Genomic DNA, 43,849 nt, shown 5'->3' with positions numbered 1-43,849 from the left:
AAAAAAGCTTTTACAGCTACCTCACTAATACCCGCTTCGGTCATAGCCTGTGCTACTAACGTTTGGCTCTCCTTATCCACTAAATTGCTGTAGCTTGGTTGCTGAGTAGAGCAACCTGTAAGTAGTACTACAAGTAGTAATGCCAGTAATTTTTTCATTGTCGTGCGCTCCTTTTTCGTACATATCCTTTAACAGACGGCTCACCGCTTAAAAAAGTTGGCAACAAAAAAACGGCCTGCTTATTTCGCAGCCGCTTCTTTTGATGTTAATCGCTCATCAATCAACATGCCCATATCCTCCACAATTAAATCGATTGGTACACCGTCTGTCTCCTCTGAGTAACCGCTGTAATTCTTCACCATCTTGCCTGTTTCGTCTACAAGAAAGAAAGTAACCGAATGTGTAACTTGGTCAGAGTTTGGGTCGTCACGTACTAATTGTTTAGTTGATTTAAACGCATATTGCTCAATATATTTTTGATCATAGCCCGTTAATAACTGCCACTTGCTGTCATCGGGCATTTCGTAACGGCGTAAATACTCCGTTAACACTTCAGGTGAGTCATTTGCTGGGTCTACTGAAAAGCCCACAATCGCATAATCCTCAATCCCCTTTTGCACAAAACGCTCCTGTACTTCCTTCATGTTTTCCATCATAGGTAAGCACACCGTATTACAGTTAGTAAAAATATACATACCTAACCATGGCTTGCCCTTTAAATCCTCAAGCCCTACTTTTTCACCGCGCTGGCTCGTATGATTAAAATCCGCAAGCTCTACACTCATATCTTCTTTAAATGTATAATTACTGCAAGCGCTCACTAGTAGCGTTAGTAAAAGGACTAGCGCAAGCCCCGCCTTGTTGTTCATCATCTTGCCCCCTACCTCTTTAACTCTCTCCATCTTAGCGAATAATGTAAGCGCAAGCAACCTGCTTTGCGTGACACTTTTCCTACGTTTTTGTGAAGCATAACTTCACACTTTTGGTAAATCCACTAAAGCTTGATGGATTGCCTCAAGTTTAGACTCTACACGATGCAGTAAATAAAATGATACAGCAATCGGAAAGCCAATATCGGACAATACATTTACCCACTCCTCCATAAGCGCACCTCCTCTCTACCCCTTAATACGTTGAGCAACAGGGAAAAGCGACAATACGGTTTCGCGCAGTAAAAACGGCAACTTTGTATACCAACTTTGATAGGCGCTATAAGGTGTGGGCGAGCTATATGCCACAATGCCTTGTTGGGCGGCAAGATGCATTGCCCGCTTCATATGTAAGGGATCGCTCACAATAGTATAGGTCGAAAAATGCGTCAGCTCTTTAGCATAGTGCAAGTTTTCGGCTGTGATTTTTGACGTAGTTTCGTAATAAATAACCTCTCTAGGCACACCTTGTGCGAGCGCATAGCGCATGCCAACCTCTGCCTCAGCTAAACTATCCTCTGTACTGCGACCACCTGTAAAAATTAAAGCACCCACGATACCTTGTTTGTAGAGTGATACGGCATGGCGTAACCGTCCTTCAAAAACTGGTGATGGTTGGTCTTCAAACACGGCAGCGCCTAACACAATAGCAGCGTTCGTTGGCGTATTATCTGTTACCTTGCCAAACTGTACAATACTACTACTAAGTAACAACACATAGCATAGCCCTACTACAACTAGCCATTTACTATAACGCATGGGCGCTCCATCCTCACTACTGTAAGCTCACCTGCGCCGTGATTTACGCTATACTCTGCAGTTATGTTAAAGCCTAGCGCTTGATACAATGCCATATTGCGGGTTTCCTTTTTACGCACCTTACATACTAGTGGTTTGTTATAACGTAACAAAGCTAGCACAAGTGCTTTTGCAATACCTTGTCTACGATAGCGCGGGGGAACAGACAAGCGGTAAAAATCAATGTACTCACCTTCTGTAAAACGTACCATCCCTACAGCACCATCACCTTTGTAAGCAACAAGTGCACGCTCCCCTCTAGCTTGCGCTGCCTCAACTGTTGTAAGTTGCTCCTGCAACGCACTTGAGGGTACAACATCTTTAGCATACTCTTCAAAAGCCTGTTGCATGAGGGTATAAACAAGTGCTGCATCCGTTGTTTCTATAATACGCATAAGTCTACCTCCTTAAAATACAAATGTAATGGCGCCTTCTTGTAACATAAGCACCGCATCAAACTTCTTTTTATTTTTGGATGTAAAGCCTTTGAGTTTTGCGGTCTTTCCTTTTTCACATAGTGCTTTAACCATCGTTTCCGTTAATTTTTTACTAGCAATATACAGCGGGAAAGTTTGGTCACAGCCCTCCTTATAACGCGTACACCCATAAAATTTTTGCTTAAACTGAATTTGCCCCTGCTGACATTTAGGGCAACGCGCAATTGGTTCATAGGCACTTTTCTTTTTAGGAAACTGCGTCGCATCAAACGCAAGCTTTGCCATATGTGGTGGTACATCTACTAACATTTGCTCAATAAATTTGCCAATGGTTTGTAAAAATACTTGTGGTGAACCTTCCCCCTCACCAATTTTGTGCAAATATTTTTCCCATTTAGCAGTCATAGAAGGGCTAGCGAGTAATGTACCTTCAAGTGCTTGACATAATAGCTCGCCTTTTGGCGTCAGTGTTACGATGTTTTTTTGTACGCTAATGTACTCATGACGCTTAATCGTTTCAATAATGCCAGCGCGTGTCGCCTCTGTGCCAATCCCCTCTACCTGTTTAAGTAACTCTGCCTCTTCTTCGTCTTCAATTTGCTTCCCTGCCGTCTTCATCATGGCAATTAAATCGCCTTCCGTATAAGGCTTAGGCGGTGTTGTCTTTCCTTCTGTAATCGCAGGGACAACTGCCACTTGTTCACCTTTAGTTACTGTCGGTAGTAGTACGTCCTTCATCTTACTCGGGTATACTTGATGCCAGCCTAGCACCTTTTCGGTTTTCCCAATAGTAGTAAACGGTAATTGCTTGACCATTGTCCGAATGGTTGTTTCTTCATACTCGTAATAAGGTAATAACATCGCTACTACCGAGCGTACAATCTCCTCATAAATATTGCGCTCATCCTTGTTCATACCCGCAAGTTTAGGAATTTTTTTAGTCGGAATGATAGCATAATGCTCTCCTGCATTTGCTTGCACAAAACGCTTATGACTGCGGCGGTTTTCAGGTGATGCTGTAATACCAAGTACTGCGCTATAATCCGAAAACTGAGCCGCTATATAATCATATTCACTTGGTGTAATAACTTGAGAGTCTGTACGTGGATACGAAATATATTTTTTATCATAAAGGCTCTGTGCTAACTGAAGCGTTTTAGACGGGCTATATTTAAAACGACGGTTAGCTGCTGTTTGCAACGTAGACAAGGCATGTAACTTAGGCGGCGCTACTTTTTTTACGACTTGTGCTACCTCGCTACTCCCCCCTCATCAGGGTTTGTCAAACCGTGCTGCTTAATTAGTGCTAGTACTTCCTCGCGCTTCGTTGTCTTTATTTTTGCTTTCCCTTTATAAATGCCACTATGCGCAGTAAAGGTAGCTTCTAACTCATAAAAGGTTTCAACGACAAAGTTTTTAATCGCTTGCGCTCGCTCATAAATCAAATACACGGTTGGCGACTGCACCCGACCAATCGGTAAATAGCTACCAAAGCCACGCTCCTGTAACAGTAATGTATACAAGCGGCTCCCATTCATCCCTACAAGCCAGTCACTAATTTGGCGCGTCTTAGCCTCGTGGTACATGCGCTTATCACGCGCATCATCTTGCAGGTGATGAAATGCCTTGCGTACCTCATCCACTTCTAATGATGATAGCCATAACCGCTTCATAGGCTTATGCTTTGCCTTAGTGAGCTGAATAATAGAATGAAAGATGTTAGAGCCCTCACGCTCAGCATCACACGCATTAATGAGCACATCTACATCCGCGCGCTCTACCAAACGCTTAATTGTTTGAAACTGCTCACGCGTTTTATAACTCACCTTATGCTCAAAGCGCTCAGGTAAAATGGGTAAATTTTTTAGCGACCAGCGATCCCATTTTTTATCGTAAGCCTTTGGCTCAACAAGTTCTACTAAATGGCCAACTGCCCACGTAATAAATGCGCCTTGCGGAAACATTTTACTCTCCGCTAATTCAATATAGTTTTTTTCCTTTTTCTTGACGGTAAACGCATCTGCATAAGCTCTCGCCTGCGACGGCTTCTCCGCTACAATTACTACATATCCCATTAGGTCAGCCTCCTTTATTATAGACTTTGTATGATACTCACTTAACAAACGAATGAAGTAAGTATCAAATAATATATTTTCTAGGTTGTGTTAATACGCTTCGATTTTGCCAGAGCTAAACAAAAAGAGGTAGCGAAATCGCCATACCTTATCATAGTATATTTACGTATGAGAAATAAGTTTAAGCGGTATTATTTTCACAAAATTTCTCAACAGGAATTGTTAAGGCAATAAAAAATGTTAAAGGTTAAACTCACAACTGCTTATAAGGAACAACTTGATTAGGCATGTTTTTAGAAAGCTTTCTTACTTTGGGTAGTGACATTAAAAACTGTAAAGCGCATGTTGTCACGTATCGTCTGCGCTATTACTAGAAAGTGCTCAACTACTCTACATAGTTACTTTGCTATTTTTTCGTCATGTATAATGAAAAAAAGCGCGCTGACTGGGGTCAGCACGCTATGTTCATTTACTTATAGTGGAATGTTACCATGTTTCTTTTCTGGACGGTCTTCATGTTTATTGCGTAACATTTCTAGTGATTGAATTAATTTAATACGTGTTTCGCGTGGGTCAATAACGTCATCAACCATACCGCGTGAAGCTGCTACATATGGGTTAGCGAACTTCTCTTTATATTCATCAATACGTGCTGCACGTGTTGCCTCTGGGTCGTCAGAGTTAGCAATCTCGCGCGCAAAGATAATGTTAGCTGCACCAGCTGCACCCATTACTGCGATTTCCGCATTTGGCCAAGAGAATACAAGATCAGCGCCAATTGCTTTTGAGTTAAGCGCTACATAAGCACCACCATAAGCCTTACGTAAAATGACTGTAATTTTTGGTACAGTTGCTTCTGAGTAAGCGTAAAGGATTTTAGCACCGTGACGAATAATACCACCATGCTCTTGTTTAACACCTGGGAAGAAGCCTGATACGTCTTCAAATGTGATGATTGGAATATTGTAAGCATCACATGTGCGGATAAAACGTGCTGCCTTGTCAGATGAGTCAATATCAAGACCACCTGCAAGTACTTTTGGTTGGTTACATACTAAACCAACTGACTCACCCGCAATACGTGCGAAACCGACAACAACGTTTTTCGCAAACTCTGCATGTACTTCCATAAATGAATCAGGGTCAACGACATGCGCAAGCACTTTACGTACATCATACGGACGTGTTGGATCAATTGGTAGTGAATCAATGATTTCCGCACGGTAGTTATCGCCCTTAGGCGCTTTTTGCATTGGCGTTTTTTCTTTATTATTTTGTGGTAAGTAACTAAGTAGCTGATGAATTTGTTTAATTGCCTCATGCTCGCTTGGTGCGCGGAAATGAGCGTTACCACTTACCGCGTTATTTACTTTCGAACCACCAAGGTCCTCAGCCGAGATTTTTTCACCTGTTACTGTTTCGATTACTTTTGGTCCTGTAATAAACATTTGTGATGTTTTATCAACCATTAAAATAAAGTCTGTAATCGCTGGCGAGTAAACTGCACCACCCGCACATGGCCCCATAATTACCGATAATTGTGGGATTACGCCCGAGTAAATTGAGTTACGGTAGAAGATGTGACCGTAGCCGTCAAGTGATAATACACCCTCTTGAATACGCGCACCACCTGAGTCATTGATGCCAATGAATGGTGTACCATTTTTTGCAGCTAAATCCATAACTGTTGCGATTTTTTTAGCGTGCATTTCACCTAAAGCGCCTCCAAAAACAGTAAAGTCTTGTGAGAATAAGTAAACAGGGCGTCCGTTAATTTTACCGTAACCTGTTACAACACCATCACCAGGTCCCTCCATTTTTTCCATACCAAAATCGACAGTACGGTGTGTAATGAATGGGTTGATTTCGAAGAATGTACCTTCATCTAAAAGTAAGTTAATACGCTCACGTGCAGTTAATTTACCTTTATCATGTTGGCGTTGAATACGGTCATAGCCGCCTCCAAGCTCGATTTCTGTTTTGCGGTCATACAATTCGTGAATTTTATCAAACATATCCATGATTACTTATCCCCTTTTCCACTTTTATCGCATAATTCGTAAAGCACACCATAAGAGCTCTTAGGGTGTAAGAAAGCTACTTCTGCACCGCCAGCACCTGGTCCTGGCTCTTCTGATAGTAAGCGTACGCCTTTGTCTCGTAGCTCCTGCATGCGTTCACGAATACCTGTAACACCAAATGCGATGTGATGAATCCCCTCACCGCGTTTTTCAATGAAGCCATGAATGGCACTTGTTTCAGCCATTGGCTCAAGCAATTCGATTTTTACATTACCTGCATCAATAAAGGCAACTCGTACCTTTTGTGATTCAACTTCTTCAACTTTTAAAAGTTTAAGTCCTAATGTCTCAGTGTAGTACGAAATACGTTCGTCTAAATTTCGTACTGCAATCCCGATGTGGTCAACCTTCTCCATCCGTCACATCTCCTTCTGTTATGGTACATCTTCTATACTACCTATTTTTGTCCGAAAATTCTACCACTTGAGAAATTTTCATGTTTTGTTTAAACTGTTAATATGAAAAGAAGGAGCGAGCGAGCATGAGTAATAAAAAATTCCAGAAAATCGTTGTGTATTCTATGGTGATTATTATGCTAGTATCAACTATTGGCATGGGTCTAGCAATGATGTTATAAGAAGTGGCGTCTACTGTAGTAGACGCTATTTTTTTATGTCTAAGCCTTTAAACCCCTGCTTAATGACTAAATACTTATCCATTTCTTCAATGAATTGATAGAGCGAAGCCTGCGCTACAAACTGCTCGTGATTTTTTGGCATGGGCATTAGCGCAAAATCCTTACGCACTGCCTCCAAATGCTCCCGAAACAAACTAGCTGTATTGCCTGAATGCACATGTTTGGCTAGCTCATCCAAAAAGTTCGCGACAAGCGTTGCTTCTTGTACTACAACAGGTAATGTTGTCACTTTTGGCAAAATTCTGTCGATGATTTCGAGTTGCTCTTCCCGCATATCAAAATAATGATAATAGCTATTACTATGACGGGTTAAGTGGTTCTCGACGTCCTTAAATGCCAGTGACTTTGCTTCGTTAAGTAGTTGCTCCGCCTCAATTAATTGATGCCCATCCCATAATGAATCACCCGTACGTAAATATACGGCGACTTCTGTGAATATTTCCGTATATAATCGTTCGATTTTAATACGGTATTTTTCGAGCGTGCTCGTAATATCTCCCATATACATATTAACTATAAGCCCTGTGCCATAACCAATTGCCATTAATGACAACTCATTTTGCAAAAGTGCTAGTGTAAAATGTTGCGCATCAAAGAGATGCAATATAATAACGGCACTTGATACAAAGCCTGCCGATACTTTTAACGATACAATGGTTGGAATAAAGACAATAAGCATTAACCCTAAAACTATAGGGTGATAGCCTAGTAGCTCAAAAAATATAAAAGCAAAGAGCATACCCACTAAACTTGCCACCGCGCGCGTATATACCGCATGCAATGATTTTTTTCGTGTTTGCTGAATACATAATATCGTTAAAATACCTGCTGATACATAGTAATCAAGACCAAAATAATTCGCTAATGCTATCGCAATGGTAGTGCCCACTGCTGTTTTCAATGTACGGTACCCGATGGAAAAGCGTTTCAACAATGCGCCTCCTCGAAATAATACAATATGTGAAATATTGCAAAAATTGAATGTAGAGAAAGGGGCGAGATGCCCCTATTCTTTAGATTTCTTCGCAATACTCTTCGAAATTACCTTGTAAGTTAGTAATTACAGACACTACTGCATGACCTTCGATTTCGTAGCGACCAACTTCAGCTACAACTTCACCGTCTTTTAATAAAACAAATGATGGTGATGATGGTAAGTGATCCTCACCAAAGTGGTAGCGTGCTGCTGCTGTTGCTTCTTTATCTTGACCCGCAAATACAGTTACTAAATGGTCAGGGCGTTTGTCATAATGAACAGCTTGAGCTGCTGCTGGACGTGCGATACTGCCCGCACAACCACATACTGAGTTAACCATTACAAGCGTTGTACCTTTGCGAGCGATTGCCGCCTCAACGTCTTCTGGTGTTGTCAGTTGCTCATAGCCCGCTGCTTCCATTTCAGCGCGTGCTGTTTTTGTAATTTCTTGCATAAATAAATCGTAATCCATATTCATGTAGATTAGCTCCTTTCAAGTACCACTTAATCATAGCAGTTACTTGATAATTATGCATTACTGAATGTCCGAGATTTACTCCGATTGTTTAAACAATGTTTCTACGCCTTGTGTAACTGTTAATTTGCCTTGTAAAATTTGCTTTTCCAAACCTTGTACCTGTTGCTTTTTCGTTGCATCCCCGTAAAAGGTATCAATTAAATGATCTGTAATCATCGAGTGGAACCAATCCTTGGTTTGCACTTGACGACGTGTAGACCATACATTGTTAGCCTCCACTGTTGCTTTAAAATCTGTAATCATATCCCAAACGGTATCTAAGCCGCGCCCTTCATAAGAGCTAACAGGAACAGCTGTCGTAATCCAGCCTGGTGTTGATGGCTGTAAGAAGTGCAAAATTTGCTTGTATTCTGCTACTGTGCGTTTTGCTAAGCGAACGTTGTCGCCATCTGCCTTATGCACAATAATACCGTCTGCAAGCTCCATAATACCCTTCTTCATGCCTTGTAGTTCATCCCCTGCACCTGTTAATACAAGTAATAGGAAAAAGTCGACCATACCACGCACATACGTTTCACTTTGCCCTACGCCAACGGTTTCGATTAAAATCACATCATAACCTGCCGCTTCACAAAGTAACATCGTCTCGCGTGTTTTTTTGTGTACACCACCAAGCGTACCTGCTGATGGTGAAGGACGTACAAAGGCGTTAGGTTGCTTAACTAACTCCTCCATACGCGTTTTATCACCTAAAATACTACCTCCTGATAAAGATGAGCTAGGGTCAATGGCTAACACGGCAACGCGCTTGCCTGCCTCCGCCAACATCGTACCAAAGGCCTCAATAAACGAACTTTTACCCGCACCAGGCACGCCTGTAATGCCAATACGAATACTGTTGCCTGTATAGGCTAGCAGTTCTTGTAGCAATGCTTGTGCTTGGATTTTGTGCTGAGGGTTTGAGCTCTCAATAAGTGTAATCGCTTTTGCTAAATCAAGGCGAGAGCCGGCGCGCACACGCTCGGCAATGCCTTTAATATCTAAATCCGCTTGCTTTTTCTTACGAAATTTCTTTGGTGCACTCGCCTGCATACCGTCGTGGTTAGTACCTACTCCGTCCATTACATATAATGCACTTTCTTCTTGCTTCATTACTTCGACACTTCCTCGTAACCTAGGCGACGATACACTTCTTCAAGTGTTTTTTGTGCCGATACAGGGATTACTGTACCAGGGCCAAAAATCGCTGAGGCTCCGTTAGCATATAAGAAATCATAATCTTGCGCAGGAATAACCCCACCACAAACGATAACAATATCACTGCGACCTAGCTTATCTAGTTCGCCGTATAACTCAGGCACGAGTGTTTTATGTCCCGCTGCTAATGAAGATACACCAACAACGTGAACATCATTTTCTACCGCCATTTGTGCTGTTTCGGCTGGCGTCATAAATAATGGTGAAATATCAACGTCAAAGCCCATGTCCGCATAAGCTGTTGAAATTACTTTAGCACCGCGGTCATGACCATCTTGCCCCATTTTTGCTACTAAAATACGTGGGCGACGACCTTCGTTTTCTTCAAACTCTTCTGTCATCTGCTTAATTTCGCGTAACTGCTCCTCATCAGAGAAGTTAGACGAGTAAATACCTGAAATCGAACGAATTACAGCCTTATGGCGTCCTGATACATCTTCCACAGCGTCTGAAATCTCTCCTAACGAAGCACGTGCGCGCGCTGCATCTACAGCTACAGCTAATAAGTTTTCTGCACCTGTTTTTGCTGCTGCCGTTAAGCGTGCTAAATGTTTTTGTACTTCTGCTTCATCACGATTAGCCTTCATCGTGTTAAGGCGCTCGATTTGTTTTTGACGTACAAGTGTATTATCAATATCTAAAATATCAATTGGCTCTTCCACATCTAAGCGGTATTTGTTAACGCCAACGATTGTTTCGGTTTTAGAGTCAATTTTTGCTTGGCGTTTCGCTGCAGCTTCTTCGACCTTCATTTTTGGCAGCCCTGTGTCAATTGCTTTAGCCATACCGCCTAGCTCTTCAATTTCTTCAATTAATGCCCAAGCTGACTTCGTAATCTCATCCGTTAACTTCTCTACATAATACGAGCCGCCCCATGGGTCGATTACTTTTGTCATGCCTGTTTCTTCTTGTAGGAATAACTGCGTATTACGCGCAATACGTGCTGAGAAATCAGTCGGTAAAGCGATTGCCTCATCAAGTGCGTTTGTATGCAATGATTGCGTATGTCCCATTGAAGAAGCATTTGCTTCGAATAATGTACGCGCTACGTTATTGAACGGGTCTTGCTCAGTTAATGACCAACCCGATGTTTGTGAGTGTGTACGTAATGCTAGCGTTTTTGTATTTTTAGGGTTAAATGTTGACATCATTTGTGCCCAAATACGACGTGCCGCACGCATTTTTGCAACTTCCATATAGTAGTTCATACCGATTGCCCAGAAGAAAGATAGACGCGGTGCAAATGAGTCAATATCAATACCGGCTTTTAAACCTGTACGCACGTACTCTAAGCCATCTGCTAACGTGTAAGCTAGCTCAATATCATTAGTAGCGCCCGCTTCTTGGATATGGTAACCCGAAATCGAAATCGAGTTAAATTTCGGCATAAATTTACTTGTATACTCAAAAATATCGGCAATAATTTGCATCGACATTGCTGGTGGGTAAATATACGTGTTACGTACCATGTACTCTTTTAAAATATCATTTTGAATCGTACCCGCAAGTTTTTCTGGCCCTACACCTTGCTCCTCTGCCGCTACAATGTAGAAAGCTAGGATAGGTAGTACAGCACCGTTCATTGTCATAGATACTGACATTTGATCAAGTGGGATAGAGTCAAATAAAATTTTCATATCTTCGATTGAGTCAATAGCAACACCAGCTTTACCTACGTCACCTGTTACACGAGGGTGATCTGAGTCATAGCCACGGTGTGTTGCAAGGTCAAAGGCTACAGATAAACCTTTTTGCCCCATCGCAAGGTTACGCTTATAAAAGGCGTTTGATTCTTCTGCTGTAGAGAAACCTGCGTATTGGCGTACTGTCCAAGGTCGTGCAACATACATCGTAGGGTATGGGCCACGTGTATTAGGCGCAACACCTGATACGTCTTTAAGGTGCTTAACACCTGCTAAGTCCTCCTTCATGTAAACATCTTTAACGTCGATGCCCTCGTTCGTTAAAAAGGTTTCTTCTGAAGCGGCTGGCTGTGTTGTTGTTAAAACTTCTTCAATGTTAACTGCATCAAAATTAGGTTTCATTATTGTTGAACCTCCTTCATGCCTTGTAAAACTGTGTGTAATTTTTCGATAATGTTTTGCCCTGCAAAAACAGCACCATCAAGTCCTGCTTGTTGCCAATCAGCGAGTTGTGCAAATTTACCTGCTACATCCAACTGCATACCCGCTGGTTTCACTTCAACTAGCTGTGGTACAAGCATTTCGGTATTGTCGTTTGTTGCCGCAATTACTACATAGTTTGCGTCCGTTTGCTTTAACCATGCTTGTGCTTCTTCTACAGTTTGTAATGCACCGCTTTGGCTAGCAATAACACCTACTGTATTTACTACACCTGCTACAAAGTCAGCGCGTGGCTTAAAGTCTTTTAACTCACCATAAGTGAGGATAGCTACTTTTGGTTGTGCTGCTACGTATGCTGCACGCAGTGTTTCGAATGGTAATGCTAGACGTAAAACATCTTCAAACACAGGGTTTGTATCTGTTGGTAGCTCATCTGCTGGATTAGCATAAATATTTGTACCAATTAGTGATGTTTTGCGTGTTTCAATTGCCTTAATACGTTGTTGGTAAGTTTCGTCAAGCATCGCTTGTAGTTCACCTGATGCTTTAAATGCGTCAAAACCGCCCTTTGATTGAATCGTTAAGAATAATGCCCACGCTTCTTTTACAAAATCAGCTGTTAATGACTCAATAAAGTAAGAGCCACCTGCTGGATCTGTTACGCGCATTACGTGTGTCTCCTCTTTTAGTACAAGTGACACATTACGTGCAATACGAACGGATTGGCCTGTTGGTTTTGTTAATACATCATGCGGATGTACCGTAAAGTACTCTGCCCCACCAATAGCACCTGATAACGCTTCGTTGCCACCACGTAATAGGTTCACGTATACGTCTAACTTCGAGTAGCTACGCACTGATGTTTCGGCTGCAGTTGGGACAATAAAGTCCTCTGTTACGCCATAAGCTGACATAAACGCCTTCCATAACACCTTAAACGCACGTAACTTTGCGATCTCTGTAAAGAATTGTGTGTCAATACCGAATGTTACGAAAAATTTACTTGCAAATGTTTCAAAGCTTTGTGCTTCGTCTGCATATTTTGCAGCGAGTGCTAATGCCAAAGCAAGCTCTTGTACAGCGTTAGCGCCTTTATTATGGAATGGTAGTGTGTCTGCCGCAATTGTGCGCACATTAGGGAAATCAACCGTAACGGCTACAGGGCTTAACACTAAACCTGTAATTTCTTTATGTTGAACAAAGTCAAAGACACTAAGTAATGCATCATCTGGTCCTTGAACTGTTAGTTTAAATGAATATTCAGTAAAATATTGCGCTAGTTGTTGTAGCGTTTCTTTATCCCAATCAAATACTACGCGACTGTCAACTGTGACAACCTCGTTACCCCTTGCTAAACTTTCTTTTAAATCGTGTAAAAACTCCTCACTACTTGCTGCATACACTTGCTGTGCAACCTTAAACGTCGTGTCTTCACGTAGGGAACGAATCGTAGACACTTGCTTATCTAATTGCTCACCTAACTTTTCAAAAAGCTTTTCTTGCGTATATAGCGGCTCTAATGTTAAACCTTCAATAGTTTTTGTAAATAAACTTTCAAATGGCTTGCCTTTAAGTGCCGTAATCGCATGTTCTTTCCAACTGTCATAAGAGACAGTGTCGAATTGAATTTCTTTCATGTTTTTTGACATGTGGACGCTAAACAGCTTCCCCCCTTAGTAGTTTTCTACAACTATTCTACCGTACAAAGTGAAAAGCGAAAAGGACAAAAAAATAGGAAGCCGTTATATAACAGGCTTCCTCGCAATTCATCAGTAGACTGACATCGTTGACTTATTTGTATTTTCGAGAATTTCCTTTACACGAGCTAAAAATTTGCCGCATACGAGACCATCTAAAATACGGTGGTCTAATGACAAACATAAATTTACGATATCGCGTGCTGCAATCATTCCGCCAGGTAAAATCACAGGTTTTTTAACAATATTTTCAATTTGTAAAATGGCAGCCTGCGGATGATTGATGATCCCCATCGACTGTACCGAACCAAATGAACCTGTATTGTTAACGGTAAACGTACCACCTGACATATCAGCTAGCGTTAATTTACCTTGTTTAGTCTTTTGTGCTAACTCAAAAATATCCTTAGCGATGCCTTTTACCGATTTATCATCCGCATTTTTAATGACAGGAACAAAGAGCGCATCGTCCGTCGCTACTGCGATTGATAGGTTAACGGCTTTCTTTTGGATAATAGTATCGCCTGCCCATGTTGAGTTAAGTGCAGGGAACTCCTTAAGCGCTTGTGCTACAGCTTTTACAAAGAAGGCAAAGTACGTTAGTGAGAAACCTTCACGCGCTTTAAAGTCATCTTTTAAGCTGTCACGATATGCAACTAAATCTGTCACATCAACTTCCATCATCATCCATGCATGTGGAATTTCCGTCACACTGCGTTGCATATTTTTAGCGATAGCTGCGCGCACCTTCGTAACAGGGATAACAATGTCCCCTTCTTCTGCTGTCTGTTGTGCTACAGCTTGAGGTGCTGGCTTTTGCTCTGCTACAGGTGGTGCTAATGTAGGCTCTTCAGCTGGCGCTTGTGTAGCTTGTACAGTTGTGCCACCACCTGCAATAACAGCCTGCACGTCTTTACGTGTAATACGCCCTTGTGCACCGCTGCCTGTAACTTGTGCAAGGTCAATATCATTATCTTGAGCTAAACGAAGCACAGCAGGCGAATAACGCGCCTTCATACCTTCACCTGTAGGTTGTGCGACCTTCATACTTGGTTGCTCAGTTGTAGCCTTTTTCTGTACACCTGCGTTCATAATAGCAGATGAAACACTCGATTCCTTTTTCTTTGGTGCTGGTGGCAACTCACCTTCGACCTCAATCGTACAAACGACTGCGCCTACTGGTACGGTTTCCCCCTCAGCTGTAAGGATTTCACCAATTACACCATCAAATGATGAGGGGACTTCTGCCGTTACTTTATCGGTCGTTACTTCTGCGAGTGAGTCATACTTCTTTACTGTGTCCCCTGGTTTTACTAACCAACGGTCAATCGTACCTTCTGTTACACTTTCGCCAAGTTGTGGCATTACGATATTTTGCGTCATGTCATATCCTCCTTAAAATGCAGCTAGCTCGCGCATCGCACGCTCTACCTTTTCTGGATTAATCATAAACTCTTTTTCCATCGTTGGTGCATACGGCATCGCTGGCACGTCAGGCCCTGCTAAGCGCTTAATTGGTGCATCTAAATCAAATAGGCAATGCTCCGCAATAATTGCCGCCACATCACTAATAATGCTACCCTCTTTATTGTCCTCGGTAATTAATAACACCTTACCTGTCTTGCTTGCCGCTTCGATAATGCCATCCTTATCAAGTGGATAAACTGTACGTAAATCTAGTACATGCACCGAAATACCATCAGCTGCTAGGCGATCTGCTGCTTGTAAAGCAAAGTGAACAGCTAAACCATACGTAATTACCGTAATATCTTCACCTTCACGTTTCACATCAGCCTTGCCTAATGGCAATACATAATCATCCGCAGGAACCTCACCCTTAATTAAACGGTATGCACGCTTATGCTCAAAAAACAGTACAGGGTCTGGGTCACGAATGGCCGCCTTTAATAAACCTTTTGCATCGTATGGCGTTGAAGGTATAACGATTTTAAGCCCAGGTGTGCCCGCAAACAAAGATTCTACCGATTGTGAGTGATATAATGCCCCATGGACACCACCGCCAAATGGCGCACGAATAACCATCGGACATGACCAATCATTATTAGAACGGTAGCGCATCTTTGCCGCTTCCGACACAATTTGGTTTACGGCTGGCATAATAAAGTCCGCAAACTGCATCTCTGCAATAGGACGCATGCCATACATCGCTGCACCAATACCTACGCCTGCAATCGCGCTTTCTGCAAGTGGTGTATCAAGCACACGGTCATGACCAAACTCATCAAATAGCCCCGTTGTCGCTTTAAATACGCCGCCTTTACGTCCAACGTCCTCACCTAAAATAAATACACGCTCATCGCGAAGCATTTCTTCACGCATTGCTAGTGTAATCGCATCAATATAAGACATTACAGCCATTAGACTTCATCCCCCTCTGCATACACATAACGATAAAGGTCCTCTGCTTTAGCATAAGGTGCTGCCTCAGCATAATCTGTTGCATCATTAACCTCTGCCATTACTCGCTCATTAATTTCAGCTAACAAATCATCTGTCGCAATCTCATTTGTTAAAATATAATTTTCAAATAAGTGCACAGGGTCTTTAATAAAGCCCTCTTCAATGTCTTCTGCTGTACGATACTGACGCTGGTCATCATCTGACGAGTGTGCTGTTAAGCGGTAAGTTAGCGTTTCAATCATACTTGGGCCTTCACCGCGTCGCGCACGGTCTGCCGCTTCTTTAACTACTTTATAAACAGCTAACGGGTTTTGCCCATCAACAGTTACGCCTGGCATACCGTAGCCAATCGCACGGTCCGACACTTTTTCACACGCTAGTTGTAACTCTACAGGTACAGAAATGGCATAGTGATTATTTTCGACCATAATAATAACTGGTAATTTATGCACGCCTGCAAAGTTAGCCCCCTCATGGAAGTCACCCTGATTAGACGAACCCTCACCTAATGTGACAAATGATACAAAATTATCACCACTCATACGCCCTGCTAACGCTACACCTACAGCATGTGGTACTTGCGTTGTTACAGGTGAAGAACCTGATAAAATACGGTTTTCTTTTTGGCCAAAGTGCCCTGGCATTTGGCGACCACCCGAGTTAGGGTCCTCCGCCTTAGCAAAAGCTGACAACATTAAATCACGCGCTGTCATACCAAAATGTAAAACTACCCCTAGATCACGGTAATACGGCGCTACATAATCTTTATCCTTATTTAAGGCATAAGCTGCACCTACTTGCGCTGCTTCTTGCCCTTGACAGGAAATAACAAACGGGATTTTACCCGCACGATTTAATAGCCACATACGCTCATCTAAACGACGTGCCATTAACATTGTTTCGTACATCGCAAGTACGTCTTCCTTTGTTAAACCTAAATCCTCATAACGAATTTCTTCCATCCCAACTGCCCCCTTACTTATGAATTGCTAAATTATCGACTGCCATTGATGCCTCCGCAAACACTTCACTCAATGTCGGATGCGGATGAATAGCTAGGCTAATTTCCCATGGTGTCGCATCTAAAACCTTTGCAAGTGATGCCTCCGAAATCATGTCAGTGACATGTGGGCCTACCATATGAACACCTAATAAATCATTCGTTTCTTCGTCTGCAATGACCTTAACAAAACCAACCGTATCGCCATACACTAATGCTTTGCCATTACCTTGGAACGGAAACTTCCCGACTTTAATCGTAAAGCCAGCTTCGCGCGCTTGCTCCTCGCTATAGCCAATACTTGCTGCCTCTGGGTACGAATAAATACAACGCGGAATGTCTAAGCCATCAATATAACGATTTTCGCCCTTAACAATATGCTCAACTGCCGCTACACCTTCATTTGATGCTACATGCGCAAGTTGCACACCACCAATAACATCACCAATTGCATAAATATGTGATTCTTTCGTTTGGTAATGCTTATTTACTTTAATAAAATCATGCTCTGTTTCAATTTCTGTATTTTGCAAACCAATATCTTTAACATTACCTGTGCGGCCAATACTAATAAATAAGCGCTCGCCTGTAAATGACTGCATTTCACCTGCAACGTCCGCCATAATGGCAACACCTTCATCCGTACGTTGGAAACTATCTGGCTTAACTGTTGCACTCGTTACAATTTTAACGCCACGCTCTGTTAATTCTTTAGCCAGTGTTTTAGAGATTTCGCTATCTTCAAGCGGCAATAAGCGATCACCTTGCTCAATGACTGTTACTTCAACCCCAAAATCAATAAACATCGAAGCCCACTCTACACCAATGACACCGCCGCCTACAATAACAATAGACGCTGGTAACTCACGGATATTAAGTGCATGGTCTGAAGTTACAACAACTTCGCCGTCCACAGGAATACCTGCTAGTACACGCGGAGTTGTACCTGTTGCAATAATTACGTTTTTAGGAATTAACATTTGGTTTTCAGTGCCGTCTGCCATCTCTACTGAAACCGTGCCTGGCATTGGTGAAAAGATAGATGGGCCTAAAATACGACCAAAACCTTCATACACATCAATTTTACCTTTTTTCATTAAAGTACGAATGCCATTAAATAATTGCTCAACAATTGCTGCCTTACGCTCTTGTACACGTTCAAAATGTAAAGTAACACCTGTTGTTTGCACGCCAAAATCTGCTGCATCTTCACGCAGTGTACGATAAACCTCTGCACTACGTAGCATTGCCTTACTCGGAATACAGCCACGGTGTAAGCACGTACCTCCCATTGCTACATGCTCTACTATTGCTGTTTTTAAGCCGTACTGTGCTGCGCGAATTGCCGCAACATAGCCACCTGCTCCTCCGCCAATAATGACTAAATCATACTCACTCGCCATAATTCATGCTCCTTCCTTATAAAAAAGCTACCTTAAAACGCAATTATTATTCGTTTTAGGCAGCTTTTTAACTTAACGTTGGTTTAAAATATTTTTTTCGTGCTTTACAAATTGACTGCGTGATTTAGCTACACGTGCAATACGCTCCTCAGCTAAGTGATTGGCTGCAACGTATGACGGGATACCCTTTTCCTTAGAAATCGCAAAGATTTTTTCTAAGCTTGTGTAAATGGTTTCCACACGTTTCATTGCGCGCTCACGGTTATAGCCATATAGTTCATCTGCCACGTTAATCACGCCGCCTGCATTAATCACATAGTCCGGTGCATAAACGATGCCTAATTCGTGTAGTTTGTCGCCATGTGATGATTCTTTTAGCTGATTATTTGATGAGCCGGCTACAACTTTAGCCTTCAACACTTTCAATGTGTCATCATTAATAATACCACCTAATGCGCAAGGTGCAAAAATATCAACGTCTTGCTCATAAATGGCATCGGGTGCAACCGCAATAGCATCGTATTTATCAACAATACGTTTTATTGCCGCTTCATTAATATCTGTAACAATTAATTTTGCGCCCTCTTTTGCTAAATAATCGCATAAATGTGAAGCTACATTGCCTAGCCCCTGTACTGAAACCTTACGTCCTTTTAAATCATCAGAGCCAAATGCTTCCTTTGCCGCAGCCTTAATACCTAAATATACCCCGAATGCTGTAACAGGTGAAGGATTGCCTGATGAGCCAAATGCTGGCGAAATACCTGTAACATAGTTTGTTTCTTCATGGATCATATCCATATCAGCTACGGTTGTCCCCACATCCTCAGCTGTAATATAACGACCGTCGAGGCTTTGAATAAAGCGACCAAGCGCGCGGAACATTTCTTCATTTTTATCTTTAAATGGGTCACCGATAATTACCGTTTTACCCCCGCCCAGATTAAGTCCTGCTGCTGCGTTTTTATACGTCATCCCACGTGCTAAGCGCAGCGCATCCTCAATTGCTTCATCTTCCGTGGCATAAGACCACATACGTGCGCCCCCAAGTGCTGGACCTAGTGTTGTATCATGAATCGCAATAATTGCTTTTAAACCTGATGCCTCATCTTGACAAAAAATTAATTGTTCATAATCGTATGTTTCCATATACTTAAAAATTTTCACAAAAGTCATCCCCTTTAACTTAACCTGACACGTCCGCTTTTAAAGCGCTTTCTTGCTTGCGTGTTAACCTTAGATTACTGATAATCCTGCTTAAACGCAACTATTTTATCTATTTTCAACTAATAAAATTACTTTTCGAAAATGGCGAATTTTCTGTTAATAATACTTTATTCGCTGTTTAGTGTAGCCATTATTGTTTGCTTCATTATTGTAATGTATTATTTCGCATCCTAAATACGCTAATTGAGTTAGTGGTAATGCACCTCTTTGCAAGGTATACTAAGGCAAAGAGTAATTTAAAATAGAGGAGGAGAAGTGATGGCTCGTTTTGCAGCGTTTCTCATCATGCTCATACCTGGACTCATGGCAGCTGGCGGTATTAAATTAATGCGCGATACATTATTCGGTATCTTAATTAGCCCTATTCCGTTTTTATGGCTACAATTTGTGCTTGGTGTTTTAGGCTTTGTATTAGGCTTCGGCTTTTTTGCAGGATTTTTATTACACCGTGACCGCAAAAAAGGTAAGGTAGCACCACGCTTTTCAAAGAAATAAAAAAAGAGTTACCTCCGCAAACTAAGCGGCTTAGGTAACTCTTTTTTATATGTTATTGTGCAATACCGATACGCGTACCAATATAGCTAGCCTGTTGCATTACTTCATACAAACAATGCGCCACTTCACCCGTTGTAATTTGTACCGCATCGTTTGGTAAATATCTACTTCAACACGATAATTAGCTGATACAGGCCCTTCTGGTAAATAGGTTGGACAAACAATTGTCCAGCGCATATTACTATTTTGCAATTGTGTCAACATCTTATGATGATCCTCTGCAGCCGTGGTAGAACGACGCTTCGTATCACCCGCTTCATAGCGTAACTTAGTCGCATCTAAGCGACTTTGTAAAATAGCAGCTGTCCCTACCGTAATAATACGTGCTGTCGGAGCTAGCGCAATTACTACTTTTGTAAAACGCTCTAACACATGTGCATTGTCTGTACCGAGTGCACTTACAATAATATCAGCCCCTTGCACTACCTCAGCTAGTGCTTGTTCGTTTGTAGCATCTCCTACTACCACATTTACACCTTCAACTGTTACGGGCTTACGACTTAACATCGTAATCGTATGACCCTCTGCCTGCGCAAGTTGCAAAAAATGTTGCCCTGTGCGACCAGTACCTCCTAATAATGCAATATTCATCGTTTCACCTTCTTTATCGCTGCTAGTACCTGTTCAGGGTAGTCGGTAATATATCCTGCAATCGCTTCATGTGGCTTAGCTAAAAAATCCTCTGTACCTTCGATGCCGTATAAACGCATCGTTAACCCGGCTTTTTCTACTTGTTGCACTTTTTCTGGTTTATAATAACGCTTATGGGCATGTACAAACTGAATATCTTTATCCTTTAGCGCCTCCCAGTCGGTTGCTTTCGTCGCAAGTAAAGCTACCGCAATATCAGGGCGCTCTTTACGTACCGTTTCAAGCAATACTTCGTCAAATGACGAAATATGGCTACCCTTTGGTAAATCGAGCGTGTGTAAAAAATCTAAAATGGCTTGCTCATTTCCTACCATTGTAGCTTTTAGCTCTACATTTAAAGGAATCGCATACTGCTCCGCCCACTGCGCAACCTCTTTAAACAGCGTAATACGATCACCTAAAATACGACGCGTAAAGCGATTGCCTTGTTTGAGCTTCATTAGCTCCTTAATTGTCACCTCTGTAATGACTTTGCGTACACCTGTCATACGTTGCAATGACTCATCATGAAATACGACTGGCACATTATCACTTGAAAAATGCACATCTAACTCTACACCCGTAGCACCAAGTAAACGCGCCTCCTCAAATGCCGCCATCGTATTTTCTGTCGCGGTTGATGATGCGCCGCGATGCGCATACACATCTAGTTTGTTATACATTTAATTCACCAAATTCCAATTTGAATCGCCCCTTCCGTTCTTTCGTAAAGAGTGATGATTTTTTACCAATTTGAATATATGTGCCAGGGTGAGCCTGTTTGGTGACAAGGATTTCCTCCTTACCACTTTGACGTACCTTCTCCATCATTTCTTTAATTTCGAAGTCCTCTCGCATTAGCGCATCTAGTAATGCTACGTGTTGCTCCTGTAATTGCTGACGCAGTACTTGCTGTTTACTATCTAACTGTGCAACTTGCTCTAGTTTAGCCAACATACGCTCTAGCTCTGTAATGCGTTGCTGGTTATCTTTAAACGCTTGTGCACGCTGTTGAATTTCGCTGTACACTTCCTGCTTATTAACACTATCAATAATTAAGTTGGTACGACGTTCAAGGTGATTGCCTGAAATCGCAGTGGTAATACTACTTTTAGCAATAGCCTCACCACCCATTAACTTTCCTTTACGCTCATCTACCATAATCGTATGCGCACGTAAATTAGAGCCTACCGCATATACCCCAATATTGATTTCTTCGCCTGCTTCAAGATGCGCTTCATTAACATGCTTTACAAAAATACTGCCGCCTGCTTCAATTTTTGTTTTGCCTAGGCCAAAAATGCCCCCACGAATGTAAATATCACCCTCAAGTGATTTAATGAGCTCAGCACCACTTACACCGTTTGCGCCCTCAATCGAAATATCACCCTTGGCAATCACACGAAAGCCAGCAGTCACTGTCCCACGTATCGTAATCGTACCATCAAATTGTAGGTTACCTGTCTCTACACCAACATCGCCTGCGATGGGTAAATGATGGCTAACCTTAATCATCCCTTTATCATCAGTTAAAATACCCGAAATCTTAGAGCGTATAACAATTTTACCTTGTTCTTCTTCCTCGTACGATGATTTTTTATCATAACGAATCGGAAAATCGCGCCCTTTTTTTGCAGGAATCGTTTGCCCTAGCACATTTGTGCCTGCTGTACCATCTGTGGCTAGGATTTTTTCGCCTAGCCATGAACCTTCACGGATTTCCGTTATAAAGTTCATTTCATAGTAATCTGCTTTACCATCTGCCTTAATCACAGGCTTGCGCTCTGGCTTTGGTAAATACGTAATTTTAGCGTCCTCACCATCAATTGGCTCAGCTCCCCGCGCAATTAACACCGCTTTGCCTGGCACAATCATTGCCGCTGGTACAGGCTTAACACCAAACACTACATTACTTTGCTGCAATGCTTGTGTAATTTGTGCCTGTAATGCCTCCTCCTCACGCATAATCACATTTAGCGTTTCGTAAATGGTAACGGTTGCTGACATCTTGTCCTTGGCAATATCAACTTCAATTGTAGGTAGCCATAGCCCTATTTCAATCCATTGCTCATTTGCCTGCTCAAGTGCATTTTTTAATGACGAAAAGTTCGTTAACTTAATACGTGGATGTGAGCGTAAAATCATATCAAATTGTTTTAATGAAAAGCCACTTTGTAAAACTTGAATAAGTACTTTGTCCCCTTTACTTTCTAGGGCAAAATAATCGTTATGTATAATGGTCATTGCTGTCCCTCCTATCTCTCTGTAGTAAGTATAATCAATATTGCGACGTTTGTTTAGCACGACGCTATTTTTAAGGTCCTTACTCCTATTTTTAAATAGTTAACAAGGTTTTTATACCTAAAAAAGAGCCTAAAAATCCTTTTTATCGGATTTTTAAGCTCTTCACTTTACTGCCAAGCATATTTATCAACAATAGTACCAATAAAAGACGAGTTACTCGGCTTCTTACAGGCTACTGAAAACAGCTCACATATATCTGTTGGTAGTGGGTCTTGCTCCCACACTTTTTTAATAACAGAGCGTATCGCACGTTCTACACTCTGTTCAGTTACTTCATAACGCATAGCAATAGGCAAGTATACTTCACCCATGATTGAATTTAACGTATGACGGTCCTGGTACACACATTGAATCGCCTCGTTTAAATAGGTATAGCCCTTCAAATGAGATGGAATCCCTAAACGAATTAATATAGCGGTCACTTGTTGCTCTATGCTCAAATCAGGTCGTTTGCCTTCTTTAACACAGGCTAGTATTTTGCTCTCTACTTGGTCGAAAGCAAAAGGCTTAGAAATAAAATAAGCTGCCCCGTGATGAGCTGCTTGCTGCATAATCTCGTCACGTGCAAATGCTGTGCACATAATAATCTGCAAATTCGTACGTTGCTCTTGTTCATATTTTGATACCTGCTCTAGAACGGCTAGTCCATCTAAGTGTGGCATTACATTGTCAAGCAAAACAATATCTGGCTTATGCTCTTCAATCATTTTAATACACGTATGTCCATTTGAAGCTGTTGCAACAATCTCAATGTGCGGGTGTGATTGAAAATATGCCACCATGCCATCTATGATGTCCTTGTTGTCATCGGCGATTGCCACTCTAACCTTTGTCATGTCACAGCCCCCTCTCTGCCTCTATCTGTCTATTTACAAAAAACTAACGTTTACTTAATGATTCACTTATTTCTATAGCCGTATAGCTATCAGTTTAAACCTTTCTCTATTGTTTATACGTTATTCCATACATTGTAGTAAAAAAACGTATAGCTAACCACAAATACAGCACGAAATAGGGAATTTTATTCAATATAGAAGATGTTTGCGATGTTTAGGGCATAAATAGGTGTTGGAAACTAACAAAAATAAGCCTAAGATGTAGGTCAATCCTAACATCTCAGGCTTATAGCTAGCTTTTTTTATGCTCATTTGCCATTTCACGTAGCTCTGCTGCATGACGTAATGTCGCCTCTGTAATTTCTGCGCCACTCATCATACGTGATAGCTCCTCAATGCGTGCCTGCTCATCAATCTCTGTTAGGGAAGTATGCGTACGATTATCCTCTACTTCTTTTTTAATAAAGTAATGATGATCTGCCATCGCCGCTACTTGTGGTAAGTGCGAAATACACAGCACCTGCGAATTAACCGAAACCTCCGCAATCTTTTCCGCAATAGCTTGTGCCACGCGTCCGCTAACTCCAGTATCTACCTCATCAAAAATAATAGAAGTTACACCATTATTAGAAGAAAAAATAGTTTTTAGTGCTAGCATCATACGTGACAGCTCACCACCTGAAGCAATTTTAGGTAGTGATTTTGGCGGCTCTCCAACGTTAGTTGAAATATAAAATGCAACATCATCCAAGCCATTATCATCAAACTGTACATTTTCTTTAAAATGCACGACAAATTTTGCCTTCTCCATATGCAAACCACGTAACTCATGCATAATAGCCTCACTTAAGCCCTGTGCTGCTTCTTTACGAAGTTCCGTCAGTGCTAGTGCTTGCGTACGTAGCTCTTTTTTAAAGGCTATCACTTGTTGTTCTTTTTTGTGTAAGGTTTCGTCATGATGTAAAAGTTCTTCTAACTCACTAGCAATACGTGTTTCATACGCTAATATATCCTCAATCGTTGCACCGTACTTACGTTTCATCGTTTGGATAACCGTTAGGCGCTCCTCTACCTCGTTTAAACGTTCTGGGTCAAACTCTAAGCCATCTACTGCACTTTGCGTTTGATAGGCGGCGTCTTCTAGCGTATAAAAGGCTGATGCTACTGCTTCTGATGCTTCTTTAAATTGCTCGTCAATTTGCGCTGCTTCTTCTAAAGATTGCATAGCTTGACGAATCCAGTCCAACCCTTTTTGGTCGCCAGAAATAGCCTCATAAGCAATATGCGAGGCCTCATAAATTTTATTAAAGTTCATTAAACGTTTGCGCTCATCTAACAGGCTTTCTTCCTCACCTACTTGAAGGTCTGCCATCTCTAGCTCATTTAACTGAAACTGAAATAAATCAATGCGCTGTGCAATACGTTGTTCATCAATCGACACAGCCTCTAGCTCACGGCGCAACTGCTTAAACTCCGCATAGCGCTCGCGGTACTTAGCCACACTGTCACCTAATGCATCTTGCCCAAATTGGTCAAGTAAATGAATATGACGCTTTTCATCCATAAGCTCTTGGTTTTCGTGCTGACCATGGATATCAATCAAATGCGAGCCAATATCACGCAATACAGAAAGCGGTACTAGCTTACCGTTAACACGGCATACACTTTTACCACTATCATTAAGATCACGACGTAAAACAATCGTTCCTTCCTCGCACTCAATACCAGCTTCTTCTAAACGAGCAAAAACAGGGTGCGTGCTCACATTAATTTGAAATAACCCACCTAGCTCTGCCTTACGCGTGCCATGTCGAATAAATTCCTGTGATCCACGCCCACCTGCTAATAAATGTACAGCATCAATAATAATTGATTTCCCTGCACCTGTTTCACCTGTTAAAACGGTTAATCCATCTGAAAAGCTAACCGTTAAGTCTTCAATAATCGCGAAGTTGCGAATACTTAATTCCCTTAACAACAGCTACCACCTCGATTACAACATTTCTAATAAGCGCTTTTTAATTTCCTCTCGCTCTTCTTCATTGTGACAAATAATTAGAATTGTGTCATCCCCTGAGATTGTTCCCATGATTTCTTCCCAGTCTAAATGATCTAGTAAAGATGCGATAGCATTCGCATTACCTGGTAATGTTTTCATAACTAAAAAATGTGTAGCACCGTCAATACTAACGAAAGCATCCGCTAATGCACGGTGTAGTTTTTGGATAGGATTAAAACGTTGATCTGCTGGTAAGCTATATTTATAGCGACCATCTTGCAATGGCACTTTAACTAAATGAAGCTCCTTAATATCACGTGATACGGTCGCTTGCGTTATGTTATAGCCTGCTGCTTTTAATTGTTCTACTAAGTCATCTTGTGTTTCGATATCGTGATTAGCAATAATATCGCGAATACGAATATGGCGTTGCCCTTTATTCATAACTTTCACCTCTTATAAATAGTTAAATAATTGTATAATTACACTACCATTTTTCTTTATAAAACACAAGAAAAAACGCGCTCACGCTTGTGAGCACGTACTATTTCAATTGATTATGTGCCTCTTGAACCAGTGTATCAAATGCTGTATAAGACACATCAGCTGTGCTTTCAGTAGGATTCACTAAATGGAATAAAAATTCAATATTTCCTTCGCCACCCGTAATTGGTGAGTAGGAAGCATCCTTGACGATAAAGCCCACTTTGGTTGCCATAGCGGCGGTATTCTCAAGTACCATTTGATGCACTTTAGGGTCGCGCACAATACCTTTTTTACCAACAAACTCTTTACCCGCTTCAAACTGCGGCTTAACGAGTGCCATTACGTCGCCACCTGGTAGTAATAGTTGTTTTAATACAGGTAAAATAAGCGATAGTGAAATAAAGGATACATCAATCGTCGCAAACTCTGGTAAACCCTCCGTTAAATCAGCCGCTGTTGTATAACGGAAATTGGTTTTTTCCATTACTGTAACACGCTCATCTGAACGAATTTTCCATGCGAGTTGGTTAGAGCCAACGTCAAGTGCATAGCAATGACGCGCGCCGTTTTGCAGGGCACAATCGGTAAAGCCCCCTGTTGACGAACCAATATCTAGCATTAATTTATTGTCCACTGACATATCAAAAATCTCAAGTGCCTTCTCTAACTTTAATCCACCACGCTCACATATTTTAACGTTGAGCCCTTTACTTGAAGTGGTGCATCTACTGCAATTTTTTCGCCAGCCTTATCAATACGAATCTCGTTAGAAAACACAAGTCCCGCCATAATATTACGCTTGGCTTTTTCTCTTGTCTCACAAAGACCGCGTTCGACGAGTAATACGTCGACGCGTTCTTTAGGTTGTTTTGTAGCCATATCTTTTACCTACTTTTGTTGCACGAGTTGTGTAATACGCGCAATAGTTTCTTCTGTTGTAACGTTAATTTCAGCTAATAACTCATTAACACTACCATGCTCAATAAATTCATCAGGAATCCCGATACGTTCAATAGCTGTTGTATAGTGATTGTCATGTGCAAATTCTAACACACCGCTACCAAAGCCTCCCGCAAGTACGGCTTCCTCTATTGTAAGGACAGGTTTACCACTTTGCATAATGCGATGTAGCATAGCTTCGTCCATCGGTTTAATAAAGCGTGCGTTCACTACTTCTACCTCAATACCTTGGGCAGCTAATGCTTCGGCTGCTTCCATAGCCATTGGAATAGTTGTACCAAATGTTAGAATGCTAGCATCCTTACCTTCACGCAACACTTCCCAACTACCAATAGGTAACGCTTGAAGTGTTTTGTCCATTGGTACGCCTAAACCATTACCACGTGGGTAACGCAAGGCAATTGGACCGTCATTGTAGTCAATCGCTGTTTTTACCATGTGCTGTCCTTCATTTTCGTCCTTAGGCATCATAATGACCATATTTGGTAAATGACGTAAGAAGGCAATATCAAACACACCTTGGTGTGTTTCGCCATCTGCGCCTACTAAACCTGCGCGGTCAATCCCAATAAAGACGTTTAAGTTAGGACGTGCAATATCATGTAATACTTGATCATACGCACGTTGTAAGAAGGTTGAGTAAATTGCTAAAAACGGCTTCATATGTTGCGTTGCCATACCTGCTGCCATTGTTGCGGCATGTTGTTCGGCAATACCAACATCAAAGAAGCGATTTGGATACGCTTTCGCAAAACCTTCTAGCTTAGAGCCAACAGGCATTGCAGGCGTAATTGTCGCAATACGTTTGTCCGTTTCGGCAAGCTTTGTTACAGTATCTGCCACTAGGCTACTCCATGCAGGGCCTTTAACAGCGGATTTAACAAAAGCACCTGTCTCCATTTTATAAGGACCTGTACCATGCCATGTACCGACTGTATCTTCCTCAGCTGGCTTATAGCCTTTACCTTTTTTTGTGATAACGTGTACTAACACAGGGCCTTTTGCTTCTTTTGCATACTTAAGATTTGTTTCAAGCGCCTCAAAATCATGCCCATCAATTGGCCCTAAGTATTTAAAGCCCATTTCTTCAAAAAATACGCCTGACACAACTAAATATTTCAAGCTATCCTTTACACGCTCTGCAGTTGAAGCAAGCTTGCCACCAACTACAGGAATTTTATTAATTAGTGTTTCCATTTCTTCTTTAGCTTTAGAGTATTCCTTCGCTGTGCGTAAACGCCCTAAAATACTATGAAGTGCGCCAACGTTTGGTGCAATGGACATCTCATTGTCATTTAAAATTACTGTCATATTTGTTTTTGCGTGCCCAATATGATTTAATGCCTCAAGCGCCATACCACCCGTTAGTGCGCCATCACCAATAATGGGAACTACATAGTTTGTTTCGTTTTTCATGTCACGTGCGGCTGCCATACCCATAGCAGCAGACAGAGACGTCGAGCTGTGACCTGTTTCCCACTCATCATGTTCACTCTCCACAAGCTTTGGAAAACCACAAAGCCCTTTGAACTGACGAAGTGTATCAAACTGACTCGCACGACCTGTTAAAATTTTATGCACGTAAGCTTGGTGGCCAACATCCCATAAAAATTTATCTTTCGGGCTATCAAACATTTTATGCAACATTAACGTTAGTTCTACTACACCTAAGTTAGGTCCAATATGTCCTCCCGTTTGTGCACATTTCTCAATTAAAAACGTACGAATATCCTGAGCTAATGCTTCTAGTTCCTTATTCGATAAATCTTTCAAAAAGGATGGACTAGTAATCGTAGTTAAATCCACCTTCCTCACACACCTTTTCATAAATGTATTCACCGTTGTTTTCAACATTATAACAGTGTAAGTGTCATGCACAAAACAAAACACATTAGTTTTTTTACGCATTGATATACTCACATATTTTAGCATAGTCTCACACTAAAGCACGTGTTTTATAACAATTATTTATTTCGGTGTACGATATAATGCGCGATTTCTTGTAACAATGTTGCCTCATTGTCAACTTTATTTAATGCCGCAAGCGCTAAGTCATAATGCTCTTGCAGTTTTTTATGCGCGCCCTCTATTGTTAGTAGTGCAGGATAAGTACTCTTTTCGCTTGCTTCATCCTTACCTGCTGTTTTACCTAACTCCTCTGACGTACCTTCAATATCTAAAATATCATCTTTAATTTGGAAAGCTAAACCAATATGATGTGCATATTCGTTTAAATAAGCGCGTTCTTCAGGTGTAGCATCAGCTAGCACTGCACCCGACTCAATACCAAAACGTAATAGCGCACCTGTTTTATTAATATGCACTTGCTCTAGCTCAGTTAATGTTAGTTGCTTTTGCTCGCCTTCAATATCAAGTACTTGGCCACCTACCATGCCCTCTGCACCTGATGCACGGCTAAATAGTTGTACAAGCTCAACCTTCTTCTCTGCTGTAATGCCAGTAACATTTGCTAAAATACCAAGGCTTAATGTATTTAAGGCATCACCTGCTAGTACCGCAATAGCCTCACCAAAGACAATATGGTTTGTTGGCTTACCACGACGTAAATCATCATCATCCATACTTGGTAAATCATCATGGATTAAAGAATACGTATGCGTCATCTCAAGCGCAGCGCCTACCTCATAACCTGCTTGCAATGGCTTATTAAAAAGGTCCAATACAGCTAGGACGAATAGCGGACGAATACGTTTCCCTCCAGCTTTTAATGAGTATAGCATTGACTCTTTTAAGTTCTCTGGCATCGTTAAACGTGTAACTTGGCTGTACATCTCTTGCTCTAATAATGGGATCTGCTCATCCATAAATGCTTTTAATGTCATCGTTGCTCCTCCTCAAATACGGCTACATTACCACTGTCATCAATAATTTTGGCTACCTTATCTTCTGCTACTTGTAGTTTTTCTTGACATACTTGCGCTAACTGCATCCCTTTACTATACAGTTCAACCGCTTCTTCTAGCGATGCCTCACCGCTTTCTAGCTTGCGTACCACTTCTTCAAGTGTAGTTAAAGCACCCGAAAATGTTACCGTCTCGCTCATTTGTCTTCCCCCTCTATTACTTCACTAACAGTCGCTTTAATATGACCATCTTTAAATTGTACACGAATTTCATCCTGCTCGGCTAGTTGAGCTACTGAAGTTATTGGTAATTCGTCTTTATATGTTAATTGAAAGCCCCGTCCTACCGTTTGCAACGGATTGAGCACAGCTAGTGTACGACAAGTATGTGTTAAGCGTTGTTGCTCTGTTAACAATACGCCTTGCATAGCTCGTGTCAAACGCTCTTGCAAACGTGCTGTATAGGCTTTTTCTGCTTGTAACTTTTGCTTAGGCTCATAAGGCTGTAGCCTAAATGTTAATTGTTGCAATGCCTTTTGTTGTTGCATTAGCTGAATTTGCATAGCCGTCGGTAAACGTTGCTCCAAATTACCAAGACGCTCAACAAATGGTCGTAGTGTACGCGTAATGTCTTGTAATACATACGCTTGGCTCAAACGATTAAATTGCTGGCGTTGCTGTTGCATATAACTACGTACAGTTGCCGTCATACGCGATTTTATTGCGAGTAGATTAGCAAGAATCTCCTTATAATCTGGTGTAGCAAGCTCTGCCGCTGCCGTTGGTGTTGGCGCGCGCAAGTCTGCTACAAAGTCAGCTATCGTCGTATCACTCTCATGTCCTACTGCACTAATAATCGGCAAACGACTTTCAAAAATAGCACGCGCTACTATTTCCTCATTAAAAGCCCATAAATCTTCAATTGAGCCGCCACCTCGACCAACAATTAACATATCTACACGCTGTTCTCGATTAGCTTGCTCGATTTTCTCTACAATTTTTGGCGCTGCCTGCTTGCCCTGTACAAGTGTAGGATAAATAAAAACTTGTGCCTGTGGATAGCGTCGCTTTAACGTTGTGCAAATATCATGCACTGCCGCTCCTGTAGGCGCTGTAATCACACCAATCGCTCTTGGGTATTTTGGCAAAGCTTGCTTAAACTCTTGCTTAAACAACCCTTCCTGCGTTAAGCGTTCCTGCAATTGTTGAAAGGCAACAAAGAGTGCACCCGCACCGACTGGCAACATTTCATTGGCATAAAGTTGATAGCTACCATAATTTTCATAAACGGTAACATCGCCACATAAAAAGACCTTCATACCGGATTCTGGGCGAAAAACTAATTGCGATGCTTGTTTTTTAAACATCACTGCCGAAATTTGCGTATGCCCATCCTTTAACACAAAGTAAATATGACCTGATGGGTGATGCTTTACATTAGAAAGCTCACCTTGCACATACACCTTACGTAAATGAGGGTCTGCGTCAAACTTGCGTTTAATATATTGGGTTAATGCATGTACCGTTAAATAAGATGGCATTGTCATCCTCCTCATAAAAAAAGCTGCCTGAAACAAGTTCAGACAGCTTCTTACTTATTACTTTAACGTATTTTCTGCCGATTTTACTGTATTTTCGAGTAGCATTGTAATCGTCATTGGACCTACACCACCTGGTACAGGTGTAATTTTACTTACTACAGGCTCTACGTCTGCAAAATCAACGTCGCCGCATAATTTATTGTTTTCGTCGCGGTTAATCCCTACGTCAATAACAACTGCGCCTTCTTTTACATGCTCTTTTGTAATAAAGTTCGGGCGACCGACAGCTGCGATAATAATATCTCCTTGCTTTGTCATGGCTTTTAAATCAGGTGTCTTAGAGTGTGTATAAGTTACAGTTGCATCTTTTTGCAATAATAATTGCCCCATTGGCTTACCAACAATATGGCTACGTCCAACAACAACTGCATGTTTACCCGCTACTTCTACACCACTATATTCAAGTAGTTTCATTACGCCATAAGGTGTGCATGGTAAGAAGGTATCTTGGCCAAGCATCATTTTACCAACACTAATTGGTGAGAAACCGTCCACATCTTTTGCAGGTGCAATTGCTGCGATAATCGTATCCTCATCAATATGTTTTGGTAATGGTAGCTGCACTAAAATGCCGTGAATATGCGCCGCTTCGTTAAGCTTTGTAATCTCCGCTACTAATGCTTCCTCTGTAGTTTCAGCAGGTAGCTTGATTAGTTCCGAATGTACGCCAATGGCTGCACATGATTTTTGCTTATTCGCGACATATGTTTTAGAAGCAGGGTTATCACCAACTAAAATAACAGCTAGACCTGGTGTTACGCCTTGCTCTTTCACACGCTCTACACGTTTTGCAACGTCCTCACGAATTTTTTGACCAATTTCTTTACCACTAATTATTTTCGACATCTGTACTAAATCCCCTTCCGCAACTTTTACGCTTGAACCATATTTGATAAAACACCATTTACGAACTTTGCTGCTTTCTCGTCCGAAAATGTTTTACATAACTCAATTGCTTCGTTTACGACTACGTTTTTCGGTGTTTCTTCCATATATAGGAGTTCAAACACAGCTAAACGTAGTACGGTCTTTTCTACCTTTGGCAAACGCTCAAAAGACCAGTTCTCTAGACTTGCTGTAATCTTTGCATCAATTTCTTCTTGGTGCTCTGTTGTTTCATATACTAAACGCTCGAAAAATTCGTTGCGTTTATCAGACTCAATAATATGTGTAACAGCTTCATCAACTGTCACTTCGGTATTTTCGAGTTGAAACAGTGCTTGTAGCGCTTTTTCGCGCGCTTCACGTCGTTTCATAATAGGCGTACTCCTTCTACTTATAGCATTAAAATTTATCATAGCATATTTTGACCAAATGCACACCGTAGCTCGCATATTTTCGTTAATTTTCCACGTATTATAGGAAAAAATTTTAGTTATCGCTACTACCGTGCTATAATCAAAAGACGATTTTGCCCTAAACAAATGTTTTGGGTATTTTTTTACGCTAAGGGGCTATGATGTATGTCAAAAAACAAAAAAATTACACTCACCATTCTATTAACCAATCTCTTTATCGCATTTTTAGGTATTGGTCTTGTGATTCCTGTACTACCAACGATTATGAACGAGTTTAACATTAGTGGTAAGGTAGTCGGGTATATGGTTGCGACTTTTGCCATTGTGCAGTTAATTGTTTCACCATTTTCTGGGCGTTGGGTTGATAAAATTGGTCGTAAACCTATGATTGTTACGGGCTTATTTATCTTTGGGGTATCCGAATTTTTATTTGGCCTAGGTAAATCCGTAGAGGTTTTATTTATTTCTCGCGCATTAGGCGGGCTAAGCGCAGCATTTATTATGCCAGCCGTTACCGCATTTATTGCAGATATTACAACAATGGCTACACGCCCAAAAGCACTTGGCTATATGTCAGCTGCCATTAATACAGGCTTTATTATCGGTCCTGGCTTCGGTGGATTTTTAGCTGAAATTGGTACACGCGTACCCTTCTATACTGCTGGTGTGCTTGGTGCAGTTGCAGCTGTGCTTTCGCTATTATTTTTAAAAGAGCCAGAGCGCTCAACTGAAGAAGTCGTTGCACGTAACGGTGATGAGAAGGAACGCAAAGGCTTACAGCGTATCTTCCACCCCTTATACTTTATTGCCTTCGTGGTAATTTTCGTTTCGACCTTTGGCCTATCTACTTTCGAATCTTTATTTAGTTTATTTGTAGACCATAAATTTGGCTTTACGCCAAAAGATATTGCAATCGTTATTACGGGTGGTGCTATTATTGGTGCCATTGCACAAGTTGTTTTACTTGATCCAATCGTCAAAAAGATTGGGGAAATTAACTTAATTCGTATTGCGCTACTCGTTTCTGCATTGCTTGCCTTTGCTATGACGTTAGTATCGTCGTACTTTATGATTTTAGCCGTAACCTTTACAATTTTTATTGGCTTTGATTTAATCCGCCCTGCTGTCACCTCTTATTTATCTAATGTGGCAGGTAATGAGCAAGGTTTTGTAGGCGGCATGAACTCTATGTTTACGAGCCTTGGTAATATTTTTGGGCCTGTACTAGGTGGTTTGCTATTTGATATTAATTTAGATTACCCTTACTACTTTGCAACAATCACCTTATTTATAGGACTTGGCATTGCAATGTTTTGGAAAAAACCACAACTTTAATCGCACAGAGGCTACTGCTATGTAGCCTCTTTTTTATGCGATTCTTTAACGTTTTAACGCGCTACTAGGCTAGCTATTTTACCACTTAAGCCCAATCGAACTAAAATCCTTGCTATACTAAAGCAATTGAAGAGAGAGAAAGGATTTTTACTATGCCACAACTTAAGAAAACCAACACCGCACTCAATTATGTTTTTATTATCGCCGGCGCTATGCTCGTTGGTATCGCCTATAATGTGTTTTTACTTCCTGCACAACTTGCCGCTGGTGGTGTGTCAGGGATTAGTACGATTTTATTTGAGCTATATGGTACAAAGCCTGCGCTCGTACAAGCTATTATTAACCTTCCACTCTTTGTCGTAGGCTTTATTGCACTTGGTAAAGATTTTAGTTATAAAACATTGCTTGGCACAATGATGGTGCCACTAACCATCTACTTAACAGAAGCCTTGGTCGCTAAAGGCTCACATGATCTTTTGTCGTCAATTTACGGGGGGATTGTACTAGGTGTGGGGCTTGGACTTGTTTACCGAGGCGGTGGTTCTACTGGGGGAACTGCAGCACTTGCTCAAATCCTAAAAAAATATGCTTCGATTTCTAGCGGTTTTTCGCAACTTATTGTCGATGGCTTTGTCGTTGTAGCTAGTGCCTTCGTCTTTAGCTTTGAGCTTGCTTTGTATGCACTCATTTCGATTTTTGTCACAAGTAAGGTGATTGACTTTGTCCAATTGCAATCTGGTGACAATAAACTTGTGTTAATTATTACCGACAATGAGGAACGCGTCACTTCATTAATTTATGAGCATGTAGAGCGCGGTGTAACACAGGTGCAATCTTTTGGCGCTTTTTCTAAAAAGGAGCGTGCACTTTTATTATGTGTCATGGAACAAGCCGAGGCGATTTATTTCAAACAAATTATTACTAACGAAGAACCTAACTCCTTTGTTATTTTCCTAAGCGCCTCTGAAATTTTAGGCCGTGGCTTTTCTAAAGCCAAAATATAAAAAAACGCTTCGGAGCTTATCCGAAGCGTTTTTATTAGGATTCAGTTGTTTCAAAGTCAATATCTGTGACATGCACATTAACTTCTGCTGTTTCAATCGCTGCCATATTGTGAATTGCTTGGCGAATTTGTGATTGCATTTCTTTTGCTACTTTAGGAATCGCGTAGCCATATTTTACTGAACAGTATACATCTATAATAATATCACCGTTTTCAGCAACGCCTGATTTAATACCTTTATTGTGCACCTTTTTACCAAAACGCTCAACCACACCTGATGCAAAGTTGCCGCGTGTTGCTGCAATGCCCTCAACTTCTGTCGCTGCAATACCCGCTACAACTTCAAGCACCTCTGCCGCCATTTCAATTTTACCTAATTCTTCTTTGCCCGACGGTGTCGGTTGTACGAAAGATTGCCCCGCTTTTTCAGCCATTACTATCATCCTTTCCTTATAACAAACACGTTACTTCTGTTAATCATTATACTATACTTCCTCATTATAAGACAAAAAAACCTGCCGCAAGCTGCGACAGGTAAATAGCTTATTTTTTAACGTTTAAAATATCGTTTTCTTCAAGGAACTTCGTGTTGAATTTCGCTGATTGGAAAACATCATTATTCATTAACGCTTCGTGGAATGGAATTGTTGTATGAACGCCGTCCACTTGGAATTCACTAAGTGCACGATTCATACGAGCAATTGCCTCATCACGTGTATCAGCATGAACGATTAGTTTCGCTACCATTGAATCATAGTATGGTGGGATTGAGTAACCTGGGTATACTGCAGAGTCTACACGCACACCATAACCACCAGGAGCTAAGTAATCTGTTACTTTACCCGCTGAAGGCATGAAGTTTTTATAAGCATTCTCAGCATTAATACGACACTCGATTGCCCAACCATTAAATTTAATATCTTCTTGCGTATATGGTAATTTCTCACCTGACGCAATTTTTAATTGTTGTTGAACAAGGTCAACACCTGTAATCATTTCTGTTACGGGATGCTCTACTTGGATACGTGTATTCATTTCCATGAAGTAGAATTTATCAGCTTGGTAATCATAAATAAATTCAATCGTACCTGCACCTTCGTAGTTACATGCTTTTGCTGCTGTAACTGCCGCTTCACCCATTTCACGACGACGCTCGTCAGATAATGCTGGTGATGGTGCCTCCTCAACTAATTTTTGCATACGGCGTTGTACCGTACAGTCACGCTCACCTAAGTGAATTGTGTTACCAAAGCTATCAGCTAGCACTTGGATTTCACAGTGACGGAAGTATTCGATAAATTTCTCTAAGTAAACGCCTGGGTTACCAAATGCTGCAGCCGCTTCTTTTTGTGTAATATCGATACCTTTACGTAAATCTTCTTCAGTACGCGCTACGCGGATACCTTTACCGCCACCACCAGCTGTTGCTTTGATGATAACCGGGAAGCCGATTTCATGTGCCCATTTAACGCCTGTTTCGATATCAGGAACAATACCTGTACCTGGCACTAAAGGAACGCCCGCTTCTTCCATTGTGTCACGTGCAACGTCTTTAATACCCATTACTTTAATCGAATCTGATGATGGTCCGATAAATTTAATGTTTGCGTCCTCACATGCTTCAGCGAAATCTGCGTTTTCAGCTACGAAACCGTAACCCGGGTGAATGCCATCAGCGCCTGTTTTTTCAGCAACGCTAAGTAATGCATTCATATTTAAATATGAATCTTTAGATAATTTAGGACCGATGCAGTAGGCTTCGTCCGCTAGGCGAACATGTAATGCTTCTGCGTCTGCTTCTGAGTATACTGCTACTGATTTAATGCCTAGCTCTTTACAAGCACGCACAATACGTACAGCAATCTCACCACGGTTGGCAATTAAAACCTTTTTCATTATATATGCACTCCTTACTCAGCTTTTACAAGGAATAATGGTTGACCGTATTCAACTAAGTCGCCATCTTTAACAAGAATTTCTACGATTTCGCCTTTAACTTCAGCTTCAATTTCATTGAATAGCTTCATTGCTTCAACGATACAAACGATTTTTTCGTCGTCTACTTTATCGCCTACTGCTACGTATGCTTCTGACTCTGGGTTTGGTGCTGCGTAGAATGTACCTACCATTGGCGATGTGATTTTATGTAATGATGGATCATCATTAACTGGCGTCGCCGCTGCTGGTGCTTCCTCTTTTGCTGGTGCTTGAGCTACTGGAGCTGCCGCTGGTGCTTGTTGTACAACAGGAGCTGCTACTTCTTTTTTCGCTGGTGCTACGTCAGTTACCACAACACCCGCTTTTTTCTTTAACTTAACTTTTGCATCCTTAACTTCATAAACGAACTCGTCGATTGAAGATGCGTCAACTAACTTGATAATTTCACGAATTTCTTGGATTTTGAACATTGCTAACTCTCCTTATTGAATAAAATCTACTTCTTACAATGTCTATTCTATAGTTTTTTCATACAATTTGAAATAGTTAAATGAAAAATAAGTATATCTAATCAAAAAAGACCACATCTGCTACGAATAAGTATCACACATTTTATTACTGCTATATAACACAACGATAAATGAGTTAACTACTTTAAATTTAGCATTAACTTAAAAACACCCCAGTGACGTGTCATTACTCACTTTTCCCATTCCCCTGTATCTTTGCTATATGGTTGAGACATTAACAATCATTTTACGCTGTATTAACAATTTTATCAATCTATTCAGACAACTTATTTGTAAAATACTTATTAATCTAGCTAAACTATGCTAACTTAAGGGCAAAAACTGTTATTGTTCAATAATAAAAGCACAAAAGGCTCTGCAAATTTATGCAGAGCCTTTACGTAATTATGCGCGTGAGCTGTATGAACCATCTGTTGTGTTGATGATTAATTTATCGCCCGCGTTTACGAAGAATGGTACTTGAACTGTTAAGCCCGTTTCCATTTTCGCTGGCTTAGAGCCACCTGAAGCTGTATCGCCTTTAATACCTGGTTCTGTTTCAGCTACTTCTAGCTCAACAGTCGTTGGTAATTCCACGCCTAATACTTCAGCTTGGTATGATTGGATATGAACTTCCATGTTTTCTTTTAAGAATTGTAGTTCATATTCGATTTGTTTTTCTGGTAATTCGATTTGCTCATAAGACTCTAAGTCCATAAATACATGGTCTGTGCCTTGTGCATATAGGTATTGCATTTTACGGTTGTCGATTTGTGCTTTCTCTACTTTTTCACCAGCGCGGAAAGTTTTTTCGTTTACTGAACCGTTACGTAGGTTACGTAATTTAGAACGTACGAAAGCAGCACCTTTACCTGGTTTTACGTGTTGGAAGTCCATTACACGGTAAAGTTGTCCATCAATTAGGACAGTTAAGCCTGTACGAAAATCGTTTACTGAAATCATTTGTATTCCTCCAAGTTATAAAATAATAAGTTCTTTCGTTGAGTGCGTAAGCTTTTCATTACCTGTTGCAGTAATTAAAATATCATCCTCAATACGAACGCCGCCAATACCTGGTAAATAAACACCCGGCTCAAGCGTAACTGTCATGTTTGGCTCTAATACGGTTTCGCCGCGCACCGAAAGACTCGGTGCCTCGTGTACTTCTAAACCGATGCCGTGACCTAAAGAGTGCCCAAATGCCTCGCCGTAACCTTTTGAAGCCAAATAGTCACGTGCTACAGCATCAGCCTCTTTACCCGTCATGTTAGGGCCAACCTTTTCAAGCGCTAATAATTGCGATGCTAGCACGGCATTATACATATCCACTAGCTTTTCAGATGGCTCACCTACCGCAATGGTACGTGTCATATCTGAAATATAACCATTATATAATGCTCCGTAGTCTAGTGTAACAAAATCGCCCTTTTCAATCACCTTATTTGTTGCAACACCATGTGGCAGGGCTGAGCGTAAGCCCGAAGCAACAATCGTATCGAAAGAAGAAGACGTAGCACCCTGCTTACGCATGAAAAACTCTAGCTCATTCGCTACTTCAAGCTCTGTTTTACCAGGCTTAATAAAGTCAAGGATATGTGTGAATGCATCATCCGCAATCGCACATGCAACCTTAATAATAGTAATCTCTTGCGGCGTCTTAATCAAGCGAATTTTTTCAATCAGACCCGAAGTTGGCACGAATTGTGACGGTACGATTTCTTTATACTGTTCATACGTCCCAAAGGTCATCGCTTCCTTTTCGAAACCTAATGTTTTAATACCCATTTGCTCAGCTTGCGTAGCGACCTCCTGAATGAGCGAGCCGTTATGCTGTACAATACGGAAACCCTCCACTTGCTCAGTTGCTTGAGACGTGTAGCGGAAGTCCGTAATAAATACTGCATCTTCTTTTGTTACTACTGCAACACCTGCTGTCCCCGTAAAACCTGTCATGTAGCGGCGATTAAACTCATTTGTAATAAGTAAGCCATCTAGTGATTGTTGTTGTAATGCTTGTCGAAGTTTGTCTAGTTTTAACATGATGATTCTCCCTTTTGTAAAAGTGTTTGCAACGCCAACTCATAGCCGTACGTGCCAAGCCCAACGATTTGGCCAAGACATGCAGGCGCAAGATAGGAATGGTGACGAAAAGCCTCGCGCTTATGTACATTAGAAATATGCACCTCAATTACAGGCACATCAATACCTGCAACGGCATCATGTAACGCTACGCTTGTATGCGTATAAGCTGCTGGGTTAATGACCACACCATCATAGCTTTTATCTGCCGCTTCATGTAGCCAGTCCACAAGCTCACCCTCATGGTTAGACTGTCTAAAGTCAAGCTCTGCTAAATAGCGCTCAGCTACACGCAGTAAGTTATTGTGTACATCCTCTAATGTTTCATAGCCATAAATTGCCGGCTCTCGCTTGCCTAAACGGTTTAAGTTTGGCCCATTCAAAATCATAATCTTCACACCGCATTCTCCTTTTCGTTGTACTCCCTCTAGTTTATCACAATTTTTAGACAAGCACTTATTAGTAGTGCTTTAGTCGAAAATTTAGTACACTTACCGTATTGTTTGTAAAATTTATTAAGAGAAGTGTGGTGTTTTTGTTTGAGTAATCAAACACCAGTATATGGTGGTCAAGCTTTGCTAGAAGGTGTGATGTTTGGTGGTAAAAAGCACACTGTCACCGCAATCCGACGCAATGACGACTCCGTAGACTATTATCATTATGAAAAACCAGTACGACCTGCGTTACAAAAGCTTAAAAAAATCCCATTTATTCGCGGCATTGTTGCTATCATCGAATCAACGGGCGTAGGCTCTCGCCATATGCAGTTTTCAGGTGATCGCTATGATGTTACACCAGGTGAGGAAGTTGTAGAGGAGGAGCAGAGCGGCTCTAAGCTCCAAATGATTTTAGGTGTTGCCATTGTTGGTATCCTTTCCTTCTTATTTGGTAAATTTGTCTTTACGCTTGTACCTGTCTTTTTAGCACAAGCTCTTGCTACATGGGTGCCAGGTAAAACGGGGCAAATTTTATTAGAGAGTGGCTTTAAACTCGTGCTGTTACTAAGCTATTTGTATTTTATTTCACTCACCCCGCTTATTAAACGCGTCTTTCAATACCATGGTGCGGAGCATAAGGTCATTAATTGCTACGAAGCTAACCTGCCCCTAACCGTAGAAAACGTGCAGGCACAATCTCGTCTTCACTACCGTTGTGGTAGTAGCTTTATTTTATTTACAGTTATCGTGGGGATGTTTGTGTACTTTTTTGTACCAACTGACCCGTTTTGGTTACGTATTGTCAATCGTATTTTATTAATTCCTGTGGTGCTTGGTATTTCATTTGAGGTACTGCAAGCAACAAACGCCGTGCGCAACATTCCTGTGCTACGTTTTCTTGGCTATCCTGGTTTATGGTTACAATTGCTAACTACTAAAGAGCCACAAGACGACCAAGCCGAAATTGCCATTGCCTCGTTTAATAAATTACTTGAAGTAGAGCAACACCCTGAAGTGATTCCAACACTACATCATGACTAAAAAAAGATGGTGCCGCATATGCGACGCCATCTTTTTTATTCTACTAATTGCTTAACTAACGTCATCTCAGGTGTTAACTTTGCTTGCTCACCTATAGCTACAAGCTCTTGCTTAATTAACCCTTTATCCTTAGCAAAGAAATAGTGATAAATATTTTTAGTATCACGGTCATATTGCTCCACTAATACTAAGTCTTCGTACTTTTTACCATTCACTACCGTTTTAGCCATTGTCGAAATAATCGTTACCGTAGCATTTGGTCCATCCTCAAGTTTAGACTGTGTACCAATGCGGATAGGTTTTTGAATGATAAGTGGTTTTTGATCAGCCGTTGGAGGGCTCATCACATAACGTTCGTCTGTTTCTTCCTCTTTATACGAATTATACATATAACCATCCGTTAAGTTAGATACTGACCAAGTACCCTCACCTGCTGGCTCATATAGTAAATTACGTGTCGTACCTGCTGGGATTAACACATCATAATTATGCTGTGATTTTTGTGCTAACGAAAACGTATACGGCTGTAACGTCATCGCACGCGCTAAAAATGCGGTAAAGTGCATACGCGTTAACTCTTTATTTGGCATAAATGAGCGATAGCCTGGGTTAGCCTTATCAGGCGTACCAATCGTGATACCTGTTGAGGCAATCGCTAAAATTGCGTCGTAGCTCGGTGTATCTGCCGAAATATCCGTAAAGCTATCTTCATAGCCCTCAGGTGCCTGTAGTCTATAAGCACGTGCTAGCACTTCTGCCATATCTGCACGTGTAATTGTTGATTTTGGATTAAATGTTGGTGCTTTATCAAACAACCCTGCATTTTGTGCTGCCGCAATCTCCTTATAATAGAGGAAATCTGTTGGGATGTCCTCGTAATTTGGATTTGTGACATTATCCGTTGGTAAATGTAATGCTTGCACGAGCATTTTCGCAATGTGTTGCTTTTGAATTAGCGCTGTTGGACGGAATGTGCCGTCGCTATAACCACTAATTACTTCTTTATTAATTAAGTAATTCACTTCATAAAATGAATCACTATTGTTCGGGATATCTTTAAACATTTGGGCATGGCCCGTAATTGCGAAAGTACTCATTAAAAATAAAGCAGCAAGAGTAGCTACTATTTTCTTCATGAGTGATTCTCTCCTTTTACTAAAATATTTTCCAACTCACTTAGCGTAACATACAAAATTATGTGCACTAACGCATCTTCCTTACAATTACATTACAATGCCGTAACAAAACATATAATTTATTACGAAAAAAAGAAGTGTCTGAAAAATCCAGACACTTCTTTACTTCTTACTTAGCTAAAGATACTAATTCCATTTTAAATGGATTAACCAAACTTTCGATTTTAACAACGCCAATACCCGACTTGATGTAGTAGCGCTCTTTATAACCACCAAAGTCAAAGCCTTGTACCTCAATTACTACAACATTTTTATACGTAGTGTTATTCACTTGGATCGTAGCATCTGTCGCAATAACAGATGTACGCTCGTTATGAACAGGACCTTCAATTTGATTTACGCCAATCGCCAATGGCAAATGCGCATATAATTCATAATGGGGTTCCTCACTTATTGCTGAGTAGCCTATCTCAGATCCGCCATAATACGTTAAAATATTAGGGAAGTCACCCTCGATATTTTCCCACACCTCATTTTTACCATCATTGCCGAGATAATCGTAGGAGCGCAGATATGTATCACCATCCGCAGTAGTAATATGGTATGTATAAACGGCATCCGTATCCATATCAACATCAGCTATTGTAAGTGTTGAGGCACGCGCTAAAAAAGCGGTAAAATGTGCACGTGAAACTGCTTTATTTGGATCAAAATAGGCATTACCATCACGATACGAACCTTTTGTAATATTTAACGCGCTAAGTGTACTCACATCTTTATAATAGGCATTATTTTTTTGGACATCCACAAAATCAGTAGGTTCAAAACCTGCTAGATTTGGCATATTTAACTCATAGGCACGTACTAGCACACGTGCCATAAAGCCACGTGAAATCGTAGAGTTAGGCTGAAAATACTCAGCCTTACCAAAAATACCTGCATTTTGTGCAGCCGCAATTTCCTTATAATAAATATGCGTCTTTGGGATATCCTTATAACCAGGGTCAGCGACGTTGCTCGTATCTAGCTGTAATGAATTCGCTAAAATTTTGGCGATATGCTGTTTTTGAATCATATCATTAGGGCGGAATGAACCATCTTTATAGCCATTAATTACCCCCTGCTCCACCAAATAATCAATTTCATACTTTAAAGTATTGCTGCTTGGCACATCATTAAAGTTAGCAGCTTGAGCGGTTGGGCCAAGTAAAAGTGCCCCTGCTGTTAAAGCGCTAAATAGTAGTTTCTTCATAATCATCCTCCTTTTTTCATCAGATTTGCGACAATGCCTCCCCGACTTCAACGCAAAGCGTAAGTCGGGGAGGCATTGTCGCCAACC

Annotated in this window: 43 protein-coding genes and 1 pseudogene; 5 read left to right on the top strand and 39 right to left on the bottom strand. The window is 41.1% G+C overall.

Going from position 1 to position 43,849, the window contains the following annotated elements; all coding sequences use genetic code 11:
* Window positions 1–239: 239 nt before the first annotated feature.
* The 8 genes from CH76_RS08075 to mce form a co-directional block, all read right to left on the bottom strand.
* Complete coding sequence (locus tag CH76_RS08075; RefSeq protein ID WP_036144987.1) at window positions 240–872, bottom strand: SCO family protein; 633 nt, start codon at window positions 870–872, stop codon at window positions 240–242.
* A gap of 102 nt (window positions 873–974) precedes the next feature.
* Window positions 975–1,103 (bottom strand): YvrJ family protein, encoded by a 129-nt coding sequence (locus tag CH76_RS13725; RefSeq protein WP_081892666.1) that lies wholly within the window; start codon window positions 1,101–1,103, stop codon window positions 975–977.
* A gap of 15 nt (window positions 1,104–1,118) precedes the next feature.
* Window positions 1,119–1,688 carry a YdcF family protein gene (locus CH76_RS08070; protein WP_036144986.1) on the bottom strand — a complete coding sequence of 190 codons (570 nt, stop codon included), beginning with the start codon at window positions 1,686–1,688 and terminating at the stop codon, window positions 1,119–1,121.
* Window positions 1,667–2,122, bottom strand: coding sequence for a GNAT family N-acetyltransferase (locus tag CH76_RS08065; protein ID WP_036144984.1), 456 nt, complete (start codon window positions 2,120–2,122; stop codon window positions 1,667–1,669). The genes CH76_RS08070 and CH76_RS08065 overlap by 22 nt, the downstream gene beginning before the upstream one ends.
* 12 nt (window positions 2,123–2,134) lie before the next feature.
* The gene (locus CH76_RS14160) at window positions 2,135–3,373 is read right to left on the bottom strand and encodes a type IA DNA topoisomerase (protein WP_255344101.1); all 1,239 of its coding nucleotides are present in this window, start codon (window positions 3,371–3,373) and stop codon (window positions 2,135–2,137) included.
* Between the two features lie 41 nt (window positions 3,374–3,414).
* Complete coding sequence (locus tag CH76_RS14155; RefSeq protein ID WP_255344100.1) at window positions 3,415–4,239, bottom strand: DNA topoisomerase; 825 nt, start codon at window positions 4,237–4,239, stop codon at window positions 3,415–3,417.
* 473 nt (window positions 4,240–4,712) lie between these two features.
* Window positions 4,713–6,260 carry an acyl-CoA carboxylase subunit beta gene (locus CH76_RS08055; protein ID WP_036144983.1) on the bottom strand — a complete coding sequence of 516 codons (1,548 nt, stop codon included), beginning with the start codon at window positions 6,258–6,260 and terminating at the stop codon, window positions 4,713–4,715.
* A 2-nt stretch (window positions 6,261–6,262) separates the two neighbouring features.
* Entirely contained in the window at window positions 6,263–6,676 is a 414-nt protein-coding gene (gene mce / locus CH76_RS08050) for a methylmalonyl-CoA epimerase (RefSeq protein WP_036144981.1), read from the bottom strand.
* A 125-nt stretch (window positions 6,677–6,801) separates the two neighbouring features.
* Between mce and prli42 the strand changes: the two genes are divergently transcribed.
* A complete protein-coding gene (prli42, locus tag CH76_RS13825) occupies window positions 6,802–6,897 on the top strand; it encodes a stressosome-associated protein Prli42 (protein WP_152553311.1) in 96 nt (31 codons plus the stop codon).
* Window positions 6,898–6,922: 25 nt separating this feature from the next.
* Here the strand turns inward: prli42 and CH76_RS08045 are convergent, their stop codons facing one another.
* The 10 genes from CH76_RS08045 to CH76_RS08000 form a co-directional block, all read right to left on the bottom strand.
* A complete protein-coding gene (locus tag CH76_RS08045; RefSeq protein WP_036144980.1) occupies window positions 6,923–7,888 on the bottom strand; it encodes an aromatic acid exporter family protein in 966 nt (321 codons plus the stop codon).
* A gap of 82 nt (window positions 7,889–7,970) precedes the next feature.
* A complete protein-coding gene (locus CH76_RS08040; protein ID WP_036144979.1) occupies window positions 7,971–8,411 on the bottom strand; it encodes a BrxA/BrxB family bacilliredoxin in 441 nt (146 codons plus the stop codon).
* 75 nt (window positions 8,412–8,486) lie between these two features.
* A complete protein-coding gene (gene meaB, locus CH76_RS08035) occupies window positions 8,487–9,563 on the bottom strand; it encodes a methylmalonyl Co-A mutase-associated GTPase MeaB (RefSeq protein WP_036144977.1) in 1,077 nt (358 codons plus the stop codon).
* Complete coding sequence (gene scpA / locus CH76_RS08030; RefSeq protein ID WP_200877346.1) at window positions 9,563–11,713, bottom strand: methylmalonyl-CoA mutase; 2,151 nt, start codon at window positions 11,711–11,713, stop codon at window positions 9,563–9,565. Before scpA ends, meaB begins: the two co-directional genes overlap by 1 nt.
* Window positions 11,713–13,401: a methylmalonyl-CoA mutase family protein gene (locus tag CH76_RS08025; protein ID WP_036144975.1), complete on the bottom strand. Its 1,689-nt coding sequence runs from the start codon at window positions 13,399–13,401 to the stop codon at window positions 11,713–11,715. Before CH76_RS08025 ends, scpA begins: the two co-directional genes overlap by 1 nt.
* A 120-nt stretch (window positions 13,402–13,521) precedes the next feature.
* Window positions 13,522–14,832, bottom strand: coding sequence for a dihydrolipoamide acetyltransferase family protein (locus tag CH76_RS08020; protein ID WP_036144974.1), 1,311 nt, complete (start codon window positions 14,830–14,832; stop codon window positions 13,522–13,524).
* A gap of 12 nt (window positions 14,833–14,844) precedes the next feature.
* On the bottom strand, window positions 14,845–15,828 hold the full coding sequence (locus tag CH76_RS08015) for an alpha-ketoacid dehydrogenase subunit beta (RefSeq protein ID WP_036144973.1): 984 nt from the start codon (window positions 15,826–15,828) through the stop codon (window positions 14,845–14,847).
* Entirely contained in the window at window positions 15,828–16,832 is a 1,005-nt protein-coding gene (locus CH76_RS08010) for a thiamine pyrophosphate-dependent dehydrogenase E1 component subunit alpha (RefSeq protein WP_036144972.1), read from the bottom strand. The genes CH76_RS08015 and CH76_RS08010 overlap by 1 nt, the downstream gene beginning before the upstream one ends.
* Window positions 16,833–16,845: 13 nt before the next feature.
* Complete coding sequence (gene lpdA, locus CH76_RS08005; protein ID WP_036144971.1) at window positions 16,846–18,273, bottom strand: dihydrolipoyl dehydrogenase; 1,428 nt, start codon at window positions 18,271–18,273, stop codon at window positions 16,846–16,848.
* A 72-nt stretch (window positions 18,274–18,345) separates the two neighbouring features.
* The gene (locus CH76_RS08000; RefSeq protein WP_036144970.1) at window positions 18,346–19,440 is read right to left on the bottom strand and encodes a Glu/Leu/Phe/Val dehydrogenase; all 1,095 of its coding nucleotides are present in this window, start codon (window positions 19,438–19,440) and stop codon (window positions 18,346–18,348) included.
* Window positions 19,441–19,758: 318 nt separating this feature from the next.
* Between CH76_RS08000 and CH76_RS07995 the strand changes: the two genes are divergently transcribed.
* Entirely contained in the window at window positions 19,759–19,995 is a 237-nt protein-coding gene (locus CH76_RS07995; RefSeq protein ID WP_036144968.1) for a DUF2627 domain-containing protein, read from the top strand.
* A 99-nt stretch (window positions 19,996–20,094) separates the two neighbouring features.
* Here the strand turns inward: CH76_RS07995 and CH76_RS07990 are convergent, their stop codons facing one another.
* From CH76_RS07990 to nusB, 13 genes and pseudogenes are all read right to left on the bottom strand, one after another.
* Window positions 20,095–20,646 (bottom strand): NAD(P)-dependent oxidoreductase, encoded by a 552-nt coding sequence (locus tag CH76_RS07990; RefSeq protein ID WP_051910286.1) that lies wholly within the window; start codon window positions 20,644–20,646, stop codon window positions 20,095–20,097.
* A complete protein-coding gene (locus CH76_RS07985; RefSeq protein WP_036144966.1) occupies window positions 20,643–21,368 on the bottom strand; it encodes a glycerophosphodiester phosphodiesterase family protein in 726 nt (241 codons plus the stop codon). Before CH76_RS07985 ends, CH76_RS07990 begins: the two co-directional genes overlap by 4 nt.
* On the bottom strand, window positions 21,361–22,929 hold the full coding sequence (locus tag CH76_RS07980) for a DUF342 domain-containing protein (RefSeq protein ID WP_036144965.1): 1,569 nt from the start codon (window positions 22,927–22,929) through the stop codon (window positions 21,361–21,363). The genes CH76_RS07985 and CH76_RS07980 overlap by 8 nt, the downstream gene beginning before the upstream one ends.
* Before the next feature lie 167 nt (window positions 22,930–23,096).
* Window positions 23,097–23,825, bottom strand: coding sequence for a sporulation transcription factor Spo0A (gene spo0A, locus CH76_RS07975; RefSeq protein WP_036144964.1), 729 nt, complete (start codon window positions 23,823–23,825; stop codon window positions 23,097–23,099).
* Window positions 23,826–24,117: 292 nt separating this feature from the next.
* Window positions 24,118–25,803, bottom strand: coding sequence for a DNA repair protein RecN (gene recN / locus CH76_RS07970; protein WP_036144963.1), 1,686 nt, complete (start codon window positions 25,801–25,803; stop codon window positions 24,118–24,120).
* 15 nt (window positions 25,804–25,818) lie between these two features.
* On the bottom strand, window positions 25,819–26,268 hold the full coding sequence (gene ahrC / locus CH76_RS07965; protein WP_036144962.1) for a transcriptional regulator AhrC/ArgR: 450 nt from the start codon (window positions 26,266–26,268) through the stop codon (window positions 25,819–25,821).
* Window positions 26,269–26,368: 100 nt separating this feature from the next.
* Window positions 26,369–27,189: pseudogene (locus CH76_RS07960) on the bottom strand (TlyA family RNA methyltransferase).
* Between the two features lie 9 nt (window positions 27,190–27,198).
* Window positions 27,199–29,076, bottom strand: a complete 1,878-nt coding sequence (dxs, locus tag CH76_RS07955) for a 1-deoxy-D-xylulose-5-phosphate synthase (protein WP_036144961.1) — start codon at window positions 29,074–29,076, stop codon at window positions 27,199–27,201.
* A gap of 158 nt (window positions 29,077–29,234) precedes the next feature.
* On the bottom strand, window positions 29,235–30,113 hold the full coding sequence (locus CH76_RS07950; RefSeq protein ID WP_036144960.1) for a polyprenyl synthetase family protein: 879 nt from the start codon (window positions 30,111–30,113) through the stop codon (window positions 29,235–29,237).
* The gene (xseB, locus tag CH76_RS07945; RefSeq protein WP_036144959.1) at window positions 30,110–30,334 is read right to left on the bottom strand and encodes an exodeoxyribonuclease VII small subunit; all 225 of its coding nucleotides are present in this window, start codon (window positions 30,332–30,334) and stop codon (window positions 30,110–30,112) included. Before xseB ends, CH76_RS07950 begins: the two co-directional genes overlap by 4 nt.
* On the bottom strand, window positions 30,331–31,680 hold the full coding sequence (xseA, locus tag CH76_RS07940) for an exodeoxyribonuclease VII large subunit (protein WP_036144957.1): 1,350 nt from the start codon (window positions 31,678–31,680) through the stop codon (window positions 30,331–30,333). The genes xseB and xseA overlap by 4 nt, the downstream gene beginning before the upstream one ends.
* 51 nt (window positions 31,681–31,731) lie before the next feature.
* On the bottom strand, window positions 31,732–32,580 hold the full coding sequence (gene folD, locus CH76_RS07935) for a bifunctional methylenetetrahydrofolate dehydrogenase/methenyltetrahydrofolate cyclohydrolase FolD (RefSeq protein ID WP_036144956.1): 849 nt from the start codon (window positions 32,578–32,580) through the stop codon (window positions 31,732–31,734).
* A gap of 26 nt (window positions 32,581–32,606) precedes the next feature.
* Complete coding sequence (nusB, locus tag CH76_RS07930) at window positions 32,607–32,990, bottom strand: transcription antitermination factor NusB (RefSeq protein ID WP_036144955.1); 384 nt, start codon at window positions 32,988–32,990, stop codon at window positions 32,607–32,609.
* Between the two features lie 207 nt (window positions 32,991–33,197).
* Here nusB and CH76_RS07925 point away from each other — a divergent pair, with 207 nt between their 5' ends.
* Both CH76_RS07925 and CH76_RS07920 read left to right on the top strand, forming a co-directional pair.
* Window positions 33,198–34,367 (top strand): MFS transporter, encoded by a 1,170-nt coding sequence (locus CH76_RS07925; protein ID WP_036144954.1) that lies wholly within the window; start codon window positions 33,198–33,200, stop codon window positions 34,365–34,367.
* Between the two features lie 152 nt (window positions 34,368–34,519).
* Window positions 34,520–35,371 carry a YitT family protein gene (locus tag CH76_RS07920; RefSeq protein WP_036144953.1) on the top strand — a complete coding sequence of 284 codons (852 nt, stop codon included), beginning with the start codon at window positions 34,520–34,522 and terminating at the stop codon, window positions 35,369–35,371.
* Between the two features lie 34 nt (window positions 35,372–35,405).
* Here CH76_RS07920 and CH76_RS07915 read toward each other — a convergent pair whose 3' ends face one another.
* The 6 genes from CH76_RS07915 to aroQ form a co-directional block, all read right to left on the bottom strand.
* The gene (locus CH76_RS07915) at window positions 35,406–35,804 is read right to left on the bottom strand and encodes an Asp23/Gls24 family envelope stress response protein (RefSeq protein WP_036144951.1); all 399 of its coding nucleotides are present in this window, start codon (window positions 35,802–35,804) and stop codon (window positions 35,406–35,408) included.
* A gap of 109 nt (window positions 35,805–35,913) precedes the next feature.
* Entirely contained in the window at window positions 35,914–37,266 is a 1,353-nt protein-coding gene (gene accC / locus CH76_RS07910; RefSeq protein WP_036144949.1) for an acetyl-CoA carboxylase biotin carboxylase subunit, read from the bottom strand.
* Window positions 37,267–37,280: 14 nt separating this feature from the next.
* Entirely contained in the window at window positions 37,281–37,778 is a 498-nt protein-coding gene (gene accB / locus CH76_RS07905; RefSeq protein WP_036144948.1) for an acetyl-CoA carboxylase biotin carboxyl carrier protein, read from the bottom strand.
* A gap of 444 nt (window positions 37,779–38,222) precedes the next feature.
* Entirely contained in the window at window positions 38,223–38,780 is a 558-nt protein-coding gene (gene efp / locus CH76_RS07900; RefSeq protein ID WP_036144947.1) for an elongation factor P, read from the bottom strand.
* Window positions 38,781–38,795: 15 nt separating this feature from the next.
* Window positions 38,796–39,857, bottom strand: a complete 1,062-nt coding sequence (locus CH76_RS07895) for a Xaa-Pro peptidase family protein (protein WP_036144945.1) — start codon at window positions 39,855–39,857, stop codon at window positions 38,796–38,798.
* Complete coding sequence (aroQ, locus tag CH76_RS07890) at window positions 39,851–40,294, bottom strand: type II 3-dehydroquinate dehydratase (RefSeq protein WP_036144944.1); 444 nt, start codon at window positions 40,292–40,294, stop codon at window positions 39,851–39,853. Before aroQ ends, CH76_RS07895 begins: the two co-directional genes overlap by 7 nt.
* A 192-nt stretch (window positions 40,295–40,486) precedes the next feature.
* Between aroQ and CH76_RS07885 the strand changes: the two genes are divergently transcribed.
* Window positions 40,487–41,374 (top strand): DUF1385 domain-containing protein, encoded by an 888-nt coding sequence (locus tag CH76_RS07885; RefSeq protein WP_369792377.1) that lies wholly within the window; start codon window positions 40,487–40,489, stop codon window positions 41,372–41,374.
* A gap of 35 nt (window positions 41,375–41,409) precedes the next feature.
* Here the strand turns inward: CH76_RS07885 and CH76_RS13490 are convergent, their stop codons facing one another.
* Both CH76_RS13490 and CH76_RS13485 read right to left on the bottom strand, forming a co-directional pair.
* Entirely contained in the window at window positions 41,410–42,510 is a 1,101-nt protein-coding gene (locus CH76_RS13490; RefSeq protein ID WP_051910285.1) for an S-layer homology domain-containing protein, read from the bottom strand.
* A 169-nt stretch (window positions 42,511–42,679) separates the two neighbouring features.
* Window positions 42,680–43,762, bottom strand: coding sequence for an S-layer homology domain-containing protein (locus CH76_RS13485; RefSeq protein WP_051910284.1), 1,083 nt, complete (start codon window positions 43,760–43,762; stop codon window positions 42,680–42,682).
* Between the last annotated feature and the right edge of the window lie 87 nt (window positions 43,763–43,849).

This window comes from Lysinibacillus sp. BF-4 (assembly GCF_000743635.1).
GTDB lineage: Bacteria > Bacillota > Bacilli > Bacillales_A > Planococcaceae > Metalysinibacillus > Metalysinibacillus saudimassiliensis.
This window is presented reverse-complemented; position numbering and strand designations above follow the sequence as displayed.

Bases quoted from the DNA above. Each gene is read 5' to 3' on its own strand.
- CH76_RS07895 (WP_036144945.1), bottom strand. From the start codon at position 39,857: ATGTTAAAACTAGACAAACTTCGACAAGCATTACAACAACAATCACTA.
- lpdA (WP_036144971.1), bottom strand. From the start codon at position 18,273: ATGGCGAGTGAGTATGATTTAGTCATTATTGGCGGAGGAGCAGGTGGC.
- CH76_RS08010 (WP_036144972.1), bottom strand. From the start codon at position 16,832: ATGGAAGAAATTCGTTATGAGGATTTAGGTTTAACAAAGGAAGACGTA.
- CH76_RS08075 (WP_036144987.1), bottom strand. From the start codon at position 872: ATGATGAACAACAAGGCGGGGCTTGCGCTAGTCCTTTTACTAACGCTA.
- CH76_RS13490 (WP_051910285.1), bottom strand. From the start codon at position 42,510: ATGAAGAAAATAGTAGCTACTCTTGCTGCTTTATTTTTAATGAGTACT.
- meaB (WP_036144977.1), bottom strand. From the start codon at position 9,563: ATGAAGCAAGAAGAAAGTGCATTATATGTAATGGACGGAGTAGGTACT.
- CH76_RS08065 (WP_036144984.1), bottom strand. From the start codon at position 2,122: ATGCGTATTATAGAAACAACGGATGCAGCACTTGTTTATACCCTCATG.
- CH76_RS07990 (WP_051910286.1), bottom strand. From the start codon at position 20,646: ATGAATATTGCATTATTAGGAGGTACTGGTCGCACAGGGCAACATTTT.
- scpA (WP_200877346.1), bottom strand. From the start codon at position 11,713: ATGAAACCTAATTTTGATGCAGTTAACATTGAAGAAGTTTTAACAACA.
- ahrC (WP_036144962.1), bottom strand. From the start codon at position 26,268: ATGAATAAAGGGCAACGCCATATTCGTATTCGCGATATTATTGCTAAT.
- CH76_RS13725 (WP_081892666.1), bottom strand. From the start codon at position 1,103: ATGGAGGAGTGGGTAAATGTATTGTCCGATATTGGCTTTCCGATTGCT.
- CH76_RS07950 (WP_036144960.1), bottom strand. From the start codon at position 30,113: ATGACATTAAAAGCATTTATGGATGAGCAGATCCCATTATTAGAGCAA.
- CH76_RS08015 (WP_036144973.1), bottom strand. From the start codon at position 15,828: ATGGCTGTAATGTCTTATATTGATGCGATTACACTAGCAATGCGTGAA.
- CH76_RS07985 (WP_036144966.1), bottom strand. From the start codon at position 21,368: ATGTATAACAAACTAGATGTGTATGCGCATCGCGGCGCATCATCAACC.
- spo0A (WP_036144964.1), bottom strand. From the start codon at position 23,825: ATGACAAAGGTTAGAGTGGCAATCGCCGATGACAACAAGGACATCATA.
- CH76_RS08040 (WP_036144979.1), bottom strand. From the start codon at position 8,411: ATGAATATGGATTACGATTTATTTATGCAAGAAATTACAAAAACAGCA.
- CH76_RS07920 (WP_036144953.1), top strand. From the start codon at position 34,520: ATGCCACAACTTAAGAAAACCAACACCGCACTCAATTATGTTTTTATT.
- xseA (WP_036144957.1), bottom strand. From the start codon at position 31,680: ATGACAATGCCATCTTATTTAACGGTACATGCATTAACCCAATATATT.
- folD (WP_036144956.1), bottom strand. From the start codon at position 32,580: ATGTCGAAAATAATTAGTGGTAAAGAAATTGGTCAAAAAATTCGTGAG.
- xseB (WP_036144959.1), bottom strand. From the start codon at position 30,334: ATGAGCGAGACGGTAACATTTTCGGGTGCTTTAACTACACTTGAAGAA.
- CH76_RS07915 (WP_036144951.1), bottom strand. From the start codon at position 35,804: ATGGCTGAAAAAGCGGGGCAATCTTTCGTACAACCGACACCGTCGGGC.
- CH76_RS07885 (WP_369792377.1), top strand. From the start codon at position 40,487: ATGTTTGGTGGTAAAAAGCACACTGTCACCGCAATCCGACGCAATGAC.
- CH76_RS14155 (WP_255344100.1), bottom strand. From the start codon at position 4,239: ATGGGATATGTAGTAATTGTAGCGGAGAAGCCGTCGCAGGCGAGAGCT.
- CH76_RS08025 (WP_036144975.1), bottom strand. From the start codon at position 13,401: ATGTCAAAAAACATGAAAGAAATTCAATTCGACACTGTCTCTTATGAC.
- CH76_RS08055 (WP_036144983.1), bottom strand. From the start codon at position 6,260: ATGGATATGTTTGATAAAATTCACGAATTGTATGACCGCAAAACAGAA.
- CH76_RS07925 (WP_036144954.1), top strand. From the start codon at position 33,198: ATGTCAAAAAACAAAAAAATTACACTCACCATTCTATTAACCAATCTC.
- CH76_RS07995 (WP_036144968.1), top strand. From the start codon at position 19,759: ATGGCTCGTTTTGCAGCGTTTCTCATCATGCTCATACCTGGACTCATG.
- accC (WP_036144949.1), bottom strand. From the start codon at position 37,266: ATGAAAAAGGTTTTAATTGCCAACCGTGGTGAGATTGCTGTACGTATT.
- CH76_RS08070 (WP_036144986.1), bottom strand. From the start codon at position 1,688: ATGCGTTATAGTAAATGGCTAGTTGTAGTAGGGCTATGCTATGTGTTG.
- accB (WP_036144948.1), bottom strand. From the start codon at position 37,778: ATGTTCAAAATCCAAGAAATTCGTGAAATTATCAAGTTAGTTGACGCA.
- CH76_RS08020 (WP_036144974.1), bottom strand. From the start codon at position 14,832: ATGACGCAAAATATCGTAATGCCACAACTTGGCGAAAGTGTAACAGAA.
- prli42 (WP_152553311.1), top strand. From the start codon at position 6,802: ATGAGTAATAAAAAATTCCAGAAAATCGTTGTGTATTCTATGGTGATT.
- CH76_RS13485 (WP_051910284.1), bottom strand. From the start codon at position 43,762: ATGAAGAAACTACTATTTAGCGCTTTAACAGCAGGGGCACTTTTACTT.
- efp (WP_036144947.1), bottom strand. From the start codon at position 38,780: ATGATTTCAGTAAACGATTTTCGTACAGGCTTAACTGTCCTAATTGAT.
- mce (WP_036144981.1), bottom strand. From the start codon at position 6,676: ATGGAGAAGGTTGACCACATCGGGATTGCAGTACGAAATTTAGACGAA.
- CH76_RS07980 (WP_036144965.1), bottom strand. From the start codon at position 22,929: ATGACCATTATACATAACGATTATTTTGCCCTAGAAAGTAAAGGGGAC.
- nusB (WP_036144955.1), bottom strand. From the start codon at position 32,990: ATGAAACGACGTGAAGCGCGCGAAAAAGCGCTACAAGCACTGTTTCAA.